The sequence below is a fragment of the Streptomyces sp. NBC_00209 genome, from assembly GCF_045206345.1.
In the GTDB taxonomy this organism is placed as follows: domain Bacteria; phylum Actinomycetota; class Actinomycetes; order Streptomycetales; family Streptomycetaceae; genus Streptomyces.
Window position 1 is genome coordinate 1,948,213 of sequence record NZ_CP108121.1, and the last position, 56,833, is coordinate 2,005,045.

51 protein-coding genes, 1 pseudogene and 1 riboswitch (2 of these 53 running past the window's edge) are annotated in these 56,833 nt (G+C 72.4%); of the genes and pseudogenes, 34 read left to right on the forward strand and 18 right to left on the reverse strand.

Features of this window, described 5'->3' with window-relative positions; all coding sequences use genetic code 11:
* Positions 1 to 618: the 5' portion of a MarR family transcriptional regulator gene (locus tag OG867_RS08430; RefSeq protein ID WP_406283998.1), read on the reverse strand. It extends 270 nt beyond the left edge of the window; the window shows 618 of its 888 coding nt (coding positions 1-618); its start codon is at positions 616 to 618; its stop codon lies off the left edge, out of view.
* Between the two features lie 298 nt (positions 619 to 916).
* Positions 917 to 1,768 (reverse strand): hypothetical protein, encoded by an 852-nt coding sequence (locus tag OG867_RS08435; protein ID WP_406284000.1) that lies wholly within the window; start codon positions 1,766 to 1,768, stop codon positions 917 to 919.
* 200 nt (positions 1,769 to 1,968) lie between these two features.
* On the opposite strand from OG867_RS08435, the gene OG867_RS08440 reads away from it, so the two are divergent.
* Together OG867_RS08440 and OG867_RS08445 are read left to right on the forward strand one after the other, a co-directional pair.
* Positions 1,969 to 2,832, forward strand: a complete 864-nt coding sequence (locus OG867_RS08440) for a helix-turn-helix domain-containing protein (protein ID WP_406290837.1) — start codon at positions 1,969 to 1,971, stop codon at positions 2,830 to 2,832.
* On the forward strand, positions 2,829 to 3,074 hold the full coding sequence (locus OG867_RS08445) for a DUF397 domain-containing protein (RefSeq protein WP_406284002.1): 246 nt from the start codon (positions 2,829 to 2,831) through the stop codon (positions 3,072 to 3,074). Before OG867_RS08440 ends, OG867_RS08445 begins: the two co-directional genes overlap by 4 nt.
* Before the next feature lie 60 nt (positions 3,075 to 3,134).
* On the opposite strand, the gene glyA is transcribed toward OG867_RS08445, so the two are convergent.
* Together glyA and OG867_RS08455 are read right to left on the reverse strand one after the other, a co-directional pair.
* The gene (glyA, locus tag OG867_RS08450) at positions 3,135 to 4,406 is read right to left on the reverse strand and encodes a serine hydroxymethyltransferase (RefSeq protein ID WP_406284004.1); all 1,272 of its coding nucleotides are present in this window, start codon (positions 4,404 to 4,406) and stop codon (positions 3,135 to 3,137) included.
* Positions 4,407 to 4,445: 39 nt separating this feature from the next.
* A riboswitch (ZMP/ZTP riboswitch) is annotated at positions 4,446 to 4,570 on the reverse strand.
* A 68-nt stretch (positions 4,571 to 4,638) separates the two neighbouring features.
* A complete protein-coding gene (locus OG867_RS08455; protein WP_406284006.1) occupies positions 4,639 to 5,673 on the reverse strand; it encodes a Ku protein in 1,035 nt (344 codons plus the stop codon).
* A gap of 62 nt (positions 5,674 to 5,735) precedes the next feature.
* On the opposite strand from OG867_RS08455, the gene ligD reads away from it, so the two are divergent.
* From ligD to OG867_RS08500, 9 genes are all read left to right on the forward strand, one after another.
* Positions 5,736 to 6,626: a non-homologous end-joining DNA ligase gene (gene ligD, locus OG867_RS08460; RefSeq protein ID WP_328902399.1), complete on the forward strand. Its 891-nt coding sequence runs from the start codon at positions 5,736 to 5,738 to the stop codon at positions 6,624 to 6,626.
* A gap of 149 nt (positions 6,627 to 6,775) precedes the next feature.
* On the forward strand, positions 6,776 to 8,890 hold the full coding sequence (locus OG867_RS08465; RefSeq protein WP_406284009.1) for a PBS lyase: 2,115 nt from the start codon (positions 6,776 to 6,778) through the stop codon (positions 8,888 to 8,890).
* Entirely contained in the window at positions 8,887 to 9,222 is a 336-nt protein-coding gene (locus tag OG867_RS08470; RefSeq protein ID WP_406284011.1) for a zinc-ribbon domain-containing protein, read from the forward strand. Before OG867_RS08465 ends, OG867_RS08470 begins: the two co-directional genes overlap by 4 nt.
* A 106-nt stretch (positions 9,223 to 9,328) precedes the next feature.
* Complete coding sequence (locus OG867_RS08475; RefSeq protein WP_328902396.1) at positions 9,329 to 10,057, forward strand: hypothetical protein; 729 nt, start codon at positions 9,329 to 9,331, stop codon at positions 10,055 to 10,057.
* Positions 10,054 to 11,361, forward strand: a complete 1,308-nt coding sequence (locus OG867_RS08480; RefSeq protein ID WP_406284013.1) for an ATP-binding protein — start codon at positions 10,054 to 10,056, stop codon at positions 11,359 to 11,361. The genes OG867_RS08475 and OG867_RS08480 overlap by 4 nt, the downstream gene beginning before the upstream one ends.
* A 62-nt stretch (positions 11,362 to 11,423) precedes the next feature.
* Positions 11,424 to 12,830 (forward strand): FtsW/RodA/SpoVE family cell cycle protein, encoded by a 1,407-nt coding sequence (locus OG867_RS08485; RefSeq protein ID WP_406284015.1) that lies wholly within the window; start codon positions 11,424 to 11,426, stop codon positions 12,828 to 12,830.
* On the forward strand, positions 12,827 to 14,284 hold the full coding sequence (locus tag OG867_RS08490; protein WP_406284017.1) for a penicillin-binding transpeptidase domain-containing protein: 1,458 nt from the start codon (positions 12,827 to 12,829) through the stop codon (positions 14,282 to 14,284). Before OG867_RS08485 ends, OG867_RS08490 begins: the two co-directional genes overlap by 4 nt.
* 4 nt (positions 14,285 to 14,288) lie before the next feature.
* On the forward strand, positions 14,289 to 15,383 hold the full coding sequence (locus OG867_RS08495) for an amidase family protein (RefSeq protein WP_406284019.1): 1,095 nt from the start codon (positions 14,289 to 14,291) through the stop codon (positions 15,381 to 15,383).
* A gap of 77 nt (positions 15,384 to 15,460) precedes the next feature.
* Complete coding sequence (locus OG867_RS08500) at positions 15,461 to 15,766, forward strand: SCO0607 family lipoprotein (RefSeq protein WP_406284021.1); 306 nt, start codon at positions 15,461 to 15,463, stop codon at positions 15,764 to 15,766.
* 7 nt (positions 15,767 to 15,773) lie between these two features.
* Here OG867_RS08500 and OG867_RS08505 read toward each other — a convergent pair whose 3' ends face one another.
* A complete protein-coding gene (locus OG867_RS08505; RefSeq protein WP_406284023.1) occupies positions 15,774 to 16,625 on the reverse strand; it encodes a hypothetical protein in 852 nt (283 codons plus the stop codon).
* Positions 16,626 to 16,711: 86 nt separating this feature from the next.
* Here OG867_RS08505 and OG867_RS08510 point away from each other — a divergent pair, with 86 nt between their 5' ends.
* Positions 16,712 to 17,215, forward strand: coding sequence for a GNAT family N-acetyltransferase (locus OG867_RS08510; protein WP_161207604.1), 504 nt, complete (start codon positions 16,712 to 16,714; stop codon positions 17,213 to 17,215).
* 20 nt (positions 17,216 to 17,235) lie between these two features.
* Here the strand turns inward: OG867_RS08510 and OG867_RS08515 are convergent.
* Both OG867_RS08515 and OG867_RS08520 read right to left on the reverse strand, forming a co-directional pair.
* A pseudogene (locus tag OG867_RS08515) lies at positions 17,236 to 18,057 on the reverse strand (protein kinase family protein); the annotation flags it as partial.
* Positions 18,041 to 19,159 (reverse strand): ferritin-like domain-containing protein, encoded by a 1,119-nt coding sequence (locus OG867_RS08520; protein ID WP_406284026.1) that lies wholly within the window; start codon positions 19,157 to 19,159, stop codon positions 18,041 to 18,043. The pseudogene OG867_RS08515 and the gene OG867_RS08520, both read right to left, overlap by 17 nt.
* A gap of 176 nt (positions 19,160 to 19,335) precedes the next feature.
* On the opposite strand from OG867_RS08520, the gene OG867_RS08525 reads away from it, so the two are divergent.
* The 5 genes from OG867_RS08525 (at position 19,336) to OG867_RS08545 (ending at position 25,513) form a co-directional block, all read left to right on the forward strand.
* Positions 19,336 to 20,271, forward strand: coding sequence for a diiron oxygenase (locus tag OG867_RS08525; protein ID WP_406284028.1), 936 nt, complete (start codon positions 19,336 to 19,338; stop codon positions 20,269 to 20,271).
* Between the two features lie 26 nt (positions 20,272 to 20,297).
* Positions 20,298 to 21,050 carry a TetR/AcrR family transcriptional regulator gene (locus OG867_RS08530; RefSeq protein ID WP_406284030.1) on the forward strand — a complete coding sequence of 251 codons (753 nt, stop codon included), beginning with the start codon at positions 20,298 to 20,300 and terminating at the stop codon, positions 21,048 to 21,050.
* A gap of 43 nt (positions 21,051 to 21,093) precedes the next feature.
* Positions 21,094 to 21,378, forward strand: a complete 285-nt coding sequence (locus OG867_RS08535) for a hypothetical protein (RefSeq protein WP_406284032.1) — start codon at positions 21,094 to 21,096, stop codon at positions 21,376 to 21,378.
* A gap of 121 nt (positions 21,379 to 21,499) precedes the next feature.
* Positions 21,500 to 24,187 (forward strand): PQQ-binding-like beta-propeller repeat protein, encoded by a 2,688-nt coding sequence (locus OG867_RS08540; protein ID WP_406284034.1) that lies wholly within the window; start codon positions 21,500 to 21,502, stop codon positions 24,185 to 24,187.
* A 171-nt stretch (positions 24,188 to 24,358) separates the two neighbouring features.
* A complete protein-coding gene (locus tag OG867_RS08545) occupies positions 24,359 to 25,513 on the forward strand; it encodes an NlpC/P60 family protein (protein ID WP_406284036.1) in 1,155 nt (384 codons plus the stop codon).
* 22 nt (positions 25,514 to 25,535) lie between these two features.
* On the opposite strand, the gene OG867_RS08550 is transcribed toward OG867_RS08545, so the two are convergent.
* Genes OG867_RS08550 through OG867_RS08570 form a run of 5 tightly spaced genes read right to left on the reverse strand, consistent with a single transcriptional unit; the run spans position 25,536 to position 31,138 of the window.
* Positions 25,536 to 26,777, reverse strand: a complete 1,242-nt coding sequence (locus OG867_RS08550; RefSeq protein ID WP_406284038.1) for a styrene monooxygenase/indole monooxygenase family protein — start codon at positions 26,775 to 26,777, stop codon at positions 25,536 to 25,538.
* Positions 26,778 to 26,807: 30 nt separating this feature from the next.
* Positions 26,808 to 27,455, reverse strand: coding sequence for an ATP/GTP-binding protein (locus OG867_RS08555; RefSeq protein ID WP_328902384.1), 648 nt, complete (start codon positions 27,453 to 27,455; stop codon positions 26,808 to 26,810).
* Complete coding sequence (locus tag OG867_RS08560; protein WP_018102680.1) at positions 27,436 to 27,852, reverse strand: DUF742 domain-containing protein; 417 nt, start codon at positions 27,850 to 27,852, stop codon at positions 27,436 to 27,438. The genes OG867_RS08555 and OG867_RS08560 overlap by 20 nt, the downstream gene beginning before the upstream one ends.
* Positions 27,849 to 28,331, reverse strand: a complete 483-nt coding sequence (locus OG867_RS08565; RefSeq protein WP_406284041.1) for a roadblock/LC7 domain-containing protein — start codon at positions 28,329 to 28,331, stop codon at positions 27,849 to 27,851. Before OG867_RS08565 ends, OG867_RS08560 begins: the two co-directional genes overlap by 4 nt.
* Positions 28,328 to 31,138, reverse strand: a complete 2,811-nt coding sequence (locus tag OG867_RS08570; RefSeq protein ID WP_406284043.1) for a nitrate- and nitrite sensing domain-containing protein — start codon at positions 31,136 to 31,138, stop codon at positions 28,328 to 28,330. The genes OG867_RS08565 and OG867_RS08570 overlap by 4 nt, the downstream gene beginning before the upstream one ends.
* Positions 31,139 to 31,502: 364 nt before the next feature.
* On the opposite strand from OG867_RS08570, the gene OG867_RS08575 reads away from it, so the two are divergent.
* Entirely contained in the window at positions 31,503 to 32,285 is a 783-nt protein-coding gene (locus OG867_RS08575) for a hypothetical protein (RefSeq protein ID WP_328902381.1), read from the forward strand.
* A gap of 20 nt (positions 32,286 to 32,305) precedes the next feature.
* On the opposite strand, the gene OG867_RS08580 is transcribed toward OG867_RS08575, so the two are convergent.
* Positions 32,306 to 32,788, reverse strand: coding sequence for a MarR family transcriptional regulator (locus tag OG867_RS08580; protein WP_328902380.1), 483 nt, complete (start codon positions 32,786 to 32,788; stop codon positions 32,306 to 32,308).
* 240 nt (positions 32,789 to 33,028) lie between these two features.
* Here OG867_RS08580 and OG867_RS08585 point away from each other — a divergent pair, with 240 nt between their 5' ends.
* The gene (locus OG867_RS08585; RefSeq protein WP_328902379.1) at positions 33,029 to 33,871 is read left to right on the forward strand and encodes a lysozyme; all 843 of its coding nucleotides are present in this window, start codon (positions 33,029 to 33,031) and stop codon (positions 33,869 to 33,871) included.
* Between the two features lie 249 nt (positions 33,872 to 34,120).
* The gene (locus OG867_RS08590; protein WP_406290839.1) at positions 34,121 to 34,801 is read left to right on the forward strand and encodes a polysaccharide deacetylase family protein; all 681 of its coding nucleotides are present in this window, start codon (positions 34,121 to 34,123) and stop codon (positions 34,799 to 34,801) included.
* A gap of 66 nt (positions 34,802 to 34,867) precedes the next feature.
* On the opposite strand, the gene lon is transcribed toward OG867_RS08590, so the two are convergent.
* Complete coding sequence (gene lon, locus OG867_RS08595; RefSeq protein WP_328902378.1) at positions 34,868 to 37,288, reverse strand: endopeptidase La; 2,421 nt, start codon at positions 37,286 to 37,288, stop codon at positions 34,868 to 34,870.
* Between the two features lie 382 nt (positions 37,289 to 37,670).
* On the opposite strand from lon, the gene OG867_RS08600 reads away from it, so the two are divergent.
* Positions 37,671 to 37,874, forward strand: a complete 204-nt coding sequence (locus OG867_RS08600) for a hypothetical protein (protein WP_328902377.1) — start codon at positions 37,671 to 37,673, stop codon at positions 37,872 to 37,874.
* Between the two features lie 34 nt (positions 37,875 to 37,908).
* Here OG867_RS08600 and OG867_RS08605 read toward each other — a convergent pair whose 3' ends face one another.
* Entirely contained in the window at positions 37,909 to 38,433 is a 525-nt protein-coding gene (locus OG867_RS08605; RefSeq protein ID WP_328902376.1) for a hypothetical protein, read from the reverse strand.
* 520 nt (positions 38,434 to 38,953) lie between these two features.
* On the opposite strand from OG867_RS08605, the gene OG867_RS08610 reads away from it, so the two are divergent.
* The 3 genes from OG867_RS08610 to OG867_RS08620 all read left to right on the forward strand — a co-directional run bounded on the left by OG867_RS08610 (position 38,954) and on the right by OG867_RS08620 (position 40,165).
* Positions 38,954 to 39,211: an ATP-binding protein gene (locus OG867_RS08610; protein WP_406284046.1), complete on the forward strand. Its 258-nt coding sequence runs from the start codon at positions 38,954 to 38,956 to the stop codon at positions 39,209 to 39,211.
* Complete coding sequence (gene istB / locus OG867_RS08615; RefSeq protein ID WP_406284048.1) at positions 39,208 to 39,786, forward strand: IS21-like element helper ATPase IstB; 579 nt, start codon at positions 39,208 to 39,210, stop codon at positions 39,784 to 39,786. The genes OG867_RS08610 and istB overlap by 4 nt, the downstream gene beginning before the upstream one ends.
* A gap of 103 nt (positions 39,787 to 39,889) precedes the next feature.
* Positions 39,890 to 40,165, forward strand: coding sequence for a hypothetical protein (locus OG867_RS08620; RefSeq protein WP_406284050.1), 276 nt, complete (start codon positions 39,890 to 39,892; stop codon positions 40,163 to 40,165).
* A 559-nt stretch (positions 40,166 to 40,724) separates the two neighbouring features.
* On the opposite strand, the gene OG867_RS08625 is transcribed toward OG867_RS08620, so the two are convergent.
* On the reverse strand, positions 40,725 to 41,264 hold the full coding sequence (locus OG867_RS08625) for a 2'-5' RNA ligase family protein (protein WP_328902372.1): 540 nt from the start codon (positions 41,262 to 41,264) through the stop codon (positions 40,725 to 40,727).
* Between the two features lie 337 nt (positions 41,265 to 41,601).
* On the opposite strand from OG867_RS08625, the gene OG867_RS08630 reads away from it, so the two are divergent.
* The 10 genes from OG867_RS08630 (at position 41,602) to OG867_RS08675 (ending at position 53,256) form a co-directional block, all read left to right on the forward strand.
* Positions 41,602 to 42,180: an isochorismatase family protein gene (locus OG867_RS08630; protein WP_406284052.1), complete on the forward strand. Its 579-nt coding sequence runs from the start codon at positions 41,602 to 41,604 to the stop codon at positions 42,178 to 42,180.
* 33 nt (positions 42,181 to 42,213) lie between these two features.
* Positions 42,214 to 42,816, forward strand: a complete 603-nt coding sequence (locus OG867_RS08635; protein WP_406284054.1) for an RNA polymerase sigma factor — start codon at positions 42,214 to 42,216, stop codon at positions 42,814 to 42,816.
* The gene (locus tag OG867_RS08640; protein ID WP_328902369.1) at positions 42,813 to 43,682 is read left to right on the forward strand and encodes a hypothetical protein; all 870 of its coding nucleotides are present in this window, start codon (positions 42,813 to 42,815) and stop codon (positions 43,680 to 43,682) included. The genes OG867_RS08635 and OG867_RS08640 overlap by 4 nt, the downstream gene beginning before the upstream one ends.
* A gap of 10 nt (positions 43,683 to 43,692) precedes the next feature.
* Positions 43,693 to 44,475, forward strand: a complete 783-nt coding sequence (locus OG867_RS08645) for an ATP-binding cassette domain-containing protein (protein WP_406284056.1) — start codon at positions 43,693 to 43,695, stop codon at positions 44,473 to 44,475.
* Between the two features lie 265 nt (positions 44,476 to 44,740).
* A complete protein-coding gene (locus OG867_RS08650) occupies positions 44,741 to 45,763 on the forward strand; it encodes a hypothetical protein (RefSeq protein WP_406284058.1) in 1,023 nt (340 codons plus the stop codon).
* Positions 45,760 to 46,362, forward strand: coding sequence for a hypothetical protein (locus OG867_RS08655; protein WP_406284060.1), 603 nt, complete (start codon positions 45,760 to 45,762; stop codon positions 46,360 to 46,362). Before OG867_RS08650 ends, OG867_RS08655 begins: the two co-directional genes overlap by 4 nt.
* 95 nt (positions 46,363 to 46,457) lie before the next feature.
* Positions 46,458 to 47,150 carry a spermidine synthase gene (locus OG867_RS08660; RefSeq protein ID WP_406284061.1) on the forward strand — a complete coding sequence of 231 codons (693 nt, stop codon included), beginning with the start codon at positions 46,458 to 46,460 and terminating at the stop codon, positions 47,148 to 47,150.
* Between the two features lie 234 nt (positions 47,151 to 47,384).
* A complete protein-coding gene (locus OG867_RS08665; protein ID WP_073963975.1) occupies positions 47,385 to 48,122 on the forward strand; it encodes a response regulator transcription factor in 738 nt (245 codons plus the stop codon).
* Positions 48,119 to 49,195, forward strand: coding sequence for a HAMP domain-containing sensor histidine kinase (locus OG867_RS08670; protein ID WP_161212436.1), 1,077 nt, complete (start codon positions 48,119 to 48,121; stop codon positions 49,193 to 49,195). The genes OG867_RS08665 and OG867_RS08670 overlap by 4 nt, the downstream gene beginning before the upstream one ends.
* A 257-nt stretch (positions 49,196 to 49,452) precedes the next feature.
* Positions 49,453 to 53,256, forward strand: a complete 3,804-nt coding sequence (locus tag OG867_RS08675; protein WP_406284063.1) for a multifunctional oxoglutarate decarboxylase/oxoglutarate dehydrogenase thiamine pyrophosphate-binding subunit/dihydrolipoyllysine-residue succinyltransferase subunit — start codon at positions 49,453 to 49,455, stop codon at positions 53,254 to 53,256.
* Between the two features lie 69 nt (positions 53,257 to 53,325).
* On the opposite strand, the gene fxsT is transcribed toward OG867_RS08675, so the two are convergent.
* On the reverse strand, positions 53,326 to 56,607 hold the full coding sequence (gene fxsT, locus OG867_RS08680) for an FxSxx-COOH system tetratricopeptide repeat protein (RefSeq protein WP_406284065.1): 3,282 nt from the start codon (positions 56,605 to 56,607) through the stop codon (positions 53,326 to 53,328).
* Positions 56,604 to 56,833, reverse strand: the 3' end of a protein-coding gene (locus tag OG867_RS08685; RefSeq protein WP_406284067.1) for a CHAT domain-containing protein. The gene runs 1,051 nt beyond the window's last position; the window shows 230 of its 1,281 coding nt (coding positions 1,052-1,281); its start codon lies off the right edge, out of view; it ends in the stop codon at positions 56,604 to 56,606. Before OG867_RS08685 ends, fxsT begins: the two co-directional genes overlap by 4 nt.

Genomic DNA, 56,833 nt, shown 5'->3' on the forward strand with positions numbered 1-56,833 from the left:
GGCGGTGAGGGCCGACGTCAGGTGCTCGGCGCCCGCGCCGCGTGCGAACCAGGCGGCGGCGAGCGGTTCCAGGGCGGCGCAGTCGGCGGCGGAGAGCGTCAGCCGGGGGTCCCGGCGGCCGAGTCCGGCGAGGGCGCGGTAGGCGGGGGAAGGTCCCTCCGGCCGCGCGGGCGCGGGCGGGCTGGGTGCGGCCACCGGCTCGGGGGCCGGGGTGGCGGCCGTGCCGGAGAGCGCGGCGGTCCACCACTCGTTGTCGTGGGCGGTCCGGGACCAGTACGTGTACGTCACCCACCGGCACGTGCCTTCGCCGTCGACCCGGCGTCGTACGCGGCGCAGATGTCCGGCCACGGCGAGCGCGCGCAGGGCGGAGCCGATGGCCATCTGGCCGTACAGGGGGAGGTCCTTGGCCAGCGACTTGATGTCCATGGCGGCGCCCTCGGCGAGGCGGTCGACGTAGCCCGCGATGTACCGCTCGCGCTCGGGCAGGGAAGCGAAGTCGGCGGGGCGGGAGGGGCCTTGACCGGGAACAGCCTGCTTGCCGTAGCCGGACTTGGCCGTGCGGTGCGGGCGCGGCGCTTCGGGCGCGGGCAGGGCGGGACTAAAGTGCTGGGCAGCCATGAGATCGGGACTTTCTGCCTTGGTCGATCTTGGGTCAGACCCCGGCCGGTGCTGAGAACACCGCGTCGGGGTCGTTTCGTTGGGGGCACCGTAAGCAGTCGCGACTTTCCGCTGCAACTCGCTCACCATTAGTCATACTTGCTGGCCGTGACGGGATGGGGAGGGTGGGAGGGTTTCCCCTTCCTGATATTCCCCGCCGGATGAAAACACCGCTCGGGTCTCGGATCTCGAAGCTCAAGCGCACCCCGAACACACCGCCCGGGACCCGAGATCCGAGACCCGAGGTCCGAGCGGGCGATCAGTCCTCGGTTTCCTTCCGGCGCCGCACGAGCCGCCAATCGCGGCCCTGCTTCGGGATGTTCACCTCGTCCGTGGGCGGTACGGTCTCGCCCACGATGACCTGACCGGTCGGTTCGGCGAGTTGCAGGCCGGAGAGATGCTTCTTGAGCCGCTTCGCCATGGGGAGGAAGGTCGCCAGGGTGAACCCGCCGGACACCACGGCCCCGACGACGGGAACGGCCTTGGACACGGACTTGGCGAAGGTCTGCTTCGTCATCTTGACGCCGAGGTGTGCGGCGATCTTCTTCACGACCGGATAGACGACACCCTTGGTCAGCGCCTTCTGCGGCAGCTTCTTGGCGACCTCCTTGGATATCGCCTCGGCCACCTTCCCCACGGCCGCGTTCGCGGACTGGGTCCCGAACATCACCCCGAAGAAGAGCGTGAGCACGCTCCTGGTCGCGTCATCGACGTCGTCCTCGCCGGAGAACAGATCGGGCCAGCTGTAGAGGTAGGCGAGCTTCTGCGCGATACGCAGCATGTGACCGACGTACTGAGCGAGATCGGCGGGCACCGTGGCGGGCATGGCGAGGGCGCCGGGGAGCCCGGTGGCCGCCGAGATCGCACTCACCTTGGCGGTCTCGTAGCGGATCGCCTCGTTCGCCACCCGTTCCAGGACGTCCAGAGGTATGCCCGCCTCCGCCGGGCTCTCCTCGATCGCCCTGCGTACGTCATCGTCCGAGCAGTGACGGCGCAACGCCGTCCGGAGGTACGCCTGCCGGTCGATCCGTACGCCCGGAAGACGCGCCGCACCGCCGAGGAGAGCGGAGAACCGCGACTCCGCGTTCTCGCTCGTTTTGTCCATGTCCATGGCGGGAACGTACATGCGGTCGACGCCCCGGCGTGGCCCTTCGCACGCAACGCCGAAAAACCCGCTCGCACCAGGTCCGCAGCGCGTACGCTGCGTCAGCGTACGCACACGCCTGGTGGACAGTACGTAGCCCCCGCCTCGACCATGACACCGAGTCAGAAGCGGTACGACGGGGTGCGGCGGCGCGAAAGGTGGCCACGATGGCCTACGGGAACACGGACGGCGTTACGGGATCTGCGGGCGGTACGGAGCCGGAGGCTTCGGACAGTCTGCGCACCTTCGGCGCGGTCGTCCATGCCCTACGCGAACACGCGGGCCTCAGCCGCGAGGAGTTCGGCAAACGGGTCGGCTACTCGAAGCACACGATCGCCTCCATCGAGCAGGGGCGTCGGATGCCGGAGCGGGGCTTCGTGGAGAGCGCGGAACCGGTCCTCGGCAACACCGGTGCCCTTCGCAAGGCCGCGCCCTACCTGACCCGGCAGGCCGGACTCGCGAGCTGGTTCGTGCGGTGGGCGCGCCTGGAGGCGACGGCGATCAGCCTCTACACGTATGACTGCCGGGTGATTCCCGGCCTGTTGCAGACCGAGGCGTACGCACGGGCCGTCACCCTGAGCGTCCCGCCAGTGCCGGATCCGGAGGAGCTGGAGGAGCGGATCGCGGCGCGGTTGGCCCGCCAGGAGTTGCTGTCCGTCCACCGGAAGCCGCCGACGACGTTCAGCTTCATCGTGGAGCAGTCGGTGCTGGAGCGGCACACGGGCGGAGACGACGTCACACGTGAACTCCTGGATCACCTGATCGAGTTGATCGAGGGCAACTGGAACGTGAAGTTTCAGATTATGCCGACGCGACGGGTGACTCATGCGGGCACTGACGGCCCCATTGTGCTGGCGGAAACGCCCGAGCACCGCTGGTTCGCCTACTCGGAGGGCCAGAAGAACGGGCGGCTGATCTCCGATCCGAAGGAGATCAGCGTGCTCCAGCAGCGTTATGCGAAACTGCGCTCACAGGCTCTGACTCCCGAGGACTCGCTGAGCCTGCTGAAGCGAATGCGAGGAGCGTTATGAGCACGTCTGGCCTGACCTGGTTCAAGAGCAGTTACAGCGGCTCTGAGGGAGACAACTGCGTCGAGGTGGCGATGGACTGGCACAAGTCCAGCTACAGCGGCTCTCAGGGGGACAACTGCGTCGAGGTCGCCACCTGCCCCACGGCCGTGCACGTCCGGGACTCGAAGGACCAGCACAGCCCCGAACTCGCCCTCTCCCCCACGACGTGGAACGAGTTCATCGCGTACGCCGCCCAGAGCTGAGCCACACACCGTGCCCCGCACCGGACAACTCCGGTGCGGGGCACAGTCGTACGCGGCGGCTCACCCCACCGGCAGGCCCGGGGCCGGATACGCGTCCATCAGTTCCTTCACCTCCGCGCGCACCTTCCCGATCGTGTCCTCGTCGCCCGTGATCACGCGGTCGATCCACTCCGCGATCCTGGCCATCTCCGAGACGGGCACGCCCCGCGACGTCAGCGCGGGCGTCCCGAGGCGGATGCCGGAGGGATCGAACGGCTTGCGCGGGTCGTAGGGCACCGCGTTGTAGTTGGCGACGATGCCCGCCCGGTCCAGGGCCTTGGCCGCAGGCTTGCCGGGGATGTTCTTGCCGGTGAGGTCCACCAGCAGCAGGTGGTTGTCGGTGCCGCCGGAGACCAGGTCGAAGCCCCGGGCCGCCAGTTCCTCGCCCAGCGCGCGGGCGTTGGCCACCACCGCGTGGGCGTAGGTGCGGAACTCCGGGGTGGCCGCCTCCTTCAGGGCTACGCCGATCGCGGCCGTGGTCTGGTTGTGCGGGCCGCCCTGGAGGCCGGGGAAGACGGCGCGGTCCAGGGCGCGGGCGTGCTCGGCGCGGCTGAGGAGCATCGCGCCGCGCGGGCCGCGCAGGGTCTTGTGGGTGGTGGTGGAGACGACGTCCACGTGCGGCGCGGGCGAGGGGTGGGCGCCGCCCGCGACCAGGCCCGCGATGTGGGCGATGTCCGCGACCAGGACCGCGCCGACCTCGCGGGCGATCTCCGCGAAGCCCGCGAAGTCGATCTCGCGGGGCACGGCGGTGCCGCCGCAGAAGATCAGCTTCGGCCGCTCGGCGAGGGCCAGGTCGCGGACCTCGTCCAGGTCGACGCGGCCGGTGTCCCGGCGCACGCCGTACTGGACGCCGTTGAACCACGTACCGGTGGCGGAGACGCCCCAGCCGTGCGTGAGGTGGCCGCCCATGGGCAGGGCCATGCCGAGCACGGTGTCACCGGGCTTGAGGAAGGCCAGGTAGACGGCGAGGTTGGCGGGCGAGCCGGAGTACGGCTGGACGTTGGCGTGCTCCATGGCGAAGAGGGCCTTGGCGCGCTCGGCGGTCAGTGTCTCGACCTGGTCGATGACCTGCTGGCCCTCGTAGTAGCGCTTGCCGGGGTAGCCCTCGGAGTACTTGTTCTGGAGCACGGTGCCGGACGCTTCGAGCACGGCGGCGGAGACGTAGTTCTCGCTGGGGATCAGGCGGAGGGTGTCCGCCTGGAGCTGCTCCTCGGCGGCCACGAGGGCGGCGAGTTCGGGGTCGGTCGTCGCCAGGGCGGGGTGGCGGGGCGGTGCGGGTACGGACGCGGTCACGGGGTTCCTCCCGGGTCGGTCGCATGGCTGCGGCGTGGACCCGGATGCCCAGGCGGACGGCTCTCCGGCATGACGCCCCCGGGCACGCCCGGGGTCTGCCGCTCCCTCGTGGTCGATTCCACTGAGCACCCCGCGAGGAGTGCGCGCCAGTCGCGGCATTCGGCACCCTACCGGGCGGCCGGGCGGGGTGCGCGGCAGTCCGAGCGGTGACCGGCCCCGCGTCGTCACGGACTCATGCCGAAGCGCGTTTGCGGGATGCCGTGCTCTTCGACCCGCTCCGCTTCTTCGCCGTCGTCTTCTTGGCTGCCGCCTTCTTCGCGGTGCTCTTGGCGGCCGTCTTCTTGGCCGCCGGCTTTCCCTTGCCGCTCTCCGTGGACTTCTTGCCTCCGCCGGACTTCGGCGAGGCGGCGGACTTCTTGGCGGCGCCGCCGGACGGCTTGCGGTCGGCGAGGTGCGTGACGTCCGCCACGGAGTCCGCGTCCTCCTCGCCCCGGGCCTCCTTCGCGGCCTTGACGCTGCTCTCCAGGGCCGCGAGCAGGTCGATGACCTTGCCGCCCCCCTTCGCGCCCTTCTCGGCCGGCTCCAGCGCCTCGCCCGACGCCTTCGTGGCGATCAGTTCCTCGACCGCCTCGCGGTAGTCGTCGTGCAGCGAGTCCATGTCGACCTCGCCGAGGGTGTCCATGAGGGCGTCCGCGAGGTCCAGCTCCGCGTCGCGGACGGTCACGTCGGACTCCGGGGCGACGCCCTCGGGGGCCCGGATCTCGTCCGGCCAGAGCAGCCCGTGCATGGCGATGACGTCGTCCACGACCCGGAGCATGCCCAGGCGCTCGCGCCCGCGCAGCGCGTACTTGGCGAGGGCCACCTTCCGGCTCCGCTTCAGGGCCTCGCGCAGCAGGGTGTACGGCTTCGCCGCCGGGACCCCGTTGGCCGAGAGGTAGTAGGCCGCGTCCATCTGGAGCGGGTCGATCGCGTCGGCCGGGACGAAGGCCACGATCTCGATGGTCTTCGCGGTGGGCAGCGGCAGGTGGCTCAGATCCTCGTCGGTGATCGGGATCATGGTGCCGTCGGCGTCCTCGTACGCCTTGCCGATCTCGGCGGACGTCACCTCCTCCCCGTCCAGCTCGCACACCTTGCGGTAGCGGATGCGCCCGCCGTCCTCGACGTGGACCTGCCGGAACGAGATCGAGTGGTTCTCGGTGGCGTTGACCAGCTTGATCGGGATGCTGACCAGCCCGAAGGAGATGGCGCCGTTCCAGATGGATCTCACCGGTTCACCCCTTGGATCCGCTGATACGAAGAAAGCTACGTTTCGCGTGTGATTCTTATCGTATGACGCCGATCACCGAGGTGGAGGGGCGACGGCTGTCCCTGAGCAATCTGGACAAGGTGCTGTACCCGGCCACCGGCACCACGAAGGGCGAGGTGCTGCACTACTACGCGGCCACGGCGGCCGGGGTGCTGCTCGCGCATCTGCGGGACCGGCCGGTGTCCTTCCTGCGCTATCCGGACGGGCCGGAGGGCCAGCTGTTCTTCACGAAGAACCCGCCGCCCGGTACTCCGTCCTGGGTACGCCGGGCCCCGGTGCCGCACCGCGAGAGCGAGCCGTCCGAACAGGTGGTCGTGGAGGAGATGGCCGCGCTGATGTGGGCCGCCAACCTGGTGGTGGAGTTCCACACCCCGCAGTGGCGGGCCGAGGCCCCCGCGATGGCCGACCGGCTGGTGTTCGACCTGGACCCGGGGCCGCCCGCCACGGTGGTCGAGTGCTGCCGGGTCGCGCTGTGGCTGCGGGAGCGGCTGGCCGAGGACGGCCTCACGGCGTACGGGAAGACCTCGGGCTCCAAGGGCCTGCATCTGCTGGTCCCGATCGTCCCCACGGACTCGGCGGCGGTGTCGGCGTACGCGAAGGGCCTCGCCGTCCGCGCGGAGAAGGAGCTCGCGGACCTGGTGGTGCACCGGATGCGGAAGGCGCTGCGGCCGGGCAAGGTCTTCGTCGACTTCAGCCAGAACGCCGCCGCGAAGACCACCGCCACGCCCTACACCCTGCGCGCCCGCGCCGAGCCGGCCGTCTCGGCGCCCGTCACCTGGGCGGAGATCGAGGGCTGCCGCTCCCCCGGCGATCTGGTGTTCCTGGCGGACGGCATGGCGGCGCGCCTCGACCGGCACGGCGATCTGCTGGCCCCGCTCTGCGATCCGGAAGAGGGACGGCCCCTTCCGGTCTGACCGCGCGTACCCGCCCCGCCCCTACCGCAAGCACGCGGCTCTTGTCATGTCACAGGGCAAATGCTGGCCGGAGATGGTCGGATCCTCCGAGCGGTGGTGCACACTCTGCGCAGACACTGCGTGTGTGACGTCGGCGGGGAGGCGATGGCGTGTTCGCGGGGATCGAAGAGGTCGACTGGGCCTCGATGAGACATGCCTACGGACCGGCGGACGACGTGCCGGCGCTGTTACGGGGGCTGGCCTCCGGCGATCCGGCGGAGCGGGAACGGGCGCTGGACGGGATGTACGGGGCGGTGCACCACCAGGGCGACGTCTATCCGTGCACGCTGGCCTGCATCCCCTTCCTCTTCGAGCTGGTCGCCGATCCCTGGGTGCCGGACCGGGGCGACATAGTCGAGTTGCTGACCAGCATCGGCGGCATCGACCTGGGCTCGGACGACGAGGAGGAGATCGGCGAGGACGAGGCGGAAGGTGCCGCGAACTACGCGATGGCCGCGGCAGCCGTCTCCGCCGGTGCCGGGGTCTTCTTCGGGCTGCTGGCCGACGAGGACCCGGGCGTACGGCTGAGCGCCCCGCTCGCGCTGGCCGCCCTGCACGACGACCCGGCCAGGGTGCTGGCCCTGCTGCGGGCGCGGCTGGCGGCGGAGCGGGACGAGGAGGTGCGGCTCGCCCTGGTCGAGGCGGCGGGGCGGCTCGCCCTGCGCCACCGGCCGCTGGCCGGCCCGGTCGCCGACTGGCTCGCCCGGCTCGCGGGCGACGCCGGCCCGCCGGGGCCGCGGCTCGCGGCCCTGGCCCAGCTGGCGCGCTGCGCTCCGCACGCGCTGCCGGCCGATGTGGTGCCCGTGGTGACGGGCCTGCTGGGGCAGCTGCGCACCTCGTCCTCCGGCCCCGGCGGCACCCGGGCACGCCCCGTCGAGCCGCCGGGGCCGGGCGCCGAGGCGGCCCCGGTGACCCTGCGGGGACAGGTGCGGGCGCTGTCCGCCGAGGAGACGGCGGGACGGGCCGCGCCCTGGACGGCCGATCTGCTGCGCACGCTGCACGCCGGGCTCGACGACCGGGTCGCCGAGCGGGCTGCGCTCCTGGCCGACCAGCTGCGCAGCCCCGACCCCTGGCAGCGCGTCGACGCCGTCCGCATGAGCGACCGGCTGATCGGCGGCCGGCGGGGTTCGTACGCGGAGCTGGTGCGGCTGGTGGGCGAGCAGCTGGCCGCGCCCGAGCCGAGGCTCGCCGAGTCCGCCGCGCAGCTGCTGGCGGGGCTGTCCGGGCTGGCCGCCCCGGCGGCGGACGCGCTGGCGGAGCGGGTCGCGGCGGACCCCGGGGCCTGGGTGCGGACCGGGCCGGACGGGCGGACCCGGCTGGGGTGCGCGGCGACGGCCCTGGCCCGGCTGGGCGACCCGCGCGTCCTGCCCGCCCTGACGGCGGCCCTCGGCCATCCCCTGGTGCCGGCCGAGCTGGGGCCCGGGGTCGCCCGCCTGGGCGAGGCGGCCCTGCCGCTGGCCGGTGCGCTGCGGCAGCGGCTGGGCGAGGCGGTGCTCGATGAGCGGGCGTACGACCGGGTGGGGCCGCTGCTGGGCGCGCTCACCGCGCTCCGGGCGGGCGCGGCGGCCCCGGAGGTGCTGCGGGTGCTGCGCGGGGCGCCGGAGTCCGGGGGCGATCGGTCGCGTACGGCGGCGCTGCGGGCCCTCGCCGCCTTCGGGCCCGCCGCGGGCTGCGCCGTACCGGAGCTGCGGGCCCTGGTGCGGCGGACCGGCACGGTGGAGGCGGCGGAGGCGGCCGGGGCGCTGTGGGCGGTGGAGGGGGACGCCGACGCGGTGCTGCCCGCGCTGATCGCGGGGCTGGCCGCCTGGGACGTGGAGGCGCGGCGGGCGGCGGTGGGCGCGGTGGGGCGCCTCGGCTGGCGGGCGGCGGCGGGCGCGCCCCGGCTGCGGGAGCTGCTGTACGACGGAAACGTGTGGCTGCGGGTGGACGCGGCGGTCGCACTGTGGGAGGTTTCCGGTCGTGCCGAGGAGTCCGTCCCGGTGCTGCTGACCGCCTGGGAGCAGAACCACCGGGTCCGGGTCCGGGTGGCGGAATGCCTGGCGCGGACGGGACCCGTTGGGGCAGGGTCGGACGCGGCACGTGTGCTGCTCGCCGAGCTCACCTCCGTACGCCGTCACAACGCGCCGGAAGGCGACTGCGGCAGCCACGACACGTACACCGACGAAAAGCTGCTGGCGCTCTGCCGCCGGGCGCTCCCGGGGAAAACGGGGAAGGAACCGACATGATCATTTTCGGCACGCGAGGGTATCTCTACCAGCTGGCGATCCTCACACTGGTCTGTGGCTGGTGCGGGAATCCGGCGGCGCACACGCTGCGCAAGCGGGTCACGAAGTTCACGCTGTTCTTCGTGCCGCTGTTCCCGATCTCGACCTCGTACGCCACGCAGTGCACGTTCTGCGGCGGCGAGCAGCGGATACCCAAGGACCAGGCCGAGCAGCTGCTGGCCCAGCAGACGGCCTCGCAGGGCGGCAACCCGTTCGGCCAGGCGCCGCAGCAGGGGTACGCGCCGGGCGCCTCGGGGCCTTCGGGGCAGGGGCAGAACCCCTACCAGCAGTAGTCGGCGCCACCCTGACCGGGCATCAGCACTAAATACACATAAGAGACTTCCTTCCGAATAGGGTCGGCAGGGTCGGCCCGACCGCCCGCCGGGAACGGAGGAAGTCATGCGTCTGCGGCTGCCCGCCCTGGCGACCCTGGGCGCCGTGCTGCTGGCCGGCTGCGGGACCGGCGGGGAGCTGCGGAGCGCCGGGCGGACGCCACCCGCGAACGGCCCGGTGCGGTTGTGGCCGACGCTTCCGCCGGCGTCCGCCGCCCCCTACGACTACGGCGAGGGCGAGACCGCGCGCATCCCCGGCATCCGGGTCACCGGCGGTGATGTGCGCCGGCTCGACCCGGTGACGGTGGTGCGGGCGGGCCTGAAGGTGGCGCCCGGGCGGGCCGGCGAGGGCAGTGAGCTGCCGGCCCGGACCGTGGAGCTGGTCGAAGCCTGCCGGTCCGCGCCCCGGACCTGCCCGGTGCTGCCGCCGTACTTCCGGGACCTCACGGGCGACGGCCGGGAGGAGATGGTCCTCGCGGTCCGGATGCCCGGCCGCCAGCTGTCCGTACGCGTCTACATGCCGGAGTCCGGCGGGCTGACCCGGATCATGTCCACGTCGGACGCGGTCCTCAGCGTCCAGCTGGCCGGGCGCGACCTCATCATGCGGGCGCCGTCGGCGATCACGGGGTACGAGTACCGCACGGCCTGGTCCTGGGACGGGCGGCAGCGCGCGATGCTGCCGACACAGGACGAGATCCTGCGCACCCGGGACGGCGGGCGGCGGACGCCGGTGCCGCGCCCCTCAGCCCCGCGTACACCCCGGCCCACGGCCTCCCTGTCGGCGGAGCGCCGGTGAGCCGCCGGGCGGAGGCGCCCCGGCGGCGCTCGCGGCCCCGGCTTCCGGCCTGGACGGCGGCGCTGACCTGGAAGGCCGCGGTGTTCATCACCGTGATGTGCTGCGTGCTCGCCGCGCTCCTCGGCGTCCTGGTGCACACCGCGGTCACCCGCCAGACCGTCGGCCACGCCCGCGAGAAATCCCTGGCCCGGCTGACGGAGGTGTCGCGCGCGTACGAGGCGGGCGAGGCGCTGCCGCCGCGTTCCGGGGTCGATCCGCCGGGGGTGCCGGGGCCGTTGCGGGCGCTGGCGGCGGACGGGCGGCGCGGGACGATGACCGGCCGGCTCACCGGGCGGCCGGTGATGTGGGCGGCGGCCCCGGCGGACGGCGGGCACGCGCTGGCGGCCTGGACCGACTACAGCCAGAGCGCCCGCACCATCAACGGCCTGGACGGGGCGATCATCGGCTCCTCGGTGCTGGCGATCGGCGCCACGCTGCTGGTCGGCGCGTTCGCGGTCACCCGGGTCACCCGGCGGCTGCACCAGACCGCGCGGGTGGCCCGGCGGATCGGGGCGGGCGACCTGGACGCCCGGGTCGGCGACCCGCGCACGGCGGACCCGTCGCGGCGGCAGGACGAGGTCGCCGTCGTCGCCGGGGCGCTGGACACCATGGCCTCGGCGCTCCAGCGCAAGCTCCAGGCGGAACAGCGGTTCACGGCCGATGTGGCGCACGAGCTGCGGACCCCGCTGACGGGCCTGTCGGCCGCCGCCGAGCTGCTGCCGCCGGGCCGCCCGTCCGAGCTGGTGCAGGACCGGGCCCGGGCCCTGCGCGCCCTGACCGAGGACCTGTTGGAGATCTCGCGCCTGGACGCCCGCACCGAACACGTGGACCTGGCCGTCCACGAACTGCCCCCGCTCGCCGCCCGCGTGGCGCAGGGCACGGACACCCGGGTCGAGGTCACCGGGGAGCCGGTGCGCGTCGAGACGGACCGGCGGCGCCTGGAACGCGTCCTGGGCAACCTGATCAGCAACGCCCACCGGCACGGCCGGCCGCCCGTGGTGCTCACCGTCGACGGGCCCGCGGTGACCGTGCGGGACCACGGCGACGGCTTCCCGGAGTACCTGACATCGGGCGGCCCGCAGCGCTTCCGCACCGAGGGCGGCGGCAAGGGGCACGGCCTCGGGCTGACCATCGCGGCCGGCCAGGCCGAGGTGATGGGCGCGGCGCTCACCTTCGGGAACGCGCCGGACGGCGGCGCGGTGGCCCGGCTGACGCTGCCCCGGTACGTGGGGCCGGACGGCGGGGAGCGGCGCGAGGAGCCATGAGCCGCCCCGCACGCGCCGCGACATAACCGACATAGCACCCGCGTCTTGCTACGTTGCGGGGCATGACCGCATCGACGGCGGACGCACCCCCGCCCGAGCTGCGCCTGCCCCGGCGGCGCGGCGTGGAACTCTCGCTCCTCATCGGGGCCGTCCTGATCTCCGTCTGCGGCTACGCCGCGGTCGGGCTCGCCCACGACGACGCGGTCCCGCCCGATGTCGCGGGGTACGGCGGCGGGCTCGGCCTGCTGGCGCTGCTCGCGCATCTCGCGGTACGGCTCCGCGCCCCGTACGCCGATCCGCTGCTGCTGCCGATCGCCGTCCTGCTCAACGGGATCGGCCTGGTGCTGATCTACCGGCTCGACCTGGAGACCCCGGGCGACCGGGCGGCGACGACCCAGCTGATCTGGTCCACGATCGGCGTCGCGTTCTTCATCGCGGTCGTGGTGTTCCTGCGCGACCACCGGATCCTCCAGCGGTACGCGTACGTGTCGGTGGCCGCCGCGCTGGTCCTGATGATCGTGCCGATCTTCTTCCCGGCGGTGAACGGGGCGAAGATCTGGATCCGGGTCGGCGGCTTCTCCTTCCAGCCCGGCGAGTTCGCCAAGATCCTGCTCGCGGTGTTCTTCGCCGCCTACCTCGCGGCGAACAGCAACGCCCTCGCGTACACCGGCCGCACGGTCTGGAAGGTCCAGCTGCCCACCGGCCGGGTGCTCGGCCCGATCGTGGCGATCTGGCTGCTCAGCGTCGGCGTGCTGGTCCTGGAACGCGATCTGGGCACCTCGCTGCTGTTCTTCGGACTCTTCGTGATCCTGCTGTACGTGGCGACCGGGCGCCGGGGCTGGATCGCGGTGGGGCTGCTGCTCGCGGCGGTCGGCGCGTTCGTCGTCGGCTCGTTCGAACCGCACGTGCACAGCCGGGTGCAGGACTGGCTCGATCCGTTCGCCTCGATCGACGCCGGACGCGGTCCCGGACAGCTCGCCCAGTCGCTGTTCGCCTTCGCGGCCGGCGGGATGCTCGGTACGGGGCTGGGGCTCGGGCACTCCGTGCTCATCGGGTTCGCCGCGAAGTCGGACTTCATCCTGGCGACAGCGGGCGAGGAGCTGGGGTACGCCGGGCTGACCGCGCTCTTCCTGCTGTACGCGCTGCTGGTGGCGCGCGGATTCCGGGCGGGGCTCTCGCTGCGCGACGCGTTCGGGCGGCTGCTCTCGATCGGCCTCGCCTCGATCCTGGCGCTCCAGGTCTTCGTGATCGCGGGCGGGGTGATGGGGCTGATCCCGCTGACCGGGATGGCGATGCCGTTCCTGGCACAGGGCGGTTCGTCCGTGGTCACCAACTGGATCATCGTGGCGCTGCTGATCCGGGTCAGCGATCTCGCCCGCAGACCGGCGCCGGACGAGGTGGAGACGGGCGAGGTGGCGTCGGTCCCGGCGGACCCGACGCGGTCCCCGGCCGAGGAGGACGAACGGTGATCCGCTACATCCGGCACGCCGCCGCGTTCTGTCTGCTGCTGCTCGTCGCGCTGCTGGCCAACGCCGCCCGGGTCCAGGTCTTCGAGGCCGACTCGTTGGACGACAACCCGGCCAACCGCCGCAACACCATCGCCCGTTACGACCAGCCGCGCGGCAACATCCTGGCCGACGGGCGGCCCGTCACCGGCTCGAAGGACACCGGCGAGCAGCTGGCGTACGAGCGGACCTACCGCTACGGGCCGCTGTACGCGCCGGTGACCGGGTACGCCTCGCAGACGTACGGCACCACCCTCATCGAGAACGCCGAGGACGGGGTCCTCGCCGGCACCGACCCGCTGCTCGCGCCGCTCCCCCTGTGGGGCGAGGTGAGCCGGACGCAGCAGCCGGGCGGGGACGTCGTGACCACGGTCCGGGACGCGATGCAGCGTGCCGCGTACGAGGGGCTGGGCAACCGGCGGGGCGCGGTCGCCGCCGTCGAACCGTCGACCGGGCGCATCCTGGCCCTGGTCTCCACGCCCTCGTACGACCCCGGGCGGCTGTCCGGGACCGGCTCGTCCGTCACGGGCGCCTGGCGGGAGCTGAACGACGCGGAGAGCCGGCCCATGCTCAACCGGGCGATCCGGCAGACCTATCCGCCGGGCTCCACGTTCAAGATCGTGACAGCGGCGGCCGCGCTGGACGCGGAGGTCGTCACCGATCCGGACGAGGAGACCGACACCCCGTCCCCGTACGTCCTGCCGGGCACCTCGACCGTGCTGCCCAACGAGTCGCGCGGCTGCGAGAAGGCGTCCCTCGCGGACGCGATCCGGGTCTCCTGCAACACCGTGATGGCGCACCTCGGGGTGGAGGTCGGGCTCGACGGGATGGTGGACGCGGCCGAGCGGTTCGGCTTCAACGACACCGGGCTGAAGGTCCCGTCCGGGGTGGCGAAGAGCAACTTCGACACGGAGATGAGCGACGACCAGCTGGCGCAGTCCTCGATCGGCCAGTTCGACACCTCGGCGACCCCGCTCCAGATGGCGATGGTCGCGGCGGCCGTCGCCAACGGCGGGGAGCTGATGTACCCGCACCTGGTGGAGCGGACGACCAAGCACGACGGGGCCACGGTCCGCACCACGGGGTCGAAGTCGTACCACCGGGCGATGAACCCGATGACGGCGACGCAGCTGCGGCAGATGATGGTCGACGTCGTGCAGGACGGTACGGGCGGGAACGCGGCGATCGACGGGGCGACGGTCGGCGGCAAGACCGGCACCGCCCAGCACGGCGTCGACAACTCGGATCTGCCCTATGCCTGGTTCATCTCCTGGGCGCAGGCGGACGGCGCGGCCCGCCCGGCGGTCGCGGTCGCCGTCGTCGTGGAGGACGCCGAGGCCGACCGCGCCGACATCAGCGGCGGCGGCAGCGCGGCCCCGATCGCCCGTGCCGTGATGGAGGCGGCCCTGGAAGACTGAGCCCATGGCCGATTCCGGGGAACTTCGCGAGGTGCTGGCCTCGATCGACCGCGAGGACCCGGGACTGTGCGCCTTCCTCGACGTCTGGCCCGAGGACGCGCTCGCCCGGCTCCCCGCCGCGTCCCGGCTCCCACTGGCCGGGCTCCCCTTCGCGGTGAAGGGCCCCGCCGGCCTCCGCTCCTACGCGGCCCGGCGGCTGATCGCGGCGGGCGGGGTCCCGGTCGGCTCGACCTCGGTGCCGGGTCCGGGGACGCACTGGCAGACCTGGGGGCTCGGCAGACACGGTCGTACGGTCAACCCCTGGCGCCCGGACCGGACTCCGGGCGGTTCGTCGGCGGGCTCGGCGGTGGCGGTCGCGGCGGGCCTGGTGCCACTGGCGACGGGCAGCGACGGGGCGGGGTCGGTGCGCATCCCGGCCGCCTGGTGCGGGGTGTTCGGGCTGAAGACGACGAACGGGCTGCTGCCCTCCCCGGACCGGTCGGGGCTCGCCTCGGCCGGGGTGCTGGCGGCGTCGGCGGCGGAGGCGGAGACGTATCTGCGCTGCGTCCTGGACGACTACGCCCCGGTCGCTCCCCCGCTGCCGCTGTCCGCCGCCTTCAGCCCTGACCTGGGCTTCGCGGAGACCGAGCCGGAGGTGGCGGCCGTGGTGCGGGGCGCGGTGCGGCGCCTTGAGGCGGCTGGGGTCGTGCGGCTCACCGGGGGCTTCGATCTGCTGGACCCGGCGGCGGCCTGGCTGGCGGTGCGGGGCGGTGACGTACGCCCACCGGAGGTGGAGGCGCGCGCGGAGAACGACCGCCGCCTGGACGCCTTCTTCGCCCGGACGCCCCTGCTCCTGACCCCGGTCACGCCCAACCGCCCGCACGGCCACGAGGGTCCGGGCGACACCTTCTCGACCGCGCTGACCTGGGCGTTCAACCTGAGCGGCCATCCGGCGGCGAGCGTGCCCGCCGGATTCACCGGGGACGGCTGCCCGGTGGGGCTCCAACTCGTCGCCGCCCGGGGGCGGGACGCCGGACTGCTGGCCGCGGCGGGGGCGGTGGAGCGGGCGCTGTGGGGGCCGGATGAGCCGTTCGCACAAGTACGCGGACGCCGTGGATGAGTACGTGTACTCAGGGCGGCCCGACGGCCGGGACGGCAGCCTGGATCCCGACAGCCACCCCCTGAAGGAGTGCCACGATGCGTACAGCCAGCCGTCCCCGTTCCCTGCGGACCACCGCCGCCCTCACCGTCGGCAGCGCGGTGTTCGCGCTGCTCACGTCCGCGTGCTCGACAGCGGACGCGGTCTGCTCCGGCGGCGAGTACCCGGTGCTGTACGTCGGCAGCACGGGCGGCGCCTGCGTGAAGGACGGCGAGGAGCCGCCCAAGGGATACGCCCGCTACCCGGAGGGCAAGGTCCCGGAGCACGTGGACGACAAGTGGTGGACGTACTGGAACGAGCACAGCCTCGACAAGGACGGGAACATCATCGAGGTCTCGCAGTAACAGCCGGTCAGCCGGCCGCCCCCGACCCGATCGGCTTGCGCATCTCCTTGCGGACCTGGGCCGCCTGACGGGCCGCCTCGGCGAGGTCGACCTCGCCGGGGTCCTGGAGCGCGGTCTCGGCGGTGACGACGGCGACGAAGGAGGCGGTGTTGTCGTCGCCCCAGGCGCACATGGGCAGGGTGCTGGTGACGCCCCCGTCCTCGGAGCGGACGACCTCGCAGGCGACGGTGATCCCGTAGCCCGCGGGCGTGAACTCCCGCGCGGGCACCGCCACGGTCATGCCCTCGGCCTCGGCGGCGCCCTTGAGGATCGTGTCGCGGGAGAACTCGGGCTTCTTGATGCGGCCCCACATCCCGGAGACGATCAGCGTCCCGCCGTCCTTCGACGCGTACTGCGTGACCACGGCCTTGGGGTCGCGGATGGTCGGGTCGTACGTCTCCTCGATGTCCTTGCCGTCCGTCGCCGAGGTGTCCGCCTGGAGGGTGTAGCCGCCCTCCAGGAGCGTCTTCGGCACGGTCAGCCTGTACTCGGCGGCCGGGAACCCACTGGACACCGGCAGCTTGTCGTCGGCCTTGTCGCCCAGCTGTACGACGCCGAAGACGACACCGCCCGCCACCAGGAGCGCCGCGGCGACGACCGCCACGATCACCCCGGGCCGGGTCCGCCGCGCCGGCGGGAACCCGGGCCCGCCGGGCGGGGCTCCCCACGGCTGGGGCGCGGCGCCCTGCGGGGCTCCCCAGGGCTGCTGCTGGGCGTACGGATTCGGCTGGGGCTGCGGCGGGCCGTAGGGGCCCTGGGGCGCACCGTACGGGCCCTGGGGTGCACCGTAAGGGTCCTGCGGGGGCGGGGGCATGCTCATGCCGCACAAGCTACGGCATGCCCCCGCGACGCCTTCCGGGGCCTGCCCGGCCGGGGCCGGAGGCGGCGTCGTGCGATTCTCGGGCCATGAACGACCACCGCCCCGTCTCCGTGGAATGCCCGCCGCCCGGCTCACTGCGCGCCGTGCCCGGCCTGGCCGCGCTGCTCACCGACTACCACCTGTGCACCGAGGCGGAGAAGGGCGCGCCCGTCCCCGACGCGTCCGGGCTGCCCGATCGCTACCGGCGGGAGACGGAGGACCCGGACCGCGCGTTCGCGGACGCCACCGTGCTCGTCGCCCGGGACGGCGGTGCGGCGGTGGGCTGTGTCGTGGTCACCGGCCCGGTCGACGGGGCGGCGGAGATCAAGCGGCTCTGGACGGACCCCGCCGCGCGCGGCCGGGGCGTGGCCTCCGCGCTGCTCGGCGCGGCGCTGGAGCGGGCCGGGCACGCGGGCGCCCGCACCGTGCGGCTCTCGGTCTGGCGCTGGCGCACCGGGGCCGTCGCCCTTTACGAACGCCTCGGTTTCACCGTGGTGCCGTCATGGGACGAGCGCGCGGACCTCGTCTGCATGGAGCGGCCGCCCGCGTAGGGTCACCGCCCCGCCGCCGGGTGGCCCGCGACGTAGTGGCGGTCGTACGCGCGGTGCGCGGTCAGGAACGCGGACTCCTCGGCGGAGAGTTCGAAGGCGGTGCTGAGCGCCAGGCCGAAGTCGGCGAAGCGGATCGACCGGCCGTCGGTGAGCACGTTGCGGAAGTGGGCGTCGAAGTGGACGAACCCCTGCGCGCTCATGAAGTCCGCGCCGCGTGTCAGGGCCGCGTCGATCCGGGCGTACGGGGGTGCCTCGCCGCCCCGCGCGGCGGCGGCGCGGCGGTCGGCCAGCCAGGCCCCCAGGGTGTGCGGCACGTGTTCCAGGAAGAGGACCAGGCTCGCGGTGGACCGGCCGATGGCCTCCAGCCGGGCGCGTACGGCGGGGTGGCCCTCCCAGTGGGCCACGGCGCCCTCGATGCCGCCGAACTCGTCCACGTACCCCTGCGGCGGGGTGTCGGGCAGGACCCGCCAGTGGTACATCAGCGGGAAGTCCGGGTGGGCGCCGTCGAGGACCCAGCGGGTGGTGAGGGTGTGCGCGGCCAGTTCCCGCCAGGCGCCGAACCCGGCCGAGCCGATCCCGTACTGGTAGAACACCGGCAGCCCGAAGAGGTTGGCCGTGGACCGTACGTGTTCCGGGCGGAGTTCGAGGTCGGTGAGGGGCACCCGCTTCACGAAGACGCGGGTGCCGTCGACGTCCAGTTCCGCCGCCCGGCCGCCCATGCCGGAGCCGAGCGGGGTGGCCGCGGCGACCTCCTGGCCGAGGCGGCGGTCGCTCATCGGGGCGAGCCGGGCGGCGACCGCCGCGTGGACGGCCGCGCGGCCGTCGTCAGCCTTCTGTCCCATCCACCCCGCCCTGTGCGATCGCCTCGGCCACTTCCGCCACCCTCGCCCGTTCCTCCGCCTCGAAGCGGTCCTTGTCGAGCTGGTCGGCGATCTCCTCGTCCTGGGCCATGAGCAGGTCCAGGCTGGAGTCGCCGAGTTCGAGGACGCCCATGTCGACGTAAGCCTTCTGGAGCCGTTCGCCCCACAGGCCGATGTCCTTGACGCACGGGACGATGCGGCTGAACAGCAGCTTGCGGAAGAGCTGGAGGAATTCGGAGTGCTCGGAGAGCTCCTTCGCCTCCTGCCTGCCGATGCCGAAGTTCTCCAGGACCTCGACCCCGCTGAGCCGGTCGCGCATCAGGTAGCAGCCCTCGATGACGAACTCCTCGCGCTCGCGCCGCTCCGCGTCGCTGAGCTGCTGGTAGTAGTCGCGCAGCGCCATCCGCCCGAAGGCGACATGGCGTGCCTCGTCCTGCATCACGTACGCCAGGATCTGCTTGGGCAGCGGCCGGGTCGTGGTGTCGCGGATCATGCCGAACGCGGCCAGCGCCAGGCCCTCGATGAGGACCTGCATGCCGAGGTAGGGCATGTCCCAGCGGGAGTCGCGCAGGGTGTCGCCGAGCAGGCCCTGAAGGCTGTGGTTGACCGGGTAGAGCATCCCGATCTTCTCGTGCAGGAACCGGCCGTATATCTCCGCGTGCCGGGCCTCGTCCATCGCCTGGGTCGCGGAGTAGAACTTGGCGTCCAGGTCGGGGACGGCCTCCACGATGCGGGCGGCGCAGATCATCGCGCCCTGCTCGCCGTGCAGGAACTGGCTGAACTGCCAGGAGGTGTAGTGCTGCCGCAGCTCCCCCCGGTCCTTCTCGGTCATCCGCGCCCAGTGCGGGGTGCCGTACAGGGTCAGGGCCTCGTCGGGGGTGCCGAGCGGGTCGGTGGGGTCGACCTCCAGGCTCCAGTCGATGCGCTTGTTGCCGTCCCACTGCTTGTCCTTGCCCTTCTGGTACAGGGCGAGAAGGCGCTCGCGGCCGTCGTCGTAGTCCCAGCTGAAGCGGGCGGCGCCGGTGGCGGGCACGGTCCACAGCGGTTCCTCGGGGGCGGTGGTGTAGAGGTCGTGGGTCGACACGGACGGCTCCTTCGCCTGCGACTGCCGGGAAGTCGGCGGGCTCCCCGCTCAGTTGGCAGGTTCACACGTTGGTAGACGCGGGGTCAACAAGTCGCGCACAGGGGATTGACGGCCTTGCTGACAAGCAGTCTCATAGTGTGTGACCGTCGGTAACCCATGGGTGAGGTGCCTCCGCGATGACGACCGTGACCGAAAGCGACCTGCAGACGCTCCGCGACGCACTCGGCCCGCTGCGCGGCCGCGAGCAGATCGCCGAACGGCTCCTGGAGGCGTCCGCCAAGCACTCCTTCGACCCCGACAAGGATCTCGACTGGGACGCGCCGCCGGAGGACGGCAAGTGGTTCTGGCCGCCCGAGCTGGTCTCGCTCTACGACACCCCGCTGTGGCGGCGGATGTCGCACGACCAGCGGCAGGAACTGGCCCGGCACGAGGCCGCGTCCCTCGCCTCGCTCGGCATCTGGTTCGAGATCATCCTCATGCAGCTGCTCGTCCGGCACGTCTACGACAAGCCCCCGACCAGCAACCACGTCCGCTACGCGCTCACCGAGATCGCCGACGAGTGCCGGCACTCGATGATGTTCGGCCGCATGATCACCTGGGGCGGCGGGCCCACGTACACCGTTCCGCGCCGCTACCACAACATGGCGCGCGTCCTGAAGAGCGTGTCCACGACGCCCGGTTCGTTCGCCGGGACGCTCCTCGGCGAGGAGATCCTCGACTGGATGCAGCGGCTGACCTTCCCCGACGAGCGCGTCCAGCCCCTGGTGCGCGGCGTGACCCGCATCCACGTCATCGAGGAGGCGCGGCACGTCCGCTACGCCCGCGAGGAGCTGCGCCGCCAGATGGTGACCGCGCCCCGCTGGGAGCGCGAACTGGCCCGTGTCAGCTCGGGACAGGCGGCCCGGGTCTTCTCCGTCTGCTTCATCAACCCGCAGGTCTACGAGAACGTCGGGCTGAACCGCCACGAGGCGGTCGCCCAGGTGAAGGCCAGCGGACACCGGGCGGAGGTCATGCGGACGGGCGCCAAGCGGCTGACCGACTTCTTCGAGGACATCGGCGTCCTGAACGGGGTGGGCCGCCGGCTCTGGAAGAGCTCGGGCCTGCTGGCGTGAGGGCGGCCCCCCTTAGGCTGGGTGTCATGACCCCAGCAGCAGTTGCGCCGCCCGGCCGCGCGTACCGAAGACTCAGTGTCGAGGAGCGCCGCACCCAGCTGCTCGGCGCCGCCCTCACGCTCTTCGCGCACCGGTCCCCCGACGAGGTCTCGCTGGACGAGGTCGCGACGGTGGCCGGGGTGTCGCGCCCGCTGGTGTACCGCTACTTCCCGGGCGGGCGGCAGCAGTTGTACGAGGCGGCGCTCCGTTCGGCCGCCGAGCAGCTGAAGCTGTGCTTCGCCGAGCCCGCCGAGGGCCCGCCGACCGAGCGGGTGACCCGTGTCCTCGACCGCTATCTGGCCTTCGTGGACGAGCACGACGCCGGTTTCAGCGCGCTGCTCCGGGGCGGCAGCGTCGCCGAGACCTCCCGGACGACCACCATCGTGGACGAGGTGCGGCGCGCGGCGGCCGAGCAGATCCTGTTCCACCTGGGCCACGACGCGCACAGCGAACCCGCGCCCCGGATGAGCATGATGGTGCGCACCTGGATCGCCGCGGTCGAGGCCGCCTCGCTGATCTGGCTGGACGAGGGCAAGCGGCCGGACGCCGCCGAGCTGCGGGACTGGCTGGTCGACCAGTTCATCGGCCTGCTGGCCGTCACCTCGTCCTCGGACCCGCAGACCGCGGCCGCCGTGGCCGCGCTGCTCCCGCTGGAGACCGCGGAGGGCCCGGCCGGGCGGCTGGTGGACCGGCTGGCCCCGCTGACCGGCGTCGCCGCGCATCTGCTGCCGCCGGAGTGACCGACCGCGCGGGGCCCGCCCCACGATCGGTCAGACTGGCCCGGTGAGAAGTGAGAACACCGCCTTCGTCGGCGGCCCGCTGGACGGCCGGGTCCTGCCCGTCCTGACCGGCGCGACCGGCCACCCGCCCAAGTGGTACGAGGTCCCCGTCCCGGACGCGGCCGGCGGACCGCCCACGGTGCACGCGTACCGCAGGACCCCGGCCGGTCACACCAAGCGGCTCGGTATCCAGCGGGGGTGGATCTACGCGTACGCCCCCGAGGGGCGCGAGCGGCCCCGGTGGCCGTGGTCGAAGCCGGGCGGCGGGCCGCAGGAACCACCCCACTAGGGCCTGTCTGACCATTCCCGTCGTCCGCCCGCCCGGCAGACGGGAATGGTCAGACAGGCCCTAGGATCGAACGTCTGGTCCCTGGGGACGGGACGGGGACGGTCACAAGGGGGGATGCGCCATGGATGCGCCGCGTCAGGACGAGCCAGGCCGCTTCGGTCCGTACACCGTGCTGGCCCGCTTGCGCGAGACGGCCGCCGCGGTGCAGTACCTCGCGCACGGCGCGGACAACGGCGAGCTCGTCGTGGTCACCGCCGCCCGGCCCGGGCTCGCCGCCTCACCCGCCTTCCGCCAGCGCTTCGACGCCGAGGCGGACCTCGCGGGCCGGCTCGCCGGGGGCTGGGTCGACGGGCCGCTGGAGACCCGCGCGGACGAGGGCGACGCGCCCTGGACCGCCGCGGTGTACGTCCCCGCGCTGACCCTGGCCGAGGCCATAGGGGCCGCGGGGCCGCTGCCCGCGCGTGCCGTGCGGATACTGGGCGCGGGCCTCGCCGAGACCCTGTCCCGGGTGCACGCCACCGGCGCCGTGCTGCACGGCCTGGCGCCCGAAACCGTGCTGCTCGCCGAGGACGGCCCCCGGCTCACCGCCTTCGGCCCGCTGGGCGCGGCGGCCGAGGCGTCGGCGGGCCCGGGCGGACGGCTCTCCGTACGGCTCGGCTATCTGACCCCCGAACAGCTCGCGGGCGAGGAGGCGGGCCCGGCCTCCGATCTCTTCGTGCTCGGCCTGCTGCTCGCCTACGCGGCGACCGGGACGACCCCGCTGGCGGACGGCCCTCCGGCCGAGGCCGCCGACCGCATCGCGCAGGCCGCCCCGGAACTCGGCGGGGTGCCCGACGAGTTGCGCGACCTGATCGCCCGCTGCCTGGCGAAGGACCCGGCCGACCGTCCCACGGCGGGCACGGTGGCCGCCGGACTCGCCCTGGAGGGCGCGGCCGCCCTGGCCGCGTCCGGCTGGCTCCCGGAGGCGTTGGCGGCCGGCGTGGCCGAACAGGGCGTCCGGGCCGGGCGACTGGCGGCCGCGCCCGAGAATTCCGTGTCCATGAAGAACGCGTCTGTGGAGAACCCCGTGTCCGATCAGTATCCGGTGTCCGACGAGAACCCCTCGGGCGCCCGGGGAGCGAATCCCCCGAAGTCGTACGGGGACGTCTGGGACGCCGTCGCGCCCGCGCCCCGGCCGGCGCCCGAGCCCGATATACAGGACGCCGTGCCGCCGCAGCACGAGCCGACTCCGGTGCCCGCGTGGCAGCAGCCGACGGTGGACGGCGGCGGCACGGTCCCGGACGCGTCCGCCGCCGTCCCGGACACCCGCACCACACAGCTCGGGGCGATCGGGCAGCCGGGGCAGCAGGCTCCGTGGCCGGACCAGTCCGGGTACGGGTACCCGCAGCAGCAGCCCCCGTACCAGCACCAGGCTCCCCAGCCCGTCCCCGTACCGCTGCCGCCCGCGCCGATCCCGAACGTCGCACCGCCCGCCGAGCCCGGGCGGTCCGGGCCCAGCCGGCGCGGGCTGCTGTTCGGGGTGGTGGGCGGCGTGGCCGGGCTCCTGGCCGGCGGCGGGACGCTGTACGCGCTGACCTCCGGCGGGGACGACGACAAGCCGGACCCGAAGCCGGCGCCGACGTCGGGCGGGCCCAGCGTCGCGGGGGCCGCCCCGACTCCACGCTGGGTCTACCACCACCCCGCGGCCGAACCGGCCCCGCTCACCGCCGCCGTGTGGAACGACCGCCTGTTGGTGATCTCGGACGAGAGCCAGGTCAGCGCCGTCGACCTGCGCACCGGACGCCGGCTCTGGGCGAACCCGACCGGCGCCCCCAGCCGGGCCGCCCTCCCGGTCGACGAGGAGCACTGCCTCGTAGCGGGCAGCACCGAGATGCTGTGGCTCGCGGTGAAGGACGGCAAGACCGCCCACCGGGTGGCCTTCACCGAAGCGTTCGAGAGCGCGCCGGGCCTGGCGATACGGACGCTCGTCGGGTCGGACGGCGCGACGGTCTGGTTCACCGGATCGACCAAGACCCTCGTGAAGGCGCCCAAGCCGAAGAAGGGGCAGAAGCCCGGCAAGGACAAGCAGGTCGTCAAGTCGTACCTGTTCGCGTACGACATCGTGCGGCGCACGGAGCTGTGGCGGACCCAGGTCCCCAACGGCCGCGGCGGCCTGCCGCCGACCTACTGGACGATCGCGATACGCCCGGACTCCCTCATCGTGCGTCAGCGTCCCGCGACCCTCACCGCCGGCCAGGTGAAGGGGTACAAGAAGAAGACCCACTTCCACAGCTTCGACCGCGAGACCGGCAAGGTCCAGTGGACCAGGACGCTGGGCACCGTCGGCCTCACCGCCCAGGCCATCGGCGACGAGAACGGCGTGGTGTACGCGGCGGACGGCTCCGGCCTCCGCGCCTTCGACACGCCCGGCGGCAAGGCGAAGTGGACCGTGAAGGGCGGCCGCGGATCGGTCTTCGGCGCCTCCGTCCTGGCCAAGGACGTGCTGCACACGACGAACGTCAACCAGGAGGTGGGCGCGGTGGACCCGTCGAGCGGCCAGGTCAAGTGGCGCCGCTCCACGGAGGCCACGCCCGACAAGGCGACCCCGGCCCTCACCGTCACGTCCTCCGGCGGCACCGTCCTGGCGGCAGGCACCGGCCAGGTCACCGCCTTCTCCGGCGCCGACGGCAAGCGCCTCTGGAAGTTCCAGGACATCGGCGACCAGGGCCCGGAGGGCGAGACCGTCAACGCCGGCTACCAGGTGCTGGCGTACGACAAGACGGCGGTCGTCCGACGCGGCCGCACGGTGTACGCGTTCCCGGTCGCCTGACGGCACCGCCCGGCCCTCCGTCCGCCGCCTTCCGGGCGAAATCCGGAAGGCGGTGGGGGTCGTCACGGCCGGGGGTTCTTGCATCGCCCCGTCGCACGGGTGAGCGTATGGACGCATTGCGCTCACTCATGGGGTAGTCGCACGATTCACCCCGGTTCCGGAGGTGATGTCGTGTCGTCGGGCACCCTGGTCCGTTCTCTCGGTACGGCGGCGCTGGCCGCCGTCGTCGTGGTCTCGCCGGCCAACGCCGTAGCCGCCCCCTCGCCCCCGCCGCCCGCGCCCGGCGCTCCGGCCGGCGGGGTCGCCGGGCTGCTGACCGAGTTGCAGCGCCTCTACCAGCAGGCCGAAAAGGCCACCGAGACCTACAACGGCACGACGGCCGAGCTGAAGAAGCGGGCCGCGCGGGCGAAGAAGCTCGACGCGGCCCTCGTCACCGCGCGCCGCTCGCTGAGCAGGGGCCGTGACGCCGCCGGGCAGCTGGCCCGCGAGCAGTACCAGGGCCGGTCCGAGCTCTCCGCGTATCTGCGGCTGCTCCTGATGCGCGACCCCGAGGCCGCCCTGACCCAGGGCCAGGTCATCCAGCGCCTCGCCGCCGGGCGGATGGCGGCCGTGCAGCGGCTCGGCGCGGCCGAGAAGCGGGCCGACGAGCTGGTGAAGGAGTCCCGCAAGGTGCTCGCCGAGCAGCGGACCCTGGCCGCGCGGAAGAAGAAGGACCGCGACACCGTACGGACCCGGCTGAAACAGGTGGAGGCGAAGCTCGCCTCGCTCACCGCGGACCAGCTCGCCGAGGTCTCCGGGCTGGAGCGGAAGAACACGGACCAGGCCCAGAGCGCCCTGGTGGCCTCGGGCGCGCTGTCCTCGTCCCGGCCGCCGACCGCCCAGGGCGGCGAGGCCGTCGGGTACGCGGTCCGGCAGATCGGCAAGCCGTACGTGTGGGGCGCGGAGGGTCCGGGTTCGTTCGACTGCTCCGGGCTCACCTCGCAGGCGTGGGCGAGCGCCGGCCACGTCATTCCGCGCACCTCGCAGGAGCAGTGGCGGCAGCTGACCAGGGTCCCGATGAACGCGCTGCGCCCGGGCGACCTGGTGGTCTACTTCCCGGAGGCGACCCATGTGGCGCTGTACGTCGGCAACGGCCTGGTGGTGCAGGCGCCCCGGCCCGGCACCAGCGTGAAGGTCTCGCCCGTGGCGTCCAACCCGGTGCTCGGGGCGGTCCGGCCCGACCCCGCCGGCACGCCGCTGGCCTCGTACCAGGGCCCGGAGCTGCCCGACGGCGCGACGGACGGTTCGGACGAGGGGTACGGGGCCTCCTCGGCCCCGGCCACGTAAGCAGCCGGGGCCGAACAGCACGTCAGGCGGCCGGGCCCGCCACCGAGGCGAGGTAGGCGTTCGCCTTCTCCGGCTCGAAGAAGAAGTTCTCGAAGTCCGCCGGGTCGTTGAAGCCGTTGGCGAAGCGGTCCGCGACCGGCTGGAGCTGTCCGGCGGCGCCGATCAGGTTCAGCACGTGCTCCGGCGGGACGCCGAGCATCGCGTTGGTCCACTTGGTGACGTGCTGGGCGGTGTCCCAGTACCGGTCGAATGTGGACTGCATCCACGCCTCGTCGAACTCCCGGTCGCCGTGCTCCACGATCGAGTCGAGGTAGGCGGCGGCGCACTTGGACGCCGAGTTGGAGCCCTGGCCGGTGATCGGGTCGTTGGCGACGACAACGTCCGCGACGCCGAGCACCAGGCCGCCGCCGGGCAGCCGGCCGACGGGCTTGCGGACGGTGGGGGCGTAGCGGCCGGCGAGGGTGCCGTTGGCGTCGGTCAGCTCGACCTTGGTGGCGCGGGCGTACTCCCAGGGCGTGAAGGTCTCCATCAGCTCCAGGGTCTTCGCCAGGTGCTCGGAGGGGTCCTTGATGCCCTGGAACGCGTCGAGCGGCCCGCCGGGGACGCCCTCCCAGAACAGGATGTCGGCGCGGCCGGACGTGGTCAGGGTCGGCATCACGAAGAGCTCGCCGACACCCGGGACCAGGTTGCAGCGGACCGCGTCGAAGTCGGGGTGCTCCGGGCGCGGGCCCATGCCGTGCACGTACGCGACGGCCAGCGCGCGCTGCGGAGCGTCGAACGGCGAACGGGAGGCGTCCCGGCCGAACATCGAGACCAGCTCGCCCTTGCCGGCGGAGACCAGCACCAGGTCGTAGGTGCGGGAGAAGTAGTCCAGGTCGGAGACGGCCGCGCCGTGGATGACGAGCTGTCCGCCGCGCTGGGCGAAGGTGTCCATCCAGCCGGCCATCTTGACGCGCTGGTCCACGGACTGGGCGTAGCCGTCGAGCTTGCCGACCCAGTCGACGGCCCGCGAGGAGTCGGGGGCGGCGACCGAGACTCCGAGCCCCTCGATGCGGGGGGCCTGGGACTCCCAGAAGTTGAGCTGGAGGTCCCGCTCGTGCTGGAGCGCGGTGTGGAACATGCACTGCGTGGACATGACCCGCCCGGAGCGGATCTCGTCGGCGGTGCGGTTGGACATCAGGGTGACTTCGTACCCCTTGGACTGAAGTCCCAGGGCGAGCTGGAGTCCGGACTGACCGGCTCCGACTATCAGTATCTTCCGCATCCGGTTCTCCGTTGTGTGGTGCTGAGGGGGCTACGCGGGGGTGGCGTCGAGGGCGTGGCCGACGAGGGCCAGCAGGGACTCGACCACCGTGATCCTGTTGCGCGCGTCCATGATCACTATGGGCACGTGCGCCGGTACGGTCAGGGCCTCCCGGACGTCGTCGGCCTCGAAGCCCGGCGTCCCCTCGAAGTGGTTGACGGCCACGATGTACGGCAGTCCGCAGCTCTCGAAGTAGTCGAGCGCGGGGAAGCAGTCGGCGAGGCGGCGGGTGTCGGCCATGACGACGGCACCGATCGCGCCGCGCACCAGGTCGTCCCACATGAACCAGAACCGCTGCTGGCCCGGGGTGCCGAACACGTACAGCACGAGGTCGTCGTCCAGCGTGAGCCGGCCGAAGTCCATGGCGACGGTCGTGGTGGCCTTGTCCGGGGTGGCGCTGAGGTCGTCGGTGTCCTCACTGGCCCGGGTCATCATGGCCTCGGTCTGCAACGGGGTGATCTCGGAGACCGCGGTCACGAAGGTGGTCTTGCCGACGCCGAAGCCGCCCGCGACCACGATCTTCGTGGCGATCGGGGCCCGGGTGCGGTCCAGCTGCCAGGGCTGGAGCTTCTCCTCGGGCCGCGCCTCCGGGCCCGGCTGCCGCGGTGCGAACAGCGACTCAGAGACGGCGGAGTCCATCGAGCACCCTTTCGAGCAGTGCGCGGTCGGGCTGGCCGGTGCCGTGCCCGGTCCCGTACACGCGGATCTTTCCCTGGTCGGCCAAGTCGCTGAGCAGCACCCGGACCACGCCGAGCGGCATCTTCAGCAGCGCCGAGATCTCGGCGACGGTACGCATCCGGCGGCAGAGCTCGACAATGGCCCTGAGCTCCGGCATCAGGCGGGTCGCCAGATTGCCGTTGGTGAGTTCGCGGCGCTCCTCGGGGGCCTCCAGCGCGGCGACGAACGTCTCGACCAGCAGGACGTGCCCGAAGCGGGTGCGGCCGCCCGTGAGCGAGTACGGGCGGACCCGCGCGGGCCGTTTGCCGGCTCCCCGGACGGGCAGTTTGCGGGCGGGTCCGGCTGCGGCGTGGCTCACTGGGCGCTCTCCATCGATGTGCGCAGCTCACTGCGGAGTTCGGGGGTGAGTACGTGTCCGGCGCGGCCGACGAACAGCGCCATGTGGTACGCGATGACGCCCATGTCGCAGTCGGGGGCGGCGTGCACCCCGAGCAGCGATCCGTCGCTGATCGACATGACGAAGACGCTGCCCTCCTCCATGGCGACCATGGTCTGCTTCACGCCACCACCGTCCATCAGCTTCGCGGCACCGGCGGTGAGGCTGCCGATGCCGGAGACGATGGTCGCCAGGTCGGCGCTGGAACCGCGCGGTCCGCTCTGCGGGGCCTCGGGCCCGGCGGCCTTGTGGTGGCCGGGGTCGGAGGACAGCAGCATCAGGCCGTCGGACGAGACGACGGTGACCGAGTGGACCCCTGGCACCTCCTCCACGAGATTGCTCAGCAACCAGTGCAGGTTCCGGGCCTCGGTGCTCAGCCCGAATGTGCTGGGCGCAGTCAACTGCGTGCCTCCTCGACTGTGTCCCCCGTCTCTCCGGTCCGGCCGTCGCTGCGGCCTGCCGGCTCGGCGTGCTCGGTACGTGTGGGGCTCGCGCCCTCGGCGAGTTCGGCCTCGACGTCGCGGCGGCCGTCCTTGGCGCCCTGCTGGAAGCCGCCGAGCCTGCGCCGCAGTGCGTCCTTGTCGACGCTCCCCCGCCGCTCGGCCACGGGCGCCCCGGCGGGCCGCACGACCTTGGGCGTCCGCTTGGGCAGCCCCTTGTCGGTGACGGTCTCCCCTTCGGGCTTACGGGGGCCGGGGACGGTGTCCGATGGTGCGGGGGCCTCGTCGGCGGCGTGCTCGTGGCGGTCGGGGCCGATGGCGTACGGGTCGGGGTCCGCAGCGCCTGCCGCCTGCGGCGGCCGGGGGAGGCGGACCTGGAGGGTGCGCTCGGAGTCGGTCTCGGGGGCGGGGGCGGGTTCCGGTTCGTCGTGGGTGGCCTCCGGCTCGGGGGCCGTCTCAGGGACCTCAGGGGCGACGACGGCCTCAGGGGTCACCGGCGCCTCCGGCGTGACAGGCTCCCCCGGCGCCCCCGCCAGGGCCCGTTCCGCTGCCGCGATCATCGGGTCGTCCGAGGTGGACGCGGCGCGCCCCGGCAGGGTGTTGGAGTTGGCCTCGGCCACCGAGCCCGGCAGGTTCAGCGTGGGCGCGTCGCCCGGGGCGGTGACGGGCGGGGGTGTCGCCGCCGGGAGGGCCTTGGGCAGCAGGGCCTCCGGGAGGACGACGACCGCGGTCACCCCGCTCCCCTTCTGCTCGCGCAGCTCCACGCGTACGGCATGACGGGCGGCGAGCAGCGAGGTCACCTGGAGACCGAGCCCGGCCCCGTCCGCGTTCTGCTCGCCGGCCTCGAAGAGCGCCGGGTCCGCCAGGCGGGTGTTGAGCTCGCCCATCCGTACGGACGACATGCCGATGCCCTCGTCCTGGACGGAGAGCATCACCTCGCCGCTCTCCAGGAGCCAGCCGGAGAGCTGGACGTGGGAGTCGGGCGGGGAGAACGAGGTGGCGTTCTCCAGGAGCTCCGCGACCAAGTGGCTGAGGTCGTCGGCGGCGAACCCGGCGACCTGGGCGTGCGGCGGCAGGGACTGGATGGTGACCCGTTCGTACCGCTCGATCTCGCTGACGGCCGCGCGCAGGACGTCGACCAGCGGGATCGGGCCCGGGTGGCCGTGTCCGTGGTCGGCGCCCGCGAGGACCAGCATGTTCTCGCTGTGACGGCGCATGACCGTGGCCATGTGGTCGAGCTTGAAGAGCGTGCCCAGCCGTTCCGGGTCCTGCTCGCGCTCCTCCAGGGACTCGATGACGCCGAGCTGCCGTTCGACCAGGCCGAGGGTGCGCAGCGAGAGGTTGACGAAGGTGTGGTGGACGGTGTTCTTCAGCTTCTCCAGCTGGGCCGCCAGGTCAGCCGCGCGCACCTGGAGTTCGGCGCGCTGCACGGTGAGGGCCTCGCGTCCGGCGAGCAGTTCGGCGCGCTCGGTCTCCAGGCTCTCGAAGCGCACGTTGAACTGCTGGAGCAGCTCCCGCAGACGGCCGTGCAGGGCGTTGATGGAGCGGACGGTCTGGGCGAACTCGTCGTTGCGGCCGGTGTAGCGGACCGGTTCGGCGGTGGCGGGTTCGGCGGCGAGGCGGGCGGCGCCGATCCGGAGCACGGCGAGCGGCTGGGTGAGGGTGCGGGCGACGGCGGTGGAGACGGCGACCGCGACGAGGAAGCAGCCGCCGAGGAGCGCGATGCGCAGTTCGAGGGCGGTGACGTCGTCGTCGCGGAGCTGTTCGAGGCCCTGGACCTGGGTGGTGCCGAGAGCGGACTCCACCGAGCGCATCCGGTCGACGCGGGCGGCGAGGGCCGCGGCGACCTTCTTGTCGCTGACCTTCAGATCGGCATCGGACAGTTCGGGGCGGTCGGTCAGCTCGGCGAGGTACTTCTCGGCGCTGTTGACCTCCGGCCCGGTGACGGTGGAGGCCAGTTTGTCGCGGGCGGAGGCGCCGGCGGACTGGTCGAAGTCGGCGAGCGCGGAGAGCTCGCCGACCCGGGCCTGCTGGGCGGCGGCGCTCAGCGCGTTCCGGGTGCGGTCCTCCTTGGTCTCGCCCTCGTCCTCGCTCTGCACGGGCAGCCCGGTGAACGGGTCGATGCGCGGGGGCGCCGGCTCCGGGCGGGGCACGGCGAGCGCGGCGAGCAGCAGCCCCCGGGCGGCGGACGCCTCCTCGGTGGCCCGGCCGAGCGCCTGCGGGGTGCGGGTGGCGTCGGCGGCGCGCGGCGGGGTGGAGCGGGCGAGCTCGTCGGCGAGGCCGTGGAGTTTGGCGATGACCTCGGAGTACGCCCGGTGGGCCTCCAGGGCCGTGCCCTTGCCGCTGACCGCGTCGCGGCGCAGGGACGGGATGGTGGACAGGTCGCGCAGGAGGTCGGACGGGGCCGTCTCCCGGATCTCGTCCACCTGCTGGTCGACGCGGGCGCCCTGGCTGCCCGGCTCGCCCTCCCGGCCGCCCGCGATGTAGACGGTGACCTCGTCGCGCTCGTCGGCGAGGGAGTGGGCCAGGGAGATCGCCTGCTGGTTCAGCTCGGCGAGGGTGACCAGCTGCTGCGAGTCGGTGAGGTCGGACGAGGCGGCGAGCACGGCCGGTGTCCCCGCCGCTATGGCGGTGATCCCGACGACGGCGACGCCCGCGACCAGCCGGTTGCGGACGCGCACGCGGCGACCGCCCTCGGCCTGGGGCGTCGGCGCCGCCTCGGAACCGCTGTTACTGCCGCCCTTGCTCCGAGGCCGCTTCTTCTGCACCGGTGCTCGCAATCTCGACTCGTCCGCCCTTGAAGCAGAGGTGACGCACGGTCACATGAATGAGCGTCCCGCCCCCTGGTACGGCTCCCGACCATTCCAGTGCTTTTCAGGAGGGGGCGCGCATCAACCGCTCCGCCACACGAACGAGTGAACAACACTCCCGAGTTGGCGAACAAGTCTCCCCAGCGGGCCCCAACGCCATGTGTGGACACCGGCTGGAACTTCCGCCCGGGCTTTGGCAGGATGCCCGCCCGCACCTCGGGGCGGAGTGATTCCTTCCGCCTGAGCCACGCTTCTGACCTGCTGGTACACACCAATCGCGGTGCGGTGCGGGCACGGTGAAGGCATCGTGCAGACTGGCCGTATGCGTATCGAACTCGCGACCGCCCCCGGTACTCCGGACCGCCCGAACGAGGACTGGACGGCCTCGGTCCTCCCCGCTTCCGGTCGGGGCGGCGGGCTGGTGCTGCTCGACGGCGTGACCCCGCCGCAGGGCGATGCCGGTTGTGTGCACCCGGTTCCGTGGTTCACGGCCCGGCTGGGCGGGGCCCTGGTCGAACTGTCCGGTTCGCGGCGGGATCTGACCTTGCGGGAGATCCTCGCGGAGTCCATCCGGCGCACCGCGGACGCCCACCGCTCGACCTGTGACCTTTCTCACGTGCGTACGCCACAGGCAACCGTCGTCGTGGTGCGTTGGGACGAGGCCGAGGTGGAGCACCTGGTGCTGTCCGATTCGGTGCTGCTCCTCGCATCGCCCGCCGGGGACGTCCGCGCGGTGCTGGACGACCGGCTCGACCGGCTGCCCCGGGAGTTCCTGGTCTCGGAGGCGGTGGCGGACGCCCGGGCGCGCAACAAGGAGGGTGGCTTCTTCACGGCCGCCGCCGACCCGGCCGTGGCGGAGCGCGCGGTCTCCGGGCGGACGCCGCGCGCCGGGGTGCGGGCCCTGGCCGCGATGACGGACGGGGCGAGCCGCTGGACGGAGATGTTCGGCGAGGGCGACTGGGCGGAGTGCCTCGGGATCCTGGCGAAGGAGGGCCCGCAGGCGCTGATCGACCGTGTCCGCGCCCTGGAGGACGCGGACACGGAGCGTAAGCACCTCCGGGGCAAGACCCACGACGACGCGACGGCGGCGTACATACGGCTGTAGGCCCCGGCGGCCGTAAGCGCTCAGTCCTCGGCGCGCGCGTTCAGCTGGTGCAGCAGGCGGGCGAGTTCCGCGACCTCGGCGCGGTCCCAGTCGGCCAGTTTGCGGACGTAGCGGTCGCGGCGGGCGTCGCGGACGCTCCGGAAGCGGGCGAGCCCTTCCTCGGTGAGGTGCACGAGAAACGCGCGCCCGTCGGCCGGATCGGGCTCGCGCGCCACCAGGCCGAGCGCCTCCAGGGCGCGGAGCTGCCGGCTCATGGTGGCCTTGCCGACGCCGAAGTAGGCGGCGAGATCGGTGGCCCGCTGCCGGCCGGCGGATTCCAGGCGTACGAAGAGGCCGTAGGCGGCCGCCTCCAGTTCGGGGTGCACCTCGCGCGCCATCTCGCCGGAATTGGCCCGCGCCCGGCGCAGAAAGACGGCCAACTCCAGCTCCAGGGCGAGGAATTCGTGGTCCACACCACTTTCCCCGGCAGCGCCGGGTTCACGTCCGCTTTCGCTCCCGTGCACGTCAACTCCCCTCAAGAGCTTTCCCGCAGATGAAAGTTTCTTCCGCCGACGGCCATCACCGCAGCTCCGCCAGTATTTCGCAGGAGTAGACCAACGGCGCCGCCCAGGCCCTCTTCCGCCGCACGGGTCTACGTGCGTAGCGTCATGCATGGCATGTCCACACCATGGCATGCCGCCGGGGTCGCTGTGCGGCGCCTCCCGGGTCGGCAGCTCCCCCCACCGAGGTCTCGGAGGCACGCAATGCCCGTGCACAGATCCGGCTCCACGAAGTCCCGCCGCTCGCGCTTCGCCGCGGCCGGCACCCTGCTCGCAGCCCTCTCCCTCCTCATCGCGCTGCCCGGCGCCTCGAACGCGGCGGGCGGCGACCCCACCGCACCCGCGCGCGGCACCGCCACCATGGGCATGGGCGTCATCGCCCACGACGGCAAGGGCGGCCTGCCCGTCGAGGGCCGCGCCGCTCAGACCGAGGGCGTCGACGTCAGCAGCCACCAGGGCAACGTCGCCTGGTCGACGCTCTGGAACAGCGGCGTGAAGTGGGCCTACACCAAGGCCACCGAGGGGACGTACTACACGAACCCCTCCTTCACGCAGCAGTACAACGGCTCGTACAACATCGGGATGATCCGCGGCTCGTACCACTTCGCCACGCCCGACACCACGAGCGGCGCCGTCCAGGCCAATTACTTCGTGGACCACGGGGGCGGCTGGTCCAAGGACGGCAAGACCCTGCCGGGCGTGCTCGACATCGAGTGGAACCCGTACGGCGCGCAGTGCTACGGCAAGACCGCGGCCCAGATGGTGTCGTGGATCCGCGACTTCGTGAACACGTACAAGGCGCGCACCGGGCGCGACGCGGTGATCTACACCGCGACCAGCTGGTGGCAGTCCTGCACGGGCAACAACGCGGGCTTCGGGACGACCAACCCGCTGTGGGTGGCCCGGTACAACACCACGGTCGGCACGCTCCCGGCCGGCTGGGGCTTCTACACGATCTGGCAGTACACGTCCTCCGGTCCGACGGTGGGCGACCACAACCACTTCAACGGCGCCCTCGACCGCGTACAGGCGCTCGCCAACGGGTAGCGGCGGCAGCCTCCCCGTACGACGCGAAGCCCGGTGACGTACCCCGTCGCCGGGCTTCGTCGCGGCCCGGCCACCCCACTATGAACCCGGTGTATACCTCACAGGTATAGTCGCGATTCCGGTTCGCACACCAGTGCGTTCGTTCACCAGAGGGAGTGGCACGCCGTGCCCAGTAAGAGGAAGTCCATCGGTACGGGGTTGGCCGTCGCCCTTGTGACAGCGCTCACGCTCACCCTGAGCGGCTGCACGATGGAGACCACCGCGCCCGCCTCGGCCCGCGACGACGCCGCTTCGGACGCCAAGGCGCCGACGGGCCCGGTGGACTGCCGCAAGGCCAAGTGCATCGCCCTGACCTTCGACGCGGGCCCGGCCGAGGACACGCCCCATCTGCTGGACATCCTCAAGGAGAAGAAGGTCCACGCGACGTTCTTCCTGCTCGGCAAGAACCACGTCAAGAAGCACCCGGAGACCGTGCGGCGGCTCGCGGCCGAGGGCCACGAGATCGCCAACCACACCTGGTCGCACAAGATCCTGACCGACCGGAAGCCGGCCGAGATACGCGCCGAGCTGGAGAAGACGCAGGACGCCATCGCGGACATCACCGGCAAGAAGCCCCGGCTGATGCGCCCGCCGCAGGGCCGCACCGACGACACGATCTCCGGCATCTGCAAGGACCTCGGGCTCTCCCAGATCCTGTGGAGCGCCACCGCCAAGGACTACTCGACCACCGATTCCGCGCTGATCAGGAAGCGGATAGTCGACCAGGCGAGCAAGGACGGCATCATCCTGCTGCACGACATCTACAAGGGCACCGTGCCCGCCGTGCCCGGGATCATCGACACCCTGAAGAAGCAGGGCTACACCTTCGTGACGGTCCCCCAGCTGATGGCCCCCGCCGAGCCGGTCCCGGGCACGATCTACCGCCCGTAGGCGCGGCTGTACGCGGAACGGCCCGCCTCCTCACGAGGGAGAGGCGGGCCGTCGTGACCGTGGCGGTCACGCCGCCTGTGCCGCCGGAATCCTGCGCTCCGCCGTGGCCGGGGCCAGGGCGATCTCCAGGACCTGGCGGACGTCGGTGACCGGGTGGACCTCCAGGGTCTCCAGCACCTCGGCCGGAACGTCGTCCAGGTCGGCCTCGTTCCGCTTGGGGATCACCACGGTGGTGATGCCCGCCCGGTGCGCGGCCAGGAGCTTCTGCTTCAGGCCGCCGATCGGCAGCACCCTCCCGGTCAGCGAGACCTCACCGGTCATCGCCACATCCGTGCGGACCAGCCGTCCGGAGAGCAGCGAGGCCAGCGCGGTGGTCATCGTGATGCCCGCGCTCGGGCCGTCCTTGGGGACCGCGCCCGCCGGGAAGTGGATGTGCACGCCCCGGTCCTTCAGGTCCGCGACCGGCAGCTCCAGCTCCGCGCCGTGCGACCGGAGGAAGCTCAGCGCGATCTGCGCGGACTCCTTCATGACGTCGCCCAGCTGGCCGGTGAGGGTCAGCCCGGACGCCCCGGTCTCCGGGTCGGCGAGCGACGCCTCCACGAAGAGGACGTCCCCGCCCGCCCCGGTCACCGCGAGCCCGGTGGCCACGCCGGGCACCGACGTACGGCGCTCGGCCGGGTCCTGGGCGGACTCGGGCACATGGTGCGGACGGCCGATGAGACCGCGCAGCTCGCCCGCGCCCACCGTGAACGGCAGCTCGCGGTCGCCCAGTTCGCTCTGGGCCGCGACCTTGCGCAGCAGCCGGGCGACGGCGCGTTCCAGATTCCGGACGCCGGCCTCGCGGGTGTACTCGCCGGCGAGCTTGCGCAGCGCCGGTTCGTCCAGGGTGACCTCGTCCCTCTCCAGGCCGGCCCGTTCCAGCTGGCGCGGGAGCAGGTGGTCGCGGGCGATGACGACCTTCTCGTCCTCGGTGTAGCCGTCGAGCCTGACCAGCTCCATGCGGTCGAGCAGCGCCTCCGGGATGGCCTCCAGGACGTTGGCGGTGGCCAGGAAGACGACGTCGCTGAGGTCGAGCTCGACCTCCAGGTAGTGGTCGCGGAAGGTGTGGTTCTGCGCGGGGTCGAGCACTTCGAGGAGGGCGGCGGCCGGGTCGCCCCGGAAGTCGGAGCCGACCTTGTCGATCTCGTCCAGGAGGACGACCGGGTTCATCGAGCCGGCCTCCTTGATGGCGCGCACGATGCGTCCGGGCAGCGCCCCGACGTACGTACGCCGGTGGCCGCGGATCTCCGCCTCGTCCCGGACACCGCCGAGCGCGACGCGGACGAACGCGCGGCCCATGGCGTGCGCCACGGACTCCCCGAGCGAGGTCTTGCCGACGCCGGGCGGACCCACCAGGGCCAGCACCGCGCCGCCGCGCCGCCCGCCGACGACGCCCAGGCCGCGGTCGGCCCGACGCTTGCGCACCGCGAGGTATTCGGTGATGCGCTCCTTCACGTCCTGGAGGCCCGCGTGCTCGGCGTCCAGGATCTCCCGGGCGCCCTTGATGTCGTACGCGTCCTCGGTGCGCTCGGTCCAGGGCAGTTCGAGGACGGTGTCGAGCCAGGTCCTGATCCAGGAGCCCTCGGGGCTCTGGTCGGAGGCGCGCTCCAGCTTGTCGACCTCCTTGAGCGCGGCCTCGCGGACGTGCCCGGGCAGGTCGGCGGCCTCGACGCGGGCCCGGTAGTCGTCGGACTCGTCCTCCGGATCGCCGTTCAGCTCGGAGAGCTCCTTGCGCACGGCGTCGAGCTGGCGCCGCAGCAGGAACTCGCGCTGCTGCTTGTCGACGCCCTCCTGGACGTCCTTGGCGATGGACTCGGCGACGTCCTGCTCGGCGAGGTGTTCGCCCAGCCACTCGATGGCGAGCTTCAGCCGGGCGACCGGGTCGGTGGTCTCCAGGAGGCGGACCTTCTGGGCGGTCGTGAGGAAGGGCGAGTACCCCGAGTTGTCGGCGAGCGCGGAGACGCCCTCGATCTGCTGGACCCGGTCCACGACCTGCCAGGCCCCGCGCTTCTTCAGCCAGCTGGTGGCGAGCGCCTTGTACTCCTTGACCAGCTCGGCGACGGACCCGGGGATGGGGTCGGGGACGGATTCGTCCACCTGGACCCCCTCCACCCACAGGGCGGCCCCGGGGCCGCTGGTGCCCGCTCCGATGCGGACCCGGCCGCGGCCCCGGATGAGGGCGCCCGGGTCGCCGTCGGAGAGCCGCCCCACCTGCTCGACGGTGCCGCGGACACCGATCCCGGTGTACGTCCCGTCGATGCGCGGGACGAGCAGCACCTCGGGCTTGCCCCCGTCCTCCCGGGCGGCGGCCTGCGCGGCCTCCACGGCGGCGCGCACCTCGGTGTCCGACAGGTCCAGCGGCACCACCATTCCCGGCAGCACGACCTCGTCGTCGAGCGGCAGCACGGGCAGGGTGAGCGGTGTGACGGCAGTGGACTCAGTAGCCATGATCTCCCCTTCGGCAGTCAAGTTGAGCTATACCGGCTCAATGCTTGTGAGCCCCGCAATGTTCCCCGAGCGTTGTTCGCTCTGAGCGATCGGGCGTTCCTTGTCCGGTACGGCTTGACCTTGCAGATGTCAGCTCTAAGCTGCATCTGGTCTTGCAGTGGTCCATGTGACCTTGCATCAAGGGGTGGGGTTGCCGGGTGTCGGACGACTGAGGATGACAGTGGGTTCCGACAGCTGATGTCAGTGGTTCTGCCATGAGGTGTGTCAGTAGGTGCTGACGTCGTCGGCGTCGGTGAGGCGGAGTCCGCAGCGGATGTCGTCGGCCAGGACGGCGGTGCCGTCGTCGGCGCGGGCCAGGAGCCCCGCAGGACTGGAGCGAGCGATGACGCTATGGCGTCAGGTCCTGGGTGCGCTGAACGACCCGCAGGCCACCGGCCGAGAGAAGGTTCTCGCCAAAGGCGCCGCCGAGCTCGCACGCACCCGCAGCGCCGGCCCGGCCCCAGACGCGGACGACGTCATCCGTATCGCCATGACCGCGTTCGCGGTGCTGCTTGACCCCAGCACCGCGGCGGCCGCGGCTGAATGAGCGACGGCAGCAGGGATGAAGTGACGCACTGTGGCTACCAGCCAGCCGCCTGAAGTACATGTGTGGCGATGTCCTGAACCGATCGGCCGTCTGTCGGGATACGGACCGTGCCCGGTGGAGCCGCCTCGTCCAGGAGCCGCGCTTTCTGCAGGCTCCGCTCGATGTGCGCGGGTAGCTGGGATCCGATTTCACGTTGGCCGAGCCGCTGCCGCACCGTGGCTTCTTCAGCTGTGAGCAGGACGCAAGTGACTCTGCTTGTCTGGCCGCCCATGGCCCGGCGGATCATCGGCTCTTCCAGGATGCTCACCGTGTTGGTGTAGAGCAGTCGATGATGGCCGAGTGCTGCGTAGTTCGACCAGATGGCGGCGATGTTCCGTTCGGTGATCGCGGTTCGGTGAGGATCACCTGCGGGGGCGGGATGGATCTGGTCCATGTAGTCCCCCTCGATCAGGCAGTGCGCCGTGCTCTTCTCCTGAAGTGCTGACGACGCCTCCCAGGCGACAGTCGTTTTTCCGACTCCGGCACCGCCACCGATGAGCAACAGTTCGTAAGCAGTCATGGCGTGTCAGCCTGGCAGAGTCCGGACCGCCAGATCCAACTGATTTGCGTAACCGCATCCCGACGCCCGAACGACAACCGCCCGACGCCGGGCGGAAATCGAGGTCGTCGCCCACACGAGTCCCGCCGTGGGCGTCAGGACGTGTGCGCGTGTCGAGCTGGCCAACGCATCGCGGGGCGGAAAGTCACCGGCCGACCTCCCGGTCTCGACCACGATGCGCACCGCGCCCTCACGGAACTCGGCGTCGTACGGCGGCTTCTTCTTGGACCCCATGAATCCCAACTTCCCCTGCAATCACGGGCTCCACGCTACGAGGGGATGGTCAGCCACCGGTCGTGATCGTCCCGCAAGCCACCGTCGCAGCCGAACCGGACACGGCGGAGCCGGCGGAACCGGTTCCCGGTTCCGCGCAGGTCATCACGCTGCCGCAGCGGCGTCCTGCCCTGCCGCCGGATTCCCGGCCCGAACCATCGCTGGCCGCCTACGGCCAGTTGCTCTCTATCCAACCGAAAGGCTCAGCATGACGCAGAGCACCACCTCCGCCCCTGCGACCTCGGGGCGGTGGGGTTCCTTCGGCCTGCCCGGCCAGCGCGGGGCGACCCCGTCGGACACCATCGACGCGGCTTGCCGGACCTTGGGCCTGTCCGGGGTTCGCTCGCGATGGGAGGAGTTCGCCTCGCAGGCACTGCGCGAGCATGCCTCCTACGCGGACTTCCTCGCTGACTTGCTGGAGAGCGAGTGCGAGGACCGAGATGCCCGGTGCAAGGTCCGCCGGTGAAGGAGGCCAACTTCCCCCGGCAAAAGCGGATCGAGGACTTCGACTTCTCGAAGAACCCGAACATCCCGCAGGAAGTCATCAACACCCTTACGCAGCCCGACTGGGTCCAGGCCGGCAACCCGCTCTGCCTGATCGGTGACTCCGGCACCGGCAAGTCGCACCTGCTGATCGGCCTCGGCACGGCAATCGCGGAGGCCGGCGGCCGCGTCCGCTACACGACCGCGGCGAACCTGGTGAACGAACTGGCCGAGGCCGCCAGCGACAAGCAACTGGGACGCACGATCAAGAAGTACGGGCGGGTCGACCTGCTCTGCCTGGACGAGCTCGGCTACGTCAAGCTCGACCGTCACGGCGCGGAACTGCTGTTCCAGATCTTCACCGAGCGCGAGGAACGACATGCGATCGCCGTCGCATCGAACCGGCCGTTCACCGAGTGGGACCAGACCTTCACCGACAAGCGTCTCTGCCAGGCGATCGTCGACCGGCTCACCTTCGAGGCCCACATCATCGAGACCGGCACCCAGTCCTTCCGCCTCGCCAGCACCACCGCCAAGCGCAAGGCGGCGGCAACCTGAGAACCTGCTGGCCGGGGGCAAAGACTCGCACCTTCGCCCCCGAGCCTCGGCCTTCACGAACACGCGGCTGCATCGCCGAATGCTCCACGACTACGCTGACGTCATGTCACCGTCAGACTGGACACGGCTCACCGAAGCGCGGGGTCGGCGCCGACTGAGAATAATTTGCAGCCACGTCATCAGGCGCCCTGTCCTGATCATCACCCTCGCAGGGCTGGCTTTCCTCATCAACAGATTCGGCAAAGACTTCCCCGTGCTCTACGGCATGACCCCCTTGGGCGCCGTGCTGATCTTCAGGAGCATGGGTCGCTACCGCGTGGCCGATCCGGCTGACGAAAGCGGCGATAAGCCCGAGGCTGAGGACACAACGGCCAACTGACTGACATCGGTCCCCTGCTGACAAATTCTGCGAGCCTCTTGCCCACGGGCGGGCTCCGTGGGGCACACGCTACCGGCCGCGGACCACGGGCCGCCACTGCACCACTCCGCCCAGGACACCCGGTAAACGTCACCCGATCGAGGGTGGGGCCAGCACAACCCGTTCTTCCCGCAGCCCTCCCGCACCGTTCCCCCACACGGCTCAAAAGTGGGGCCAAAACAACTCGGCGGAGTGGGGCCAAAACTGCCCGGCGAAAACACGCGTACTCACCGGCTCGGATCCAGGGCGTCATCCCGCCCCTCCACAGGACCCAGGCCAAGCGGCACGAAAACAGCGCGCTCTGGTTCAGCCGCAACCGCAAAGCCGGCCCCACCCTGCTCCGCCACAACCACGTCAGACCCGTCATCAACCGCAAGTGGGCCCCGGACTACGAACGAGTCGAAGGCGCCATCTGGCACAGCAAACGAACCGACCAGCAGGTCCGCGACCAGACAGCGCGCGAACGGGCGGCTGGTCCGCAGCTCGCTGGGCAGCGGACCAGCCAAAGCTCATGACCTGTTCAATCTCGGAGCGCGAAGGACGCTCGTTCTTGCCACTTCGTGCCGTCATGCACCATGAGTTCAACCGACGAGACGCGGGACGTGAAGGGGAGCCTGCCGAGGAGGTCTGCCTCGATCTCCTCCAGGACGGCAGCTTCCTGGCCTTGAGCGATGGTCAGGTGGGGCACGATCTCGGTGAACCGGCCGCCATACGGCGGAGCCTCAGGCCACCGATCGGCAATCGCCTCAGTGAGCTGCCGCAACCGCGTGTCGGGTTCTGGAACGAGATACAGCACCTCCGGGAGCCGTCCACATCGGTCGAACCTCACGTCAAAGGCCCGATGGCTTCCCAGCACGTCCGCGAGAGCTGAGTAGACGAGCGAATCTATTCGGCTCTCGTCGAGGAACGGGAAGAGCACGGTGACATGTGCTGGAACCCCGGCTCGGGCTGAAGGATCGAGCCGTTCACGCCACGCGCGGACGGCCGGCTCGGCCTCCGGGATCCTGACGATGAGTCCCGTTTGCCCCGCCTGAAACGTACTGGTGCTGTCGTCTGCCATGCCACGGCATGGTGTCACCTCCCTGGCACACGGCACGGCCCATTTTCGGATGCAGAGCACAGCCGCTCTGCAAAGCAGGTCGGTGGGCGGGGCAATCGAAGACAACGGAGCGTTACAGGTCGCGGTCGCGCAAGATGCAAAGTTGTTCTGACCAAACGGACCGCGCTTGCGCAACTCGACTCTTCACCCCGCAGCTCACCGCACCTGCCCTCCGCAAAGTCACATCGGATCGGACAGTTCACGCTGAGGCGGGCGCTCCGGGCCGCTCCGGGGGCGTTGTCCGTGACGCCTGTCACGATGCGTGGAGCGCCGGTGCCGCGCCGGACAGGATGGCCGCATGACCGAGACCCCTCTCCCCGTACAGGCCCTGATCGTCGTGGACGTGCAGAAGGACGGGGTGACCGGCGCGGGGGCCGTCCCGGCCGCCGATGTGCTGCTGGACCGTACGGCGGGGCTGCTGGCGCGGGCCCGGCGGGCGGGCGCGGTCGTCGTCCACCTCCAGAACGACGGCGCCCCCGGGGCGGGCGACGAGCCGGCCACACCGGGCTGGGCGCTGCATCTGCCCGTCGTGGCCGGGCTCCGGGAGTCCGTGATCCGCAAGACCCGGGACGACGGCTTCGCGGGCACGTCCCTGGGCGCCGTCCTGACGGACGCGGGCGTCGAGGCGCTGGCGGTCTGCGGGGTCATGTCGGAGATGTGCGTCCAGGCGACGGCCCGCACCGCCCTGGAGCTGGGCTACCGGGTCGTCCTCCCGTACGACGCCCACGCCACGCACGACGTCCCGGCCGCGCCCGGGATCAGCGGGGCGGTGCCCGCCGCCGTCGTCTCCCGGGCCGCCGCCTGGGCGATCAGCGCGGACGCGGACGTGACCACGCCCGCCTCTGCCGTACGGTTCGCGGCGCCGCCGGGGGCGTGAACCGGGCGGCACCCCGCCGCCGATAGAGGGAGTGTGAGCAACTTGCGCCCCTCGGGGGACGACCGGAGCGACGAGGCGCTGCTGCGTGCCGTCGGCCAGGGGGACACGGCCGCCCTGGCCGCGTTCTACGACCGGCACGCCGGCTGGCTCCTCGCCCGGCTGAGCCGCCGCTGCCCGGACGCGGAGACCGTACGGGAGGTCGTGCAGGACACCTTCGTGACGGTCTGGCGCTCCGCCTCCGCGCACCGGGGCGCGGAGGCGGGCGGCTGGCTCTGGGTGATCGCCGCCCGCCGCCTGGTCGACGCCCAGCGCACCCGGGCCAGGACGGAGCGCGCGACGGCGGCCGGACAGGCGGGCGACACCCACTGGGCCGCCCCCGCACCGTCCGCCGAGGACCGCGTCCTGGCCGGCCTGGAGTACGGGGACGTGGGCGCCGCGCTCGACCGGATCTCCCCCGAACTCCGGGAGGTCCTGCGGGCGACCGTGGTCGACGGCCTCACCACCAGGGAGGCCGCCCGGCTGCTCGGCATACCCGAGGGCACGGTCAAGACCCGGGCCATGCGGGCCCGCCGCGAACTGCGCGCCGCCCTCGACCGGCTGGTCGCGGAGAACGGCCCCCTGGGAGGCACGGCATGACGACCTGGCACGTGACGGACGATCTGGTCCTGCGGTACGCGGAGGGCACGGCCCCGGAGACGGACTCCTGGTCCCTGGAGAAACACGTCGAATCCTGCACGGAGTGCGCTGTGCGGGTGTCGGCCGCGGTACGCGACCGGGGCGCCGAAGCGGCGACGCTGGCCGCGATCCGGGCGGCGGTGCTGGCGGAGGCGGTGGCTCCGGTACCGGCGGCGGGGCACCGCGCGCCCGGCGGCCACCGCGCAGGACGCGTGCTCTGGGCCGCCGGGCCCGCCCTGCGGGGGCCCTGGGTGGGGGCGTTGGCGCTCGTGGTGTGCGCGGCCGTCGCGCTCGCGTACGGGGGCGGGCTCGGTGGTTCCGTGCGGGCCTTGCTGCTGCTCGTCGCGCCCGTGCTGCCGCTCGCCGGGGTCGGGGTCTCGTACGGGCGCTCCGGCGACCCCCTGCACGAGATCATCGCCACCTCCCCCGGCGGCGGGCTGCGGCTGCTGCTGACCAGGACGGCCGCGGTGCTCGGCGTGACCGTCCCGGTGCTCGCCCTGGCCTGGGCAGTGCTGCCCGCCTCGGCCGGCGGCCCGGGACCCCTGGCCTGGCTGCTGCCCGGGCTCGCCCTGACACTCGCGGCCCTGGGTATCGGCTCGTACGTCGGCTGCCGCACCGCGGCCCTCGTCGTCGCGGCGGGCTGGGCGGCCGCCGTCACCGTACCGGCGCTCGACACGTCCCCGTCCGCACTGCTCGACGGAACGCCGACGGCGCTCCGCTACGTCGCGGGGCTCCCCGCACAGGGCGCGTGGGCGGCGGCGGCCGTGCTCGGCGCGGCGCTGCTCGTCCTGCGCCGCCGATCCTTCGACCACCTGGAGACGTCATGAGCGTGATCGCGTGAACAGCACCGTCAAGGTGTCCGGGCTGACGGTGCGGCACCGCCGCAGGACCGCCCTGGACGCCGTCGATCTCGCCTTCGGGCCCGGAGTGCACGGGCTCCTGGGCCCCAACGGGGCGGGCAAGACCTCGCTGATCCGGGTCCTGTCCACGGCCGCCGCTCCGGACGCCGGGCGGGTCGAGCTGCTGGGCGCCGACGTGGGGGCGGCGTCCGACCACCGGGCCCGGGCGGAGGTCCGGCGCAGGCTGGGCTATCTGCCGCAGGAGTTCGGCCACTACGCCGGGTTCACCGTCCGCGAGTTCGTCGCCTATGTGGCGTGGCTCAAGGAGATGGACGGGGCGCGGGCGGCAGCCGCCGTGGAGCGCGCGGTGGACCGCGTGGGGCTCGCCGACCGGATCGACTCCCGGATGAAGACGCTGTCCGGCGGCATGGTCCGGCGCGTCGGCATCGCCCAGGCGATCGTCAACGAGCCGGAGCTGCTGCTCCTGGACGAGCCGACCGCCGGGCTCGACCCGGAACAGCGGGTCGAGTTCCGGGCCCTGATGCGGGACCTGGGGAAGGACGCGACGGTCATCCTCTCCACGCACCTGGTCGAGGACGTGGTGACGGCCTGCGAGGACGTGACGCTGATCGAGGCGGGCCGCGTCGCGTACCGGGGGACGACGCAGGAGCTGGCGGCCCTCGGCGAGGACGACGAGCCGGACGCGCTGCACGGCAGCCCGATCGAGCGGGGCTACACGACGGCCCTGCGCTCCCACCGGGCGACGGCGGGTACCCGATGACCGTCACCGGAACTCCCGTACGGCGAAAGGCCCCGGGCCCCGCGCTGCGGGCCGAGGCGCGGCGCGGCACAGGCCCGTGGACCGGGCTGTCCACGGCGCTCATGCTCGGCGTGACCATGGCCGCGAAGGCCGACGACTGGCAGGGCGACTGGATCGAGACCCAGAGTCTCCTGCACTCCGGCGCCACCCTGCTCGCCGGCCCGCTGGTGGCCGCGGCGGCCTGCTGGCAGGGCGCCCGCGACCACCGGCGCTCCACCGATGAGCTGTGGCGCTCGACGCCGCGTGCCCGGTGGCGACGGATGGCCGTGCCGCGCTGGCGCTCGCGCTGTGGGCGGTCGCCGGGTACGTGGTCGCGCTGGCCGGGGCCTTGGCTGCCACCTGGCCGTACGCGGGCGGCGGGGGCCCGCTCCTCTCCCTCGTCGTCGTGGACGCTACCGTCCTGGCGGCCGTGGCGCTGCTCGGGTTCGCCGTCGGCGTGCTGTGCCGGTGGCGGCTGGCCGCGCCCGTGCTCGCGGCGTTGATGTACCTGGTGCTCGGGGTGCCCAGTTACTCGGAGTCCTCGGCGCGGTACCTCGACCCGGCCGTGAACATCGCGCTGGACAACAGCCTCCCCGTGTGGTGGTTCGCCCCCGCCATGGTGGCCTGGACCGGCGGACTCGCGGCCTCCGCGCTCACCGCCGTCGCGGCCCGGCGCCGGCTCGCCGCCCTCGTGCCGCTCGCCGTGGCGGCCGCCGTCGCCCCGCTGATCGTGTCCACGGGCGACGGCATGTTCCGGGCCGACCCGGCGGCCCGTCACCTCGCGTGTACGGAGGGGACCCCCGGGTTCTGCCTGAGCGGGCGCCAGGAGCACCTGTTGCCCCAGGTCGCCGAAGCGCTGTCGGAGCTGACCGGGCAGCTGGAGGGGGTGCCCGGCGCACCGAAGCGTTACGTCGCCCGGCTGCCTTTGCAAGGCCCGGACGAGGCGTGGATGCCGCCGCCCAACCCCGGCTGGTACCTCCTGCGCGGGCGGCTCCAGCACACGGAGGACTTCGCCTGGCAGGTGGCGGCCAACATGACGAGGCGGGACTGCCCGGATCGCCACTCCGAGGACACCAGCGGCCGTCGGGTGGGCGAGACGGACAGCGCTGTTGCGACCTGGCTCGCCCCCGCCGGTCTGGCCCCCGGCGCGGAGAAGTCCCCCGAGCTCCACCGCCTCGAAGCCATGCCCGACGCCGAGCGCCGCGCCTGGCTCGGCCGCTACATGACCACCCGCACCAGCTGCGACCCCTCGGAGGTGCCGGCCCTGTGAACCTCCCCGTCCTCTACCTCCGCTCCCGCGCCCTCCCCCGTACCGCAGCCGCCGTGGCCTGCACGGCCCTGCTCGCGGCCTGGGCGGCGTACTGGATCCAGGCGCAGCCGACCTTCGACCACAGCGCCCGCGTCCCCGTCCTGGTCCTGGCCCCGCTGCTGGTGTCGTCGGCCATCGGGACGAGCCTGTACGCCGCCGCCGACGAGCTCGACCGGACGGCGGTCCGGCGCTGGTGGCCCCGCCGGCTGGCGCACCTGCTCGCGCTCACCGTCCCGGCCGCCGCGGCCCTCGCGCTGGCCGTGCCCGGGCACCCGGAGGCGTTCGGCGCGCCCGGCATGGTGCGCAACGTCCTCGGCGCGACCGGGATCACCGCCGCCGCGGCCGCCCTGATCGGGGCCCGGCTCAGCTGGCTGCCGGTCACCGTGTACGTCGGCGCGGTCTATCTGGCCGCGCCGCGCACCCCGGGCGGAGCCGCCTCCGTGTGGGCCTGGCCGATGCAGCCGGGGCCGCAGGTGTGGGCGTGGGCCGTCGCGGCGGCGGCGTTCGCGGCGGGCGCCGCGCTGTACGCCGTACGCGGGGCGCGCGGCGAACGCGGGTGACCGAGGCAGTCCCTCGTACGAACTCGCTGGCACGCGCCCGCCACGGCGCGACAGGATGGCCGGAACAGCCGCCCCGGCCACCGGAGATCAGCGCCATGCCCCACACGTTCGGCCCCGACGCCGACGCCCCCGTCACCCTGGACCGCCGCGAGGGACCGTACGGGGAGGTCGTCCTGCGCCGGCGCGGGGAGGACTTCGAGATCATCGCCAACGGGTGCTTCCTGATGGACACCTCCGACGGGCGCTCCGAGCGGCTGCTGATCGACGCCGCGCTCGCCGCGCTCCCGGCCGGCCGCACCGCGCCCGCGGTGCTCATCGGGGGGCTCGGCGTCGGGTTCTCACTCGCCCGGGCCGCCGCCGAGCCCCGCTGGGGCCGGATCGCGGTCGCCGAGCGGGAGGAGGCGATCGTGGACTGGCACCGGCAGGGGCCGCTGGACCGGATCTCGGGGCCCGCGCTCGCCGACCCCCGTACGAAGATCCTGACGACCGACCTCGTCGCGTATCTGCGTACGACTACCGACCGTTACGACGCACTGTGCCTGGACATCGACAACGGGCCGGACTGGACGGTCACCGAGGACAACAACGACCTCTACTCCCCCGCCGGTCTCGCCGACTGCCGGGCGCGGCTCAACCCGGGCGGGGTTCTCGCCGTCTGGTCCGCGCAACCGTCCGCCGCATTCGACCAGGCCCTACGGGATGCCGGGTTTCAGGGGGTACGGGCGGAAGAAGTGGGCGTTGCCCGAGGTGTGCCGGACGTGGTCCATCTCGCAATCCGGGGCGAGTGAGATCCCCCCGGCGGGTATCGGAAGCCCCGGATGCCCGGGGGCCCGGGCCCGGAACGGCGTCACCCGACCCCGTGCGAAGGTCCCTCACTGCGGTCCGGCCTTGCACCCTGCGTAGCCGAAAAGCCTCCGCTGCCTCTACGCTGCTGACCGGTAGCGGGATCACCCACGAAATTCACGAACGAAAACCGTACGTCCGGGGGAATGGCCTCCGTGAGAACGGGCAGGGGCGGGGCGATGGAACAGACACACACCACCCACAGCGGCGTCGCGGCCACCCCGGGCGCACAGCGCCGGGTGCTGGTGGTCGAGGACGACGCCACGATCGTCGATGCCATTTCCGCCCGGCTGCGGGCGGAGGGCTTTCTCGTGCAGACCGCGCTCGACGGCCCGGCCGCCGTGGACGCGGCCGAGGCATGGCAGCCGGACCTGATGGTGCTCGACATCATGCTGCCCGGCTTCGACGGCCTGGAGGTCTGCCGCCGAGTCCAGGCCCAGCGGCCGGTGCCGGTGCTGATGCTGACCGCGCGCGACGACGAGACGGACATGCTCGTCGGGCTCGGGGTCGGCGCCGACGACTACATGACCAAGCCGTTCTCGATGCGTGAGCTGGCCGCCCGGGTGCACGTGCTGCTGCGCCGGGTGGAGCGGGCCGCGCTGGCCGCGGTGACGCCGCGCAGCGGCATACTCCGCCTCGGCGAGCTGGAGATCGACCACGCACAGCGCCGGGTGCGGGTCCGCGCCGACGACGTGCACCTGACCCCGACCGAGTTCGACCTGCTGGTCTGCCTGGCCAACACCCCGCGCGCGGTGCTCTCCCGGGAGCAGCTGCTCGCCGAGGTGTGGGACTGGGCGGACGCCTCGGGCACCCGGACGGTCGACAGCCACATCAAGGCGCTGCGCCGGAAGATCGGCGCGGAGCGCATCCGTACCGTGCACGGCGTCGGTTACGCGCTGGAGACCCCCGCGCCATGACCTCGCCCGGACCGGGGCTGCGGCCGTTCTCGATCAAGGCCAAGCTGGGCACCCTGGTGGTGGTCTCGGTGTTCATCACCACCGGGCTGATCATGGTGGCCTTCCGTACGCGGACCGAGCTGCGGTTCATCACCGTGTTCTCGGTCATCGCGACGCTGCTGATCACCCAGTTCGTGGCGCACGGCCTGACCGCGCCGCTGGACGAGATGCGCGCGGTGGCCCGGTCGATCTCGCACGGCGACTACACGCGGCGGGTCAACGGCGCGGGCCGGCGCGACGAGCTCGGCGACCTGGCGCAGACCATCAATCTGATGGCCGACGACCTGGCGGCCGTGGACCGGCACCGCAAGGAGCTGGTGGCGAATGTCTCGCACGAGCTGCGCACGCCCATCGCGGCGCTGAGAGCCGTCCTGGAGAACGTCGTGGACGGAGTGTCCTCGGCCGATCCGGAGACGATGCGGACCGCGCTGAAACAGACGGAGCGCCTGGGCCGCCTGGTGGAGACACTGCTCGACCTGTCCCGCCTGGACAACGGCGTCGTCACGCTGAAGGCCAACCGCTTCGAGGTGTGGCCCTATCTGTCCGGGGTGCTGAAGGAGGCGAACCTCGCCGCCGCGCACCGCCGGCTCTCCTCCGGGTCCGGCAACCACTCCCGTACGGACGTCCATCTGCACCTGGACGTGTCGCCGCCGGAACTGACCGCGCACGCGGACGCGGAGCGGCTGCACCAGGTGGTGGCCAATCTCATCGACAACGCCGTCAAGCACAGCCCGCCGCACGGCCGGGTCACGGTGCTGGCCCGGCGCGGCCCGCAGCCGGAGTCCCTGCACCTGGAGGTGGTGGACGAGGGCCCGGGCATTCCGGAGTCCGAGCGCCACCGGGTCTTCGAGCGGTTCAACCGGGGCGAGGTGGCCTCGCCGCACGGCCCGGGCAGCGACGGCGGTACGGGGCTCGGCCTCGCCATCGCCCGTTGGGCGGTCGATCTCCACGGCGGCCGGATCGGAGTGGCCGAATCTGCTCGCGGCTGCCGGATCCGCGTCACTCTTCCGGGGATTCCGCAACCGCGAGGTTGACATAGGGTTCGAACCGGAAGGCCGCGTTCTACGTGTTCCGGTAACGGGATACGGTCGAGGGGGCCGCTGCGGCGGCCTCGCGTACCCGGAGCGAAGCGGAACCATGCTTGTTTCCCGCCATTTCCAGTGCCGAAACCCGGCTTCCGATGTGACTTGCACGACGAAGACCTCCCCGGCCTGCAAGGAACGGCCACGGAGGCGTAGCCTTGATTCCCGCTGTCCATCACCTTGCGAAGCGGAAGAGGGCGGTCACCGCCGTGTCGTCTCAGTCCCCCAGTAACTCGAGCATCTCGACCGACCAGGCCGGCCCGGGCACCAACCCGGCCGCGGCATTCGGCGCCAATGAGTGGCTCGTCGACGAGATCTACCAGCAGTACCTCCAGGACCCCAATTCGGTCGATCGTGCCTGGTGGGACTTCTTCGCCGACTACAAGCCGGGCAAGACCGGCACGGCGGACAAGACCGGCGCCGCAGCCGCGGGGGCTGCAGCGCCCGCGGCCCCGGCCGCCCCCACCACCGCACCGGCGGCCCCGGCCGCTCCGGCGCAGCCCGCCGCCCAGGCCCCTGCGGCGCCCGCCGCCCCGGCCCAGGCCGCGCCCGCCGCGCCCAAGGCTCCGGCGAAGGCCGCCCCGGCTCCGGCCGCGAAGGCCCCCGCCGCGAAGGCCAAGGCCGCCGCGGACACCGAGGCGCCGGCCGGACCGGAGTACGTGACGCTGCGCGGCCCGTCCGCCGCGGTCGCGAAGAACATGAACGCCTCGCTGGAGCTGCCCACGGCCACGTCCGTGCGCGCCGTCCCGGTGAAGCTGCTCTTCGACAACCGCATCGTCATCAACAACCACCTCAAGCGCGCCCGCGGCGGGAAGATCTCCTTCACGCACCTCATCGGGTACGCGATGGTGCAGGCGCTCAAGGCCATGCCGGCCATGAACCACTCCTTCGCGGAGAAGGACGGCAAGCCGACCCTGGTCAAGCCCGAGCACGTCAACCTCGGCCTCGCCATCGACCTGGTGAAGCCGAACGGCGACCGCCAGCTGGTCGTCGCGGCCATCAAGAAGGCCGAGACGCTCAACTTCTTCGAGTTCTGGCAGGCGTACGAGGACATCGTCCGGCGCGCCCGCAACGGCAAGCTCGGCATGGACGACTTCACCGGCGTCACCGCCTCGCTGACCAACCCCGGCGGCATCGGCACCGTCCACTCGGTGCCCCGCCTGATGCCCGGACAGGGCCTCATCATGGGCGTCGGCGCGATGGACTACCCGGCGGAGTTCCAGGGCACCTCGCAGGACACCCTGAACAAGCTGGGCATCTCCAAGGTCATGACCCTGACCTCGACGTACGACCACCGGGTCATCCAGGGTGCCGCGTCGGGCGAGTTCCTGCGCATCCTCTCCCAGCTGCTGCTCGGCGAGAACGAGTTCTACGACGAGATCTTCAAGGCGCTGCGCATCCCCTACGAGCCGGTCCGCTGGCTCAAGGACATCGACGCCTCGCACGACGACGACGTCACCAAGGCCGCGCGGGTCTTCGAGCTGATCCACTCCTACCGGGTCCGGGGCCACGTCATGGCCGACACCGACCCGCTGGAGTACCACCAGCGCAAGCACCCCGACCTGGACATCACCGAGCACGGCCTCACCCTGTGGGACCTGGAGCGGGACTTCGCGGTCGGCGGCTTCGCCGGCAAGTCGATGATGAAGCTCCGCGACATCCTCGGCGTCCTGCGTGAGTCGTACTGCCGCACCACCGGCATCGAGTTCATGCACATCCAGGACCCGAAGCAGCGCAAGTGGCTCCAGGACCGGGTGGAGCGTCCGCGCCCCAAGCCGGAGCGCGAGGAGCAGCTGCGCATCCTGCGCCGCCTCAACGCCGCCGAGGCGTTCGAGACGTTCCTGCAGACCAAGTACGTCGGCCAGAAGCGGTTCTCGCTGGAGGGCGGCGAGTCCGTCATCCCGCTGCTCGACGCGGTCATCGACTCCGCCGCCGAGGCCCGCCTGGACGAGGTCGTCATCGGCATGGCCCACCGCGGCCGCCTGAACGTCCTGGCGAACATCGTGGGCAAGTCGTACGCCCAGATCTTCCGCGAGTTCGAGGGCAACCTCGACCCGCGCTCGATGCACGGCTCGGGCGACGTGAAGTACCACCTGGGCGCCGAGGGCACCTTCACGGGCCTGGACGGCGAGCAGATCAAGGTCTCGCTGGCCGCCAACCCCTCGCACCTGGAGGCGGTCGACCCGGTCCTTGAGGGCATCGCCCGCGCCAAGCAGGACATCATCAACAAGGGCGGCACGGACTTCACCGTCCTGCCGATCGCCCTGCACGGCGACGCGGCCTTCGCGGGCCAGGGCGTCGTCGCCGAGACGCTCAACATGTCGCAGCTGCGCGGCTACCGCACCGGCGGCACCGTGCACGTGGTGATCAACAACCAGGTCGGCTTCACCGCCGCCCCGGAGTCCTCGCGCTCCTCGATGTACGCCACCGACGTGGCGCGCATGATCGAGGCGCCGATCATCCACGTCAACGGCGACGACCCCGAGGCCGTCGTCCGGGTCGCCCGGCTCGCCTTCGAGTTCCGCCAGGCGTTCAACAAGGACGTCGTGATCGACCTCATCTGCTACCGCCGCCGCGGTCACAACGAGGGCGACAACCCGGAGTTCACCAACCCGCAGATGTACACCCTGATCGACAAGAAGCGCTCGGTGCGCAAGCTCTACACCGAGTCCCTCATCGGTCGCGGCGACATCACCCTGGAAGAGGCGGAGCAGGCGCTCCAGGACTTCCAGGGCCAGCTGGAGAAGGTCTTCGCCGAGGTCCGCGAGGCCACCTCGCAGCCCGCGCAGCCGCACGTCTCCGACCCGCAGGCCCACTTCCCGGTCGCCGTGAACACCGCGGTCTCCGCCGAGGTCGTCAAGCGGATCGCCGAGTCGCAGGTCAACATCCCCGAGTCGATCACCGTGCACCCGCGCCTGATGCCGCAGATGCAGCGCCGTGCCGCCTCGGTGGAGAACGGCACGATCGACTGGGGCATGGGCGAGACCCTGGCCATCGGTTCGCTGCTGATGGAGGGCACCCCGGTCCGGCTCGCCGGCCAGGACAGCCGCCGCGGCACCTTCGGCCAGCGCCACGCGGTGCTGGTCGACCAGGTCACGGGCGAGGACTACACCCCGCTCCTCTACCTGACGGACGAGCAGGCCCGTTACAACGTCTACGACTCGCTCCTCAGCGAGTACGCGGCGATGGGCTTCGAGTACGGCTACTCGCTGGCCCGCCCGGAGTCGCTGGTCATCTGGGAGGCCCAGTTCGGTGACTTCGTCAACGGCGCGCAGACCGTCGTGGACGAGTTCATCTCCTCGGCCGAGCAGAAGTGGGGCCAGACCTCCGGCGTCACGCTGCTCCTGCCGCACGGCTACGAGGGCCAGGGCCCGGACCACTCGTCCGCCCGCCCGGAGCGCTTCCTCCAGATGTGCGCGCAGGACAACATGACGGTCGCGATGCCGACCCTGCCGTCGAACTACTTCCACCTCCTGCGGTGGCAGGTGCACAACCCGCACCACAAGCCGCTGATCGTCTTCACCCCGAAGTCGATGCTCCGCCTCAAGGCGGCGGCGTCGAAGGCGGAGGAGTTCACCACCGGCGGCTTCCGCCCGGTCATCGGCGACGACACGGTCGAGCCGAGCGCGGTCCGCAAGGTCGTCTTCTGTGCCGGCAAGGTGTTCTACGACCTTGAGGCGGAACGTCAGAAGCGTGGCGACACGGAGACCGCGATCATCCGGCTGGAGCGCCTGTACCCGCTGCCGGGTGCCGAGCTCCAGGCCGAGATCGCCAAGTACCCGAACGCCGAGAAGTACCTGTGGGCCCAGGAGGAGCCGGCCAACCAGGGTGCCTGGCCGTTCATCGCCCTGAACCTGATCGACCACCTGGACCTGGCCGTCGGCGCGGACGTCCCGCACGGCGAGCGCCTGCGCCGCATCTCGCGGCCGCGCGGCTCGTCCCCGGCGGTCGGCTCGGCCAAGCGCCACCAGGCGGAGCAGGCCCAGCTGGTCGACGAGGTCTTCGAAGCCTGACCGGCTGCCCGTACGCCCGAGGGGCCCGTCCCGCGCACCTGCGCGAGGCGGGCCCCTCGGGCGTACGGCTCAGGTGACGAGCGGTTCGAAGGGCCAGAACCGGGGAGGCGTGTCCGTCGGGCGGGCGGTGACCACCTGACGGCAGGCCATGGCCAGCGGGTGGAGGGGTCCCAGCACCGCGTCGGCCCGGGCACTGTTCGTACGCCCCGGCAGGCGCCGGTCCGCGGGCCGCACCAGCGCCGCGTTCAGCGCCCAGCCGATCGCCCAGGGGTGGTCGTCGCCGACGGCCCGCGCCATCCGGACGACGGCCCGCTCGATGCCCTCGGCCCCCCGGTCCCGGTCGCCGGACGTCCAGCGCGTCAGCCCCAGGTTCCCCCGCGTACCGATGGTGTACGGGTGCTCGTCGCCCAGCATGCTGCGGTAGCCGGCCACCACCTGTTCGTGGAGTTCCAGGGCCTCGCGGGGTTCGCCCGCCTCCCGTCGCACGGAGGCGGTGCCGGCGCTGATCATAAGGGTGAGCGGGGCGTACTCGCCCAGGGTGCGCAGGGCGTCCCGCCGGATGCGGTCCAGGTCCTCCAGCACGGCCGGGGCACCCCTGATCTCGTACCGGCACAGCGCCAGGTGGTAGCGGCCGCGCAGGGTCTGCGGGGCGTTGCCCCCGAGCACCCGCAGATGGTGGTCGACCGTCTCCCGCAGCGCGTGTTCCGCCTCCCGGTACCGGCCGAGGAGCCGCAGGTCCATGGCGAGGTTGAGCTCCGAGTACAGCGCCGGCGGCGCGTCCGGCGACAGCACCGCCCGGCGGAGTTCGAGGCAGCGCTCGTCCAGGGCGAGCGCGTCCTCGTACCGGCCGAGGAGCCGCAGGGAGACGGCGAGGTTGTTCTGCGCGCTGAGGGTGCGCGGGTCCTCGGGGCCGAAGAGCCGGCGGTCGCGTTCCAGGATCGACGCGGACAGCTCCGCCGCCTCCTGATAGCGGCCGAGCCCGCGCAGGTCGGCGGCGAGTCCGCCGGCGGCCCGCAGGTGGTCCGGGTCCCGTTCGCCGCGCTCGGCCGCCAGGAAGTCCGCGGTGGCGCGCTCGACCTTCTCGCTGTTCCGGTAGTCGCCGAGGGCCCGCAGCAGATTGGCGTAGTGGTGGCGCAGGGCCCAGGTCCGGGGGTCGGTGGCGTCGCGTACGTTCCCCCAGGACCGCATCGCCGGTGCGGCGAACCGGATGCCGCTGCCGTACTCGCCGGAGAGGTACATGTAGCGCAGGCAGTTGAGGACCAGTTGGTGCACCTGTGGGTCCGTGCTCTCCAGGACCTCCGCCCATTCGAGGTGGGTGGTGAGTGCGGCGTACGCGGGCCAGTGGTGCGGGTCGGAGGGGTCGCCCGGGTCGGCGGCGGCGAGCGCCCGGGCGGCCCCTTCGGCGAGCGCCCACCGCTCCCGCTCGGGCAGGTCCTTGCGGATGATCTGGTGGACCATGCGGTGCAGATGGACCGACTCGTCGGTCCCCCGGGACTCCACGCGGATCACGGACAACCGGCGCAGGTGGCGGATCGCGCTGTTCCACAGCGGCGGATCGCGCACCAGACGGGCGAGCCCCTCGGGCAGCACCTCCGGCGCCACGGATCTGAGCAGCCGTACGGGGACGGTGCCGGGTGCGAAGAAGCAGCAGAGGTGCAGCAGTTCGACGGCTTCCGGGGCGGTCTCGCGCAGCCGGTTCAACAGGATCGACCAAGCGGTCCGGAAGGCGAGCGGGAAGTCGGCCGACACCCTGACGACGTCCTGTTCGGCCCCTTCCTCCAGCAGTGCGAGGTACTCGTCGACCGGCATGGCGGACTCGCCCAGCCAGCCCGCCGTCTGGTCGAGGAGGAGCGGGAGCCCGTCCAGGGCCTCGGCCAGCCGGGCGGCCTCCGGTCCGGTGAGGCGGGGAGCCCGGCGGCGGACGAAGGCGACCGCCTCCTGATGCGTGTACGGGGGAAGGTCGAGGGCGGTGCAGCCGTGCTCGGTCCACTCGGGGTTGCGGGAGGTGATCAGGACATGACCGGGTCCGGTGGGCACGAGGTCCTGGATCTGCCCGGGTTCGTCCGCGCCGTCCAGGACGAGCAGCCACCGCGCGTACGGCTCGCCGCGACGCAGCGCGTCCCGTACGGCGCGCAGGCGCTCGCCGTACTCGGCACCGGTGGAGAGCCCCAGCTCCGGGGCCAGGTCGGCGAGTTGCTGCCGGAAGGAGGCGCGCCGGTCGGCGGGCACCCACCACACCACGTCGTAGTCGGCCCCGAAGCGGTACACGTACTCCGTCGCGAGCTGCGTCTTGCCGATCCCCGGCATGCCGTGCAGGACGACACGGCCGTCTCGGGCCCCGGCGGCGCGGAGGAGGTCGTACACGGCCATCAGTGGTTCGTCGCGGCCGGTGAATCGGGTGTTGCGGCGGGGCACGCCGCCCCATACCGCGGGTGGGTCCAGCGGGAAGCGGGGGTCTGTCGGCGCTGGGGACTCGTGGAGAAGGGGACTCGTGGGCAGCCCCAGCCGCCGGAGCAGCAGTGCCTCCGCCATCTCCGCGCCGACCCCGGTGAGGGGAGGCGCGCTCAGGACCGCGGCGGCGCCCGGCAACGAGGATTTCGTGAGGGACACCGCGGTGAAGCGGTCCGGGGCGCGGGCGACGACGGCGCGCAGGGCCTGGTCCCAGTCGTCGTGGCTGCGCGAGCCCCGCTGCAAGAAGGAGTCGCTGAGCAGCAGGAGGACGCGACCCGAGGCGCGGGCGGCGAGGTCCCCGAGGGCCTCCGCCAGCGGCTCGTCCGGCGCCGGGTCCCACTCCCGGTGGGTCACCGGCACCCGCCGCTTCAGCCGGTGCCCGATCCACTCCGCCCACGCCCGGTCGTGTCCGGCGGAGCAGATGGTGACGCTCTCGTCGGGCCGCGAGGGCCCGGGCGGCGCGACCGACGGGTTCCGGCGGGGGGCGACGGTGCCTCGCACCACCGCGCCGGGCCCGGCCGACTCCGTGATGGCGCAGGGCAGTTCGGCCTTGCGGACCGAGGCGCCCCACTGGTTGAAGATGGTCAGCCGCAGCACCCCGGGGCCGGCGAAAAGCCCCGCGGTGACGAGGAACGTCGCGGGACCGTACGTGCCGCCGAAGCGGTGCAGGACGAGGCCGGGGTCCTCGATCGCCTCGCAGACGAAGTGCGGCGCGCCCTCCAGGGCGACGCTGAACGTCAGCTCCTCCTCCTCGTACGGCCAGGCGTCGCCGTCCGTGTCCCCGTGGGTGTCGAGCGGGCCGCGCAGATCGACGCTGACGCACTGGACGAGGCCCGGTTCCACCTCGGGGAGCCAGCCCACGACGGGTTCGATCAGCAGCGGGCGTTCGTCAGGGGTCATGGCCGCCCACCCGCCTCGGCCGGTACGGGGGCGCCGTGCGGGCGCGCGGTGAGGCGCAGGGTGCTGAGCGGATGCCCGTAGTACTGGAACATCAGGCTGTAGAGCAGGCGCAGCACGTTCCGCTGCCGGTCCGCGTCGAAGGTGCCGTCGTCCTTGACCATCATCGGGACCCCGCCGCCCGCGAGGAAGGTGTCGTAGACCTCCGCGCGGAAGGCCCGGAGCGCAC

Excerpts from the sequence above, each read along its gene's own strand:
- OG867_RS08495 (WP_406284019.1), top strand. The coding sequence starts at position 14,289 with ATGGCCGATTCCGGGGAACTTCGCGAGGTGCTGGCCTCGATCGACCGC.
- OG867_RS08550 (WP_406284038.1), bottom strand. The coding sequence starts at position 26,777 with ATGCGGAAGATACTGATAGTCGGAGCCGGTCAGTCCGGACTCCAGCTC.
- OG867_RS08630 (WP_406284052.1), top strand. The coding sequence starts at position 41,602 with ATGACCGAGACCCCTCTCCCCGTACAGGCCCTGATCGTCGTGGACGTG.
- OG867_RS08445 (WP_406284002.1), top strand. The coding sequence starts at position 2,829 with ATGAGCACGTCTGGCCTGACCTGGTTCAAGAGCAGTTACAGCGGCTCT.
- OG867_RS08500 (WP_406284021.1), top strand. The coding sequence starts at position 15,461 with ATGCGTACAGCCAGCCGTCCCCGTTCCCTGCGGACCACCGCCGCCCTC.
- ligD (WP_328902399.1), top strand. The coding sequence starts at position 5,736 with ATGACGCCGATCACCGAGGTGGAGGGGCGACGGCTGTCCCTGAGCAAT.
- OG867_RS08540 (WP_406284034.1), top strand. The coding sequence starts at position 21,500 with ATGGATGCGCCGCGTCAGGACGAGCCAGGCCGCTTCGGTCCGTACACC.
- OG867_RS08600 (WP_328902377.1), top strand. The coding sequence starts at position 37,671 with ATGACGCTATGGCGTCAGGTCCTGGGTGCGCTGAACGACCCGCAGGCC.
- OG867_RS08590 (WP_406290839.1), top strand. The coding sequence starts at position 34,121 with ATGGAGACCACCGCGCCCGCCTCGGCCCGCGACGACGCCGCTTCGGAC.
- OG867_RS08625 (WP_328902372.1), bottom strand. The coding sequence starts at position 41,264 with ATGGCAGACGACAGCACCAGTACGTTTCAGGCGGGGCAAACGGGACTC.
- OG867_RS08435 (WP_406284000.1), bottom strand. The coding sequence starts at position 1,768 with ATGGACATGGACAAAACGAGCGAGAACGCGGAGTCGCGGTTCTCCGCT.
- OG867_RS08610 (WP_406284046.1), top strand. The coding sequence starts at position 38,954 with ATGACGCAGAGCACCACCTCCGCCCCTGCGACCTCGGGGCGGTGGGGT.
- OG867_RS08665 (WP_073963975.1), top strand. The coding sequence starts at position 47,385 with ATGGAACAGACACACACCACCCACAGCGGCGTCGCGGCCACCCCGGGC.
- OG867_RS08505 (WP_406284023.1), bottom strand. The coding sequence starts at position 16,625 with ATGAGCATGCCCCCGCCCCCGCAGGACCCTTACGGTGCACCCCAGGGC.
- OG867_RS08525 (WP_406284028.1), top strand. The coding sequence starts at position 19,336 with ATGACGACCGTGACCGAAAGCGACCTGCAGACGCTCCGCGACGCACTC.
- OG867_RS08475 (WP_328902396.1), top strand. The coding sequence starts at position 9,329 with ATGCGTCTGCGGCTGCCCGCCCTGGCGACCCTGGGCGCCGTGCTGCTG.
- OG867_RS08530 (WP_406284030.1), top strand. The coding sequence starts at position 20,298 with ATGACCCCAGCAGCAGTTGCGCCGCCCGGCCGCGCGTACCGAAGACTC.
- OG867_RS08555 (WP_328902384.1), bottom strand. The coding sequence starts at position 27,455 with ATGGACTCCGCCGTCTCTGAGTCGCTGTTCGCACCGCGGCAGCCGGGC.
- OG867_RS08510 (WP_161207604.1), top strand. The coding sequence starts at position 16,712 with ATGAACGACCACCGCCCCGTCTCCGTGGAATGCCCGCCGCCCGGCTCA.
- OG867_RS08605 (WP_328902376.1), bottom strand. The coding sequence starts at position 38,433 with ATGACTGCTTACGAACTGTTGCTCATCGGTGGCGGTGCCGGAGTCGGA.
- OG867_RS08485 (WP_406284015.1), top strand. The coding sequence starts at position 11,424 with ATGACCGCATCGACGGCGGACGCACCCCCGCCCGAGCTGCGCCTGCCC.
- OG867_RS08470 (WP_406284011.1), top strand. The coding sequence starts at position 8,887 with ATGATCATTTTCGGCACGCGAGGGTATCTCTACCAGCTGGCGATCCTC.
- OG867_RS08670 (WP_161212436.1), top strand. The coding sequence starts at position 48,119 with ATGACCTCGCCCGGACCGGGGCTGCGGCCGTTCTCGATCAAGGCCAAG.
- OG867_RS08620 (WP_406284050.1), top strand. The coding sequence starts at position 39,890 with ATGTCACCGTCAGACTGGACACGGCTCACCGAAGCGCGGGGTCGGCGC.
- fxsT (WP_406284065.1), bottom strand. The coding sequence starts at position 56,607 with ATGACCCCTGACGAACGCCCGCTGCTGATCGAACCCGTCGTGGGCTGG.
- OG867_RS08440 (WP_406290837.1), top strand. The coding sequence starts at position 1,969 with ATGGCCTACGGGAACACGGACGGCGTTACGGGATCTGCGGGCGGTACG.
- OG867_RS08660 (WP_406284061.1), top strand. The coding sequence starts at position 46,458 with ATGCCCCACACGTTCGGCCCCGACGCCGACGCCCCCGTCACCCTGGAC.
- OG867_RS08640 (WP_328902369.1), top strand. The coding sequence starts at position 42,813 with ATGACGACCTGGCACGTGACGGACGATCTGGTCCTGCGGTACGCGGAG.
- OG867_RS08575 (WP_328902381.1), top strand. The coding sequence starts at position 31,503 with ATGCGTATCGAACTCGCGACCGCCCCCGGTACTCCGGACCGCCCGAAC.
- lon (WP_328902378.1), bottom strand. The coding sequence starts at position 37,288 with ATGGCTACTGAGTCCACTGCCGTCACACCGCTCACCCTGCCCGTGCTG.
- OG867_RS08585 (WP_328902379.1), top strand. The coding sequence starts at position 33,029 with ATGCCCGTGCACAGATCCGGCTCCACGAAGTCCCGCCGCTCGCGCTTC.